Origin of the sequence: Pseudoalteromonas sp. 5Ae-yellow (assembly GCF_014077565.1) — a bacterium.
Lineage (GTDB): Bacteria > Pseudomonadota > Gammaproteobacteria > Enterobacterales > Alteromonadaceae > Pseudoalteromonas.
This window is the reverse complement of the sequence record NZ_JACGWD010000020.1, coordinates 1-55,821: the sequence shown is the minus strand read 5'-3', so window position 1 is coordinate 55,821 and position 55,821 is coordinate 1. Positions and strand designations below refer to the sequence as shown.

Annotated in this window: 52 protein-coding genes; 23 read left to right on the top strand and 29 right to left on the bottom strand. The window is 39.8% G+C overall.

From position 1 onward, the window contains the following. Positions 1 to 561 precede the first annotated feature (561 nt). Both H4J63_RS07770 and H4J63_RS07765 read right to left on the bottom strand, forming a co-directional pair. On the bottom strand, positions 562 to 2,355 hold the full coding sequence (locus tag H4J63_RS07770) for a choice-of-anchor I family protein (protein ID WP_182195814.1): 1,794 nt from the start codon (positions 2,353 to 2,355) through the stop codon (positions 562 to 564). A gap of 83 nt (positions 2,356 to 2,438) precedes the next feature. After that, positions 2,439 to 3,668, bottom strand: a complete 1,230-nt coding sequence (locus tag H4J63_RS07765; RefSeq protein WP_182195811.1) for an acyltransferase family protein — start codon at positions 3,666 to 3,668, stop codon at positions 2,439 to 2,441. A 144-nt stretch (positions 3,669 to 3,812) separates the two neighbouring features. On the opposite strand from H4J63_RS07765, the gene H4J63_RS07760 reads away from it, so the two are divergent. After that, positions 3,813 to 4,655, top strand: coding sequence for a LytTR family DNA-binding domain-containing protein (locus H4J63_RS07760; protein WP_182195808.1), 843 nt, complete (start codon positions 3,813 to 3,815; stop codon positions 4,653 to 4,655). Between the two features lie 26 nt (positions 4,656 to 4,681). Here H4J63_RS07760 and glmU read toward each other — a convergent pair whose 3' ends face one another. The 20 genes from glmU to rpmH all read right to left on the bottom strand — a co-directional run bounded on the left by glmU (position 4,682) and on the right by rpmH (position 23,765). Then, positions 4,682 to 6,040, bottom strand: coding sequence for a bifunctional UDP-N-acetylglucosamine diphosphorylase/glucosamine-1-phosphate N-acetyltransferase GlmU (gene glmU / locus H4J63_RS07755; RefSeq protein ID WP_024604757.1), 1,359 nt, complete (start codon positions 6,038 to 6,040; stop codon positions 4,682 to 4,684). A 304-nt stretch (positions 6,041 to 6,344) separates the two neighbouring features. Then, a complete protein-coding gene (locus tag H4J63_RS07750; RefSeq protein WP_007377666.1) occupies positions 6,345 to 6,767 on the bottom strand; it encodes a F0F1 ATP synthase subunit epsilon in 423 nt (140 codons plus the stop codon). A 13-nt stretch (positions 6,768 to 6,780) separates the two neighbouring features. Beyond that, positions 6,781 to 8,166 carry a F0F1 ATP synthase subunit beta gene (atpD, locus tag H4J63_RS07745; protein ID WP_024599969.1) on the bottom strand — a complete coding sequence of 462 codons (1,386 nt, stop codon included), beginning with the start codon at positions 8,164 to 8,166 and terminating at the stop codon, positions 6,781 to 6,783. A 33-nt stretch (positions 8,167 to 8,199) separates the two neighbouring features. Continuing rightward, entirely contained in the window at positions 8,200 to 9,060 is an 861-nt protein-coding gene (gene atpG / locus H4J63_RS07740; RefSeq protein ID WP_182195806.1) for a F0F1 ATP synthase subunit gamma, read from the bottom strand. Positions 9,061 to 9,120: 60 nt separating this feature from the next. Beyond that, positions 9,121 to 10,662: a F0F1 ATP synthase subunit alpha gene (gene atpA / locus H4J63_RS07735; RefSeq protein WP_182195803.1), complete on the bottom strand. Its 1,542-nt coding sequence runs from the start codon at positions 10,660 to 10,662 to the stop codon at positions 9,121 to 9,123. Positions 10,663 to 10,676: 14 nt separating this feature from the next. After that, the gene (gene atpH, locus H4J63_RS07730) at positions 10,677 to 11,210 is read right to left on the bottom strand and encodes a F0F1 ATP synthase subunit delta (protein ID WP_007585978.1); all 534 of its coding nucleotides are present in this window, start codon (positions 11,208 to 11,210) and stop codon (positions 10,677 to 10,679) included. A gap of 16 nt (positions 11,211 to 11,226) precedes the next feature. After that, positions 11,227 to 11,697 carry a F0F1 ATP synthase subunit B gene (atpF, locus tag H4J63_RS07725; RefSeq protein ID WP_004335264.1) on the bottom strand — a complete coding sequence of 157 codons (471 nt, stop codon included), beginning with the start codon at positions 11,695 to 11,697 and terminating at the stop codon, positions 11,227 to 11,229. A 41-nt stretch (positions 11,698 to 11,738) separates the two neighbouring features. Beyond that, positions 11,739 to 11,981, bottom strand: a complete 243-nt coding sequence (gene atpE / locus H4J63_RS07720; protein ID WP_007585980.1) for a F0F1 ATP synthase subunit C — start codon at positions 11,979 to 11,981, stop codon at positions 11,739 to 11,741. A gap of 61 nt (positions 11,982 to 12,042) precedes the next feature. Then, complete coding sequence (atpB, locus tag H4J63_RS07715) at positions 12,043 to 12,900, bottom strand: F0F1 ATP synthase subunit A (protein ID WP_004335244.1); 858 nt, start codon at positions 12,898 to 12,900, stop codon at positions 12,043 to 12,045. Positions 12,901 to 12,915: 15 nt separating this feature from the next. Beyond that, positions 12,916 to 13,296 carry an ATP synthase subunit I gene (locus H4J63_RS07710; RefSeq protein ID WP_007585983.1) on the bottom strand — a complete coding sequence of 127 codons (381 nt, stop codon included), beginning with the start codon at positions 13,294 to 13,296 and terminating at the stop codon, positions 12,916 to 12,918. Positions 13,297 to 13,438: 142 nt separating this feature from the next. After that, positions 13,439 to 14,365, bottom strand: a complete 927-nt coding sequence (locus H4J63_RS07705; RefSeq protein ID WP_182195800.1) for a ParB/RepB/Spo0J family partition protein — start codon at positions 14,363 to 14,365, stop codon at positions 13,439 to 13,441. Between the two features lie 20 nt (positions 14,366 to 14,385). Next, positions 14,386 to 15,171 carry a ParA family protein gene (locus tag H4J63_RS07700; protein WP_004335235.1) on the bottom strand — a complete coding sequence of 262 codons (786 nt, stop codon included), beginning with the start codon at positions 15,169 to 15,171 and terminating at the stop codon, positions 14,386 to 14,388. Between the two features lie 14 nt (positions 15,172 to 15,185). Further along, entirely contained in the window at positions 15,186 to 15,806 is a 621-nt protein-coding gene (gene rsmG, locus H4J63_RS07695) for a 16S rRNA (guanine(527)-N(7))-methyltransferase RsmG (protein WP_182195798.1), read from the bottom strand. A gap of 15 nt (positions 15,807 to 15,821) precedes the next feature. Next, a complete protein-coding gene (gene mnmG, locus H4J63_RS07690) occupies positions 15,822 to 17,711 on the bottom strand; it encodes a tRNA uridine-5-carboxymethylaminomethyl(34) synthesis enzyme MnmG (RefSeq protein WP_004335230.1) in 1,890 nt (629 codons plus the stop codon). A 428-nt stretch (positions 17,712 to 18,139) separates the two neighbouring features. Continuing rightward, positions 18,140 to 18,589 carry an FMN-binding protein MioC gene (gene mioC / locus H4J63_RS07685; protein ID WP_170072867.1) on the bottom strand — a complete coding sequence of 150 codons (450 nt, stop codon included), beginning with the start codon at positions 18,587 to 18,589 and terminating at the stop codon, positions 18,140 to 18,142. Between the two features lie 1,061 nt (positions 18,590 to 19,650). Continuing rightward, positions 19,651 to 21,015: a tRNA uridine-5-carboxymethylaminomethyl(34) synthesis GTPase MnmE gene (mnmE, locus tag H4J63_RS07680; protein WP_182195795.1), complete on the bottom strand. Its 1,365-nt coding sequence runs from the start codon at positions 21,013 to 21,015 to the stop codon at positions 19,651 to 19,653. 134 nt (positions 21,016 to 21,149) lie between these two features. Further along, positions 21,150 to 22,787 carry a membrane protein insertase YidC gene (gene yidC / locus H4J63_RS07675; RefSeq protein WP_182195792.1) on the bottom strand — a complete coding sequence of 546 codons (1,638 nt, stop codon included), beginning with the start codon at positions 22,785 to 22,787 and terminating at the stop codon, positions 21,150 to 21,152. An 8-nt stretch (positions 22,788 to 22,795) separates the two neighbouring features. Further along, positions 22,796 to 23,071, bottom strand: a complete 276-nt coding sequence (gene yidD, locus H4J63_RS07670) for a membrane protein insertion efficiency factor YidD (RefSeq protein ID WP_004335219.1) — start codon at positions 23,069 to 23,071, stop codon at positions 22,796 to 22,798. Positions 23,072 to 23,200: 129 nt separating this feature from the next. Further along, the gene (gene rnpA, locus H4J63_RS07665) at positions 23,201 to 23,623 is read right to left on the bottom strand and encodes a ribonuclease P protein component (RefSeq protein ID WP_004335217.1); all 423 of its coding nucleotides are present in this window, start codon (positions 23,621 to 23,623) and stop codon (positions 23,201 to 23,203) included. 7 nt (positions 23,624 to 23,630) lie between these two features. Continuing rightward, positions 23,631 to 23,765 carry a 50S ribosomal protein L34 gene (rpmH, locus tag H4J63_RS07660; RefSeq protein WP_004335215.1) on the bottom strand — a complete coding sequence of 45 codons (135 nt, stop codon included), beginning with the start codon at positions 23,763 to 23,765 and terminating at the stop codon, positions 23,631 to 23,633. 517 nt (positions 23,766 to 24,282) lie between these two features. Between rpmH and dnaA the strand changes: the two genes are divergently transcribed. The 7 genes from dnaA (at position 24,283) to H4J63_RS07625 (ending at position 33,969) form a co-directional block, all read left to right on the top strand. Further along, positions 24,283 to 25,665, top strand: a complete 1,383-nt coding sequence (gene dnaA / locus H4J63_RS07655) for a chromosomal replication initiator protein DnaA (RefSeq protein WP_182195789.1) — start codon at positions 24,283 to 24,285, stop codon at positions 25,663 to 25,665. A 13-nt stretch (positions 25,666 to 25,678) separates the two neighbouring features. Beyond that, positions 25,679 to 26,782 carry a DNA polymerase III subunit beta gene (dnaN, locus tag H4J63_RS07650; RefSeq protein ID WP_004335206.1) on the top strand — a complete coding sequence of 368 codons (1,104 nt, stop codon included), beginning with the start codon at positions 25,679 to 25,681 and terminating at the stop codon, positions 26,780 to 26,782. A gap of 15 nt (positions 26,783 to 26,797) precedes the next feature. Next, positions 26,798 to 27,892, top strand: coding sequence for a DNA replication/repair protein RecF (recF, locus tag H4J63_RS07645; protein ID WP_182195786.1), 1,095 nt, complete (start codon positions 26,798 to 26,800; stop codon positions 27,890 to 27,892). A gap of 12 nt (positions 27,893 to 27,904) precedes the next feature. Then, positions 27,905 to 30,331 (top strand): DNA topoisomerase (ATP-hydrolyzing) subunit B, encoded by a 2,427-nt coding sequence (gene gyrB / locus H4J63_RS07640; protein WP_024597183.1) that lies wholly within the window; start codon positions 27,905 to 27,907, stop codon positions 30,329 to 30,331. Between the two features lie 140 nt (positions 30,332 to 30,471). Next, positions 30,472 to 31,374, top strand: coding sequence for a glycine--tRNA ligase subunit alpha (gene glyQ, locus H4J63_RS07635; RefSeq protein WP_004335201.1), 903 nt, complete (start codon positions 30,472 to 30,474; stop codon positions 31,372 to 31,374). A gap of 1 nt (position 31,375) precedes the next feature. Next, positions 31,376 to 33,445: a glycine--tRNA ligase subunit beta gene (gene glyS / locus H4J63_RS07630; protein ID WP_024597184.1), complete on the top strand. Its 2,070-nt coding sequence runs from the start codon at positions 31,376 to 31,378 to the stop codon at positions 33,443 to 33,445. A gap of 74 nt (positions 33,446 to 33,519) precedes the next feature. Further along, a complete protein-coding gene (locus H4J63_RS07625; protein ID WP_004335197.1) occupies positions 33,520 to 33,969 on the top strand; it encodes a hypothetical protein in 450 nt (149 codons plus the stop codon). 197 nt (positions 33,970 to 34,166) lie between these two features. On the opposite strand, the gene tusA is transcribed toward H4J63_RS07625, so the two are convergent. The 3 genes from tusA to fadB form a co-directional block, all read right to left on the bottom strand. Beyond that, on the bottom strand, positions 34,167 to 34,406 hold the full coding sequence (tusA, locus tag H4J63_RS07620) for a sulfurtransferase TusA (RefSeq protein ID WP_182195784.1): 240 nt from the start codon (positions 34,404 to 34,406) through the stop codon (positions 34,167 to 34,169). A 292-nt stretch (positions 34,407 to 34,698) separates the two neighbouring features. Beyond that, entirely contained in the window at positions 34,699 to 35,868 is a 1,170-nt protein-coding gene (gene fadA, locus H4J63_RS07615) for an acetyl-CoA C-acyltransferase FadA (protein ID WP_004335189.1), read from the bottom strand. Between the two features lie 4 nt (positions 35,869 to 35,872). After that, positions 35,873 to 38,032, bottom strand: coding sequence for a fatty acid oxidation complex subunit alpha FadB (fadB, locus tag H4J63_RS07610; RefSeq protein ID WP_182195781.1), 2,160 nt, complete (start codon positions 38,030 to 38,032; stop codon positions 35,873 to 35,875). A gap of 192 nt (positions 38,033 to 38,224) precedes the next feature. Here fadB and H4J63_RS07605 point away from each other — a divergent pair, with 192 nt between their 5' ends. The 9 genes from H4J63_RS07605 to H4J63_RS07565 all read left to right on the top strand — a co-directional run bounded on the left by H4J63_RS07605 (position 38,225) and on the right by H4J63_RS07565 (position 46,286). After that, positions 38,225 to 40,111, top strand: coding sequence for a transglycosylase SLT domain-containing protein (locus H4J63_RS07605; protein ID WP_182195779.1), 1,887 nt, complete (start codon positions 38,225 to 38,227; stop codon positions 40,109 to 40,111). 310 nt (positions 40,112 to 40,421) lie between these two features. Then, positions 40,422 to 41,744 carry a Xaa-Pro dipeptidase gene (gene pepQ / locus H4J63_RS07600; protein ID WP_182195776.1) on the top strand — a complete coding sequence of 441 codons (1,323 nt, stop codon included), beginning with the start codon at positions 40,422 to 40,424 and terminating at the stop codon, positions 41,742 to 41,744. A gap of 88 nt (positions 41,745 to 41,832) precedes the next feature. Beyond that, a complete protein-coding gene (locus tag H4J63_RS07595; protein ID WP_101216558.1) occupies positions 41,833 to 42,447 on the top strand; it encodes a YigZ family protein in 615 nt (204 codons plus the stop codon). Between the two features lie 96 nt (positions 42,448 to 42,543). After that, on the top strand, positions 42,544 to 43,995 hold the full coding sequence (locus H4J63_RS07590; protein WP_004335179.1) for a TrkH family potassium uptake protein: 1,452 nt from the start codon (positions 42,544 to 42,546) through the stop codon (positions 43,993 to 43,995). A 44-nt stretch (positions 43,996 to 44,039) separates the two neighbouring features. After that, on the top strand, positions 44,040 to 44,702 hold the full coding sequence (locus H4J63_RS07585; protein WP_024604774.1) for a flagellar brake protein: 663 nt from the start codon (positions 44,040 to 44,042) through the stop codon (positions 44,700 to 44,702). A gap of 450 nt (positions 44,703 to 45,152) precedes the next feature. Then, positions 45,153 to 45,365 (top strand): EF-hand domain-containing protein, encoded by a 213-nt coding sequence (locus H4J63_RS07580; protein ID WP_182195774.1) that lies wholly within the window; start codon positions 45,153 to 45,155, stop codon positions 45,363 to 45,365. A 63-nt stretch (positions 45,366 to 45,428) separates the two neighbouring features. Next, positions 45,429 to 45,641 (top strand): EF-hand domain-containing protein, encoded by a 213-nt coding sequence (locus H4J63_RS07575; RefSeq protein WP_024604776.1) that lies wholly within the window; start codon positions 45,429 to 45,431, stop codon positions 45,639 to 45,641. Positions 45,642 to 45,780: 139 nt separating this feature from the next. Continuing rightward, positions 45,781 to 45,993, top strand: coding sequence for a calmodulin (locus tag H4J63_RS07570; protein ID WP_024604777.1), 213 nt, complete (start codon positions 45,781 to 45,783; stop codon positions 45,991 to 45,993). Positions 45,994 to 46,070: 77 nt separating this feature from the next. Next, a complete protein-coding gene (locus H4J63_RS07565; RefSeq protein WP_024597191.1) occupies positions 46,071 to 46,286 on the top strand; it encodes an EF-hand domain-containing protein in 216 nt (71 codons plus the stop codon). 81 nt (positions 46,287 to 46,367) lie between these two features. Here H4J63_RS07565 and trkA read toward each other — a convergent pair whose 3' ends face one another. From trkA to def, 4 genes are all read right to left on the bottom strand, one after another. After that, positions 46,368 to 47,744 carry a Trk system potassium transporter TrkA gene (gene trkA / locus H4J63_RS07560; protein ID WP_154904167.1) on the bottom strand — a complete coding sequence of 459 codons (1,377 nt, stop codon included), beginning with the start codon at positions 47,742 to 47,744 and terminating at the stop codon, positions 46,368 to 46,370. An 86-nt stretch (positions 47,745 to 47,830) separates the two neighbouring features. After that, complete coding sequence (rsmB, locus tag H4J63_RS07555; protein WP_004335167.1) at positions 47,831 to 49,126, bottom strand: 16S rRNA (cytosine(967)-C(5))-methyltransferase RsmB; 1,296 nt, start codon at positions 49,124 to 49,126, stop codon at positions 47,831 to 47,833. Then, positions 49,119 to 50,072 (bottom strand): methionyl-tRNA formyltransferase, encoded by a 954-nt coding sequence (gene fmt / locus H4J63_RS07550; RefSeq protein ID WP_182195771.1) that lies wholly within the window; start codon positions 50,070 to 50,072, stop codon positions 49,119 to 49,121. The genes rsmB and fmt overlap by 8 nt, the downstream gene beginning before the upstream one ends. A gap of 21 nt (positions 50,073 to 50,093) precedes the next feature. Next, positions 50,094 to 50,600, bottom strand: coding sequence for a peptide deformylase (gene def, locus H4J63_RS07545; protein WP_004335162.1), 507 nt, complete (start codon positions 50,598 to 50,600; stop codon positions 50,094 to 50,096). A 118-nt stretch (positions 50,601 to 50,718) separates the two neighbouring features. Here def and H4J63_RS07540 point away from each other — a divergent pair, with 118 nt between their 5' ends. From H4J63_RS07540 to hemF, 6 genes are all read left to right on the top strand, one after another. Beyond that, positions 50,719 to 51,837: a LysM peptidoglycan-binding domain-containing protein gene (locus H4J63_RS07540; protein WP_138489867.1), complete on the top strand. Its 1,119-nt coding sequence runs from the start codon at positions 50,719 to 50,721 to the stop codon at positions 51,835 to 51,837. A 31-nt stretch (positions 51,838 to 51,868) separates the two neighbouring features. After that, a complete protein-coding gene (gene dprA / locus H4J63_RS07535) occupies positions 51,869 to 52,960 on the top strand; it encodes a DNA-processing protein DprA (protein ID WP_182195768.1) in 1,092 nt (363 codons plus the stop codon). Between the two features lies 1 nt (position 52,961). Next, the gene (locus H4J63_RS07530; RefSeq protein ID WP_039486485.1) at positions 52,962 to 53,435 is read left to right on the top strand and encodes a DUF494 family protein; all 474 of its coding nucleotides are present in this window, start codon (positions 52,962 to 52,964) and stop codon (positions 53,433 to 53,435) included. 114 nt (positions 53,436 to 53,549) lie between these two features. Further along, positions 53,550 to 54,125 carry a type I DNA topoisomerase gene (locus H4J63_RS07525; protein WP_004335155.1) on the top strand — a complete coding sequence of 192 codons (576 nt, stop codon included), beginning with the start codon at positions 53,550 to 53,552 and terminating at the stop codon, positions 54,123 to 54,125. A 25-nt stretch (positions 54,126 to 54,150) separates the two neighbouring features. Next, positions 54,151 to 54,714 (top strand): L-threonylcarbamoyladenylate synthase, encoded by a 564-nt coding sequence (locus tag H4J63_RS07520; protein ID WP_004335153.1) that lies wholly within the window; start codon positions 54,151 to 54,153, stop codon positions 54,712 to 54,714. Between the two features lies 1 nt (position 54,715). Continuing rightward, entirely contained in the window at positions 54,716 to 55,666 is a 951-nt protein-coding gene (gene hemF, locus H4J63_RS07515) for an oxygen-dependent coproporphyrinogen oxidase (protein ID WP_182195766.1), read from the top strand. The last annotated feature ends 155 nt before the right edge of the window (positions 55,667 to 55,821 follow it).

The following is a 55,821-nucleotide window of genomic DNA, read 5'->3' as shown; positions in this document are numbered from 1 at the left end:
CTTTCGATATTGAATTGACTGTGCCGAATAATTACCGAAATAACTATTCTGTTGGTCACTCAGTTTTCAATTGAGACTCTAATTTGTTTGCCTCGCTACCTAAGTAGGTTGGCTGTTAGAACTCAATTTGTACGAGTGCCCACACAGATGATTGCTTTATATTGTTAAAGAACGTTGCGATTAAAGTTAAACTTTATCTCGCTAGGGCTGCGCATATTACGCTTTCCTATTTTTTTGTCAACACTTAAATTTAAACTTTCTAAAAAGATTCAATCTAAGTTTTACTTAACACACTGAGTAGTTCGTGCCTCGCTATGCGTTGGCGTTTCCCGTCTCAGTGGGGTCGCATTATAGGGAGATTCGAGCGGGGGTCAATGTTTTATTTCAGCTTTTTGACAATTAAATGCATTTAGTATGAAAGCTATACAAATAAAGGGCTGCAGGATACTTTTAGTTTAAAAAACATCCACAACTTATGTATCAATTGATGATGTATTAGTAAGGTTTAAACTAAGCTGTATGTTAAACAAACAACACACAGCTTTATTTAAAATTAAAGATTTATTTAGATGCTATTTCCCATACGGCAATAGAGCCTGATATTTCATTTCCAACGATTAAGAGTGGGTTTCCAGTGGCACTTTGCTCTGCTGAAACGAATACCATTCCTTCAGGTGCTAAATCGCCTGTAATATTCGCTCCTTTAATTAAGCCTCTATTATAGAAGTAGTCTTCAAATTGCACATTGTATGGATTAGTAATGTCGTAAGCCATAATACCGCCCATACGTTCTAAACCAATAAAAGCAAATGTACGATCGTCAATTTTACCAATAGCCAGCGCTTCAGGCTCTGCGCCTTTATCATCTGAACGTGAGTCTCCATTGTTTTCATCTTCATTATTGTTAAATGATTCACCATGCACAGATGCTGTTATACGTGCTATATCGTCACCTGAATCAAAAACCACCAGCCCATTGCTATCCCAAATAGTAAAAGAACGTGCGCCATAGCCGTAAAGCGATTCGTATTGTCCGTCGTTATTGGTATCGCCTTTTATTGTTGTTACTTTTAAGCGACCAATATCATCATCGTCGTTATTTAAGTAATCAAAATTAGCAGCAAGAGTTAAGTCTTCAACGCGGCTTTCATCTATATAAGCTAAGCAGCCATCGTCTTCATCGTAATCAAGTCCGCCCTTTGCTATACAGTCTGCTTCATCCGTTGTATCAAAAAAGTATTCTCTTGCGTCACCTTCGTTGGCAGTGACTATAAAGTTAGCGCCTTTCCAACTAAAGCTTGAGATAGTATCGGGCTGGTACATACCATAGAGCCCTGGGTATGATTTAAAATTAACGCCGCCATCTTTATCTGAGGCATCAAGTTGTAAGCTTGACCACTCTTTAAAGCCTAAGCCCTTTAGCTCAAGACTGTTGTCTTGTAGGTTAACTATTGCAAGTGCATTGTTTTCTTGAATAGATACATAAGCATATTTGTTATCTTTAGAAATGCTAACGTACTCGGGCTCTAAATCCATAGCTACTGTGGTATTTATTAGATTACCGTTAATAGTACGACCATTTGGATTTGCAAAAACTACCCCTTGCGCTTCTAGTTCGGTTTGTTTGTTGTTATAGGCTTTAAAATCAATATTTATTGCTGTATCAGCTATTACATTATTTGTTATATCGATAATACTAATAGAACCTTCAGGATCTACGCTGTAGTCGCCACTTGGTTCACCTTCGTTAGCAACCACTGCCTTTGCGCCATCGTGGGTGAACGTCACCATGTCTGGTAAAAATCCGACTGTAACATTTTTAATAAAGACAGGTGATTCGCCGCTTATATCGTAAAAAGCAATTTGACCTTCATCACCCGTGCTTTCAGCAGCCATTGCAACCGCTAGTAAATTATTGTTTTCATCAATAGCAATGCTGTTTGCATCGCCTTGGGTGTGCTCGTTTAAAGGTAGCGTAATGACCGAGGTTAAGTTAGTGGCGCTTATAACCCCTTCGTTATCTTTAACAAGTGCGGCAGTATCAAAGGTGTCGGCGGGTAAAATATTAACAATAGCATCATCACCTGAACTGTTAATAGCGTAAATCCATTTTTTAGATGCTTGATATGCAACTATTTCAGCTGCACCTTCTGGGCTTTGTGCATTTAATACACCTCTACCCACAAGGTTAATATTTAATGCTGAATTGGCATTTATACCATTTAACCCATTAGTTCCACCTGCGCCTTGTTCTCCCTGTAATCCTTGAGAACCGTTTTGACCATCGTCACCATCAAGTGAGCAACCAGTAAGAACAGATATAAGTGACAGCGCGATAATTGATTTTTTAAACATGTGATTTTCCTTAGTATTGTATTTGCTAAATATCAACACACAGGCATGACAAGATTATGGCAATTTTAATACAGCCTCTTACTCTAAGTAATTAGCTTATACGCTAGCGGAGTAATTAAAATTAAAGCGGCCGTATAGCCAATCGTTTTTACAGTCGAGGAATACTCTCGTTTAATTGCAACCCCTAGCAAAAGTCTAAGTACATCAATACGTGTAATACTCCATGTTATGACACCGCAGAGAGACCAAGTTCCTGTAATAATGATAAATAGCTCAACAACAGCCCCTAAACTTAAAGGTTGCAGTAAAAAACACAAAATAATCAAAATGCTTTGATGCAATAAATAAAAGGGAAACACCCATGCATTGAGTTGCTTTAAATAGTAGGTATTAAAATTTAAAAATCGGTGAGCGAGCGCTAGTACAAAAAACACACCTACTATACGTTGAATATTGTAGCTACCGCTTAAAATAAAATGAGGGAGAGTAAACGCCTTTTGATAGCTTAATATTATAAGTACTAACAAAACCGAAAAACTCAAAGCCAGTAATACCAAATTTTTATTCAAGCAGTTCCAAAAATAAGTGTTTTTAGCAAGTATGTATCCGGCGAGTAGTAGCATAAAGCCATTAGTTTCTCTGATTGAATCGCCAGTTAAGTAATGGCTTGTAAATAGTATGGTAATAGTGAGCAAGATAATTAAAAGCCCAAATGACCCCCCCCCTTTAACAAATGTTTTTAAAGGCGTAATAAAAGGCAAGCGTGCAAAAAGAGTTAAAACAATAATGATCAACATAAACTGCCACAACGAGCGCAAATACCATAAGTGATTTACATCCACATTCGGCCATACTCCAGGCTGATAATTACTAAACAGCGTATTGTTAGTCTCTATAAAAGCTAAATAAAATTGCCAATAGCTAATATCAATAACACCTTGCTGTGACATTTCTGCAAACAGCTGTAAAGGCACTATTAGCCATAATCCCACCAGCAAGGGTAAGAGTAAAAAAACAGAGCGGTATAAGGTGAAATGTAACCAAGACTTAAAGCTGCGTACTTTATCAATCATAAAACGCAGTGCTACGCCCGATATAAACCAAATGAGCAACATGCGCCAAGGTGAAAACACCAACATTAAATATTCAACATACTGTGATGTATAATTACTTTTAAAATGAAATCCCCAGTTTTCGCTATACAACATGCCAATGTGATAAAAAATTAGCGACGCAAATGCGATTACCCTAAGCCAGTCAAGAGAATATTTACGCGAATTAATTAATGAAGGTTGTTGTACTTGAGTGCTCATGCTTTTACTACTTTATGTATGTTATGCGTTATTCATACCTAAAGCTCTCGCTAAAACTACCTATAAGTGCTTATATTACAAGCAATAGTGATAAAAGGTGGTATACAGGGATAAGCGTGCCACATCAGCAATAAGCATACATTTATGAACCTACAGCACTTTCAACGTTTTCAAAGCATTTACGCATCAGTATTACTGTGTGCTTACGTATTAATTAATAATACAGTAAATGCTACAACCCAAATAATGGAAGCCCAAAGAGAAGGTGCTTTAACTTTTTTAGTGTGGGAGCCATTTGTTTGGGAGTATTCAAGTGCCTTGAGTACTTTGCTTATATTCCCTATTTTAATTGGGTTTTTAAGATACTTACCTTTTAATTGGCAAAACATTACGGCCTCTTTAGGTATGTACTTTGGTGCCTCCATTATATTTAGCGTGTTACACGTTGGTATTATGGTAGGGGTTCGTAAATTCATATATTTGTTAAATGATATGTCTTACAACTTTGGAATTAGTTGGTTTGAGCTTATTTATGAATACCAGAAAGACGCTATAAGCTTTGTGTTTTTTATCGTACTTATCAAAGTATATCAATATGTGGTGCAGCAACTACTAGGTGAAGCCTCTTCAATTGAAGAAAGTGAGCTGCAAACAACATCGACCATAAATCGCTTATTAGTTAAAAAACTCGGAAAGGAATTCATTATAAAAATAGAGGATGTTGATTGGCTTGAATCGTCTGGTAATTATGTAAACCTACATATAGGCTCACGCATATATCCGTTAAGGGCAACGCTTACAGCATTGAGCAAACAACTTGAAGTACAGGGGTTTTGTAGAATTCACCGCAGCCATGGCGTAAAACTCGATAAAGTGGAGTCCATTACACCACTCCCCAGTGGCGACAGTGAAATAAAACTAACAACAGGTAAAGTACTTAATCTATCTAGACGCTATAAAGAGCAATTTAAACTGCAACTAAAATAAAAAGGCTACCTAAGTAGCCTCTATTGTTATTTTTTAACTGGGCGTTTCCAACCCGTTAAATTACGCTGTTTAGAGCGTGCTATTGCTAGTTGATCATCTTCAACAGTACTGGTGATCACTGAACCTGCACCAATTGTTGCAGTTGCGCCTATATTTACTGGGGCAACGAGTGATGAATTAGAACCAATAAAGGCATTATCGCCAATAATAGTTTTTGCTTTATTAACACCATCGTAGTTACAGGTAATAGTACCAGCGCCAATATTCACTTTTTCGCCAATTTCAGCATCACCTAAGTAACTTAAATGGTTAGCTTTAGAGCCTTTGCCTAAACGGGTTTTTTTCATCTCTACAAAGTTACCAATGTGCGAGTCTTCTTCCATTACAGCACCAGGGCGAAGGCGAGCATAAGGACCCAGCGTACATTTATCTGCAACTGTGGCATCTTCAATTAGGGTATTAGCTTTTATTACAACGTTATCGCCTATAGTACAGTTTTTAAGTACACAGTTAGGGCCAATTTGTACATTGTTACCAAGAGTGACTGTGCCTTCAAAAATAACGTTTACGTCGATAAGTACATCTTCACCGGCGGTAACTGTTCCACGCACATCAATACGCGCAGGGTCAGCAAGTGTTGCGCCATTTAACATTAGCTCTTCTGCTTGCCATGCTTGATAAGCGCGCTCTAAGCCTGCAAGTTGTACGCGGTTGTTTGCGCCTTCAACTTCCATTGCATGATCTGGCTGCGCTGAAGTAATCTCTACACCTTCACTGTGAGCCATAGCAACAATATCTGTAAGGTAGTATTCGCCTTGTGCATTGTTGTTAGATAGATTGCCTAACCATGTTTTTAAAAGCTTACCGTTAACCGCCATAATGCCGGTGTTTACTTCGCTAATAAGTAACTGCTCTGCACTTGCATCTTTTTGCTCAACAATACCAACAAGCTTGCCATTTTCACGCAGCATACGTCCGTAACCATTTGGGTTAACCAAATTAACTGTTAATACCGCTAAACCATTTTTAGGTGTTGCAGCTAATAAGCGCTCAAGCGTTGATTGCTTTGTAAGTGGTACATCGCCGTATAAAACAAGTACGGAGTCGTCGTCATTAATGTGTGGGTTAGCTTGAGCTACTGCGTGGCCAGTACCAAGTTGCTCTGCTTGGAGCACCCAATTTACATCGTTATCAGCAAGTTGTTTTTGTAATAGTTCGCCGCCGTGTCCGTAAACTAAGTTTGTGGTTGTTGCACCTAATGCCATCGCATTATCAATAACATGCTGCACCATTGGTTTACCTGCAACGTTGTGCAGAACTTTAGGTAGAGCAGAGCGCATACGAGTACCTTTACCCGCAGCAAGAATAACTGTTGTTAGAGCCATTAAAACAATTTCCTTTTTTCGTTGTTTTAGCTAAATAAGTTTTATGTTTGATCAGAAGATTACGTAAATCACTTCTTGTGCAAATACTCAGTAGGTTAGTTTATTAGTACTGAATCTTGACTGAAAAACACACTTAATTGAATGGCGTTATTGTAGCGAGGATTGGTTAAGGATATAAGTGTAAATGTGTAGATAACAATCTGATAAACCCATTATTTAGCATTTATAAAAAACGGCTATTAAATATCTAAATTATAGACACAAAAAAGCCCACTCAAAGTGGGCTTTTAAAAACCGGATAGGCTTACTTGTGACGTAATTGCTGAATTACGCGTAACTGAGCAACTGCTTCTGCCAGTCGCGTAGCCGCTTGCTGATAATCAAACTCAACAGCTGACGAATTCGCCATATGTTCTTCAGCTTCACGTTTAGCTTTTTGTACAGAATCTTCATCTAAATCTTCACCACGAACCGCAGTATCTGCAAGAATCGTGATGTGATTTGGTTGAACTTCTAATGTACCGCCAGCAACATATATCACATCTTCGTGACCAAATTGCTTAACTAAACGTACCATACCAGGTTTAAGGGCAGTTAGTAGTGGAGCATGGCCTAGGTTTACACCCAGCTCGCCTTCACTACCAGATACTTGAATCGATTCAACAAGACCAGAGAACAAACTCTGCTCAGCGCTTACTACGTCAAGATGTACAGTCATAGCTGTCATACTACCCTCCTAGTTACATGCCTTTGGCTTTTTCTTGAGCTTCTTCGATAGAGCCAACCATGTAGAACGCTTGCTCTGGAAGGTCATCAAACTCGCCGTTTAAAATGCCTTTAAAGCCAGCAATTGTATCTTTTAGTGATACGTATTTACCAGACGCGCCTGTAAACACCTCTGCCACGAAGAATGGCTGAGATAGAAAACGTTGGATTTTACGTGCACGAGATACAAGTTGCTTATCTTCGTCAGAAAGCTCGTCCATACCTAGGATTGCAATGATGTCTTTAAGTTCTTTATAACGCTGAAGAACTGTTTGAACGCCACGTGCAATACCATAGTGCTCTTCACCAATTACTTGTGGATCAAGCTGACGTGAAGATGAATCAAGTGGGTCTACCGCTGGGTAGATACCAAGCGATGCGATATCACGTGAAAGTACTACTGTTGCGTCTAAGTGAGCAAAGGTAGTTGCTGGAGATGGATCTGTTAAATCATCCGCAGGTACGTATACCGCTTGGATTGAAGTAATTGAACCCGTCTTAGTAGAAGCGATACGCTCTTGAAGCACACCCATTTCTTCAGCAAGTGTAGGCTGGTAACCTACCGCTGATGGCATACGACCAAGTAGTGCAGATACTTCTGTACCAGCAAGTGTATAACGGTAGATGTTATCTACGAAGAAAAGTACATCGCGACCTTCGTCACGGAACTTTTCAGCCATAGTAAGACCAGTTAACGCTACGCGTAAACGGTTACCTGGAGGCTCGTTCATCTGACCGTATACAAGCGATACTTTATCAAGTACGTTTGAATCGTTCATCTCATGGTAGAAATCGTTACCCTCACGTGTACGCTCACCAACACCTGCGAATACTGAGTAGCCGCTGTGCTCGATTGCGATGTTACGGATAAGTTCCATCATGTTTACGGTTTTACCAACACCGGCACCACCGAATAAACCAACTTTACCACCTTTAGCAAACGGACATACAAGGTCGATAACCTTGATACCTGTTTCTAAAAGTTCAACTGAACTTGATTGCTCTTCGTAAGAAGGCGCTGCACGGTGAATAGACATACGGTCTTCTTCGCCGATTGGACCCGCTTCATCGATTGGCTCACCAAGTACGTTCATGATACGACCAAGTGTTGCAGTACCAACTGGAACTTGAATCGATTCACCTGTATTCATAACTAAAGCACTACGACGTAAACCATCAGTAGTACCCATAGCGATAGTACGCACTACACCGCCACCTAGCTGCTGTTGAACTTCTAGAGTCAAACCAGCTAAATCGCCATCTGTTACTCTTAGTGCGTGGTATACCGCTGGCACGCTATCTTGTGGAAATTCAATATCCACAACGGCGCCGATAATTTGGACGACCTTACCTAAACTCATGTCTATTCCTCTCGTTAATCTTTACCCGAAGCATTAAACTGCTGCTGAGCCAGAACAAATCTCACTAATTTCTTGTGTGATTGCTGCTTGGCGAGCCTTGTTATAAACAAGCTGTAGCTCATCCATAAGGTCACCTGCGTTATCAGTTGCAGCTTTCATTGCAACCATACGAGCAGCTTGTTCAGAGGCAGCATTTTCTACTACACCTTGGTATGCTTGAGACTCAATAAAGCGTACTAACAAAGACTCTAAAATAGCCTCTGGGTTTGGCTCGTATAAGTAATCCCATGTGTGAGCAGATACTTCTTCTTCAGCTTTTGGCAAAGGGAGTAACTGATCTATAATTGGCTCTTGCTTCATGGTATTAACGAACTTGTTATATACCAAGAATAAACGGTCTATTTTGCCTTCAGAAAATGCATCAAGCATTATTTTTACAGGACCAATAACATCTTGTACTGAAGGTTTATCTCCTAGGCCCGCTTTTTTAGCGAGTAGTTGACCACCAAAACGTTGGAAGAAACCAGCTGCTTTACTACCTAAAGTAGCAAATTCAGCATCAACACCTTTTTCTTTCCACGCTTTAACATCAAGTGCAACTTGCTTAAACTCGTTTGAGTTTAGACCGCCACACAGACCACGGTCTGTAGAGATAACAATATAACCAACTCGTTTTACTTCACGATCTTTTAAGAACGGGTGAGTAAAATCAAGATTTGCTTGAGCAACACGACCAATTACTTCACGTAATTTGTCAGCGTATGGACGGCTTGAAGCAACGCGTTCTTGCGCCCTTTTCATTTTAGACGCAGCAACCATTTCCATTGCGCTAGTGATCTTTTGAGTATTTTTAATACTCCCGATCTTGCTTTTAATCTCTTTTCCGCTGGCCATGACTCTCTCTCCGAATCAAGGTGTGCTTTAGTTTCCTAAAGCGCACCATTAATAACTAAATTACCAAGTTTGCGTAGACTTGAACTTCGTTAGAAGTTCTTTAAGCTGCGCTTCGATCTCGGCATTTAAGTTACCAGTTTCATTGATTTGAGCCACAAGCTCTGCGTATGTGCTACTTGCATAAGAAAGTAAAGCAGCTTCAAAGTCACCGATTTTCGAGATTTCGATGTCTTGAAGGAAGCCTTTTTCAGCAGCAAATAGCGACAAAGACATTTCAGCAACAGACATTGGCGCGTACTGTTTCTGCTTCATTAGCTCTGTTACACGCTCACCATGCTCAAGTTGAGCACGAGTTGCATCATCAAGGTCAGACGCGAACTGCGAGAACGCAGCTAATTCACGGTACTGAGCTAGGGCTAGACGGATACCGCCACCTAGTTTCTTAACGATTTTAGTTTGTGCAGCACCACCAACACGCGATACCGAAATACCAGCATTTACTGCCGGGCGGATACCTGAGTTGAATAAGTCAGTTTCTAAGAAGATCTGACCATCGGTGATAGAGATAACGTTAGTCGGTACGAACGCAGAAACGTCGCCGCCTTGAGTTTCAATGATTGGCAATGCCGTCAATGAACCAGTTTTACCTTTCACTTCACCATTAGTGAACTTTTCAACGTAATCTGCGTTTACACGCGATGCACGCTCTAAAAGACGAGAGTGAAGGTAGAATACGTCACCTGGGTATGCTTCACGGCCTGGTGGACGCTTAAGTAGTAATGAAATTTGACGGTAAGCAACTGCTTGCTTAGACAAATCATCATATACGATTAATGCGTTTTCACCACGGTCACGGAAGTACTCACCCATAGTACAGCCCGCGAACGGTGCTAAGTACTGAAGTGCCGCAGATTCAGAAGCAGATGCAACAACTACGATAGTATTTGCTAGTGCACCATGCTCTTCTAATTTACGAACTACGTTTGCAATAGTAGATGCTTTTTGACCAATCGCAACGTACACACACTTAACGCCTGTGTCTTTTTGATTGATGATTGCATCGATTGCTAGTGCAGTTTTACCTGTTTGGCGGTCACCAATGATAAGCTCACGTTGACCACGACCAACTGGAATCATCGCATCAATAGATTTATAACCAGTTTGAACTGGCTCATCTACAGATTTACGCTCGATTACACCTGGTGCGATTTTTTCTACAGGTTCAAACCCGTCGTTATCTAGAGCGCCTTTACCATCGATTGGAGCACCTAGTGTGTTTACAACACGACCAAGTAGACCAGGACCAACAGGAACTTCTAAAATACGACCAGTAGTATATACTTTTACGCCTTCAGTAAGGTCAGCGTACGGACCCATTACTACTGCACCAATTGAGTCGCGCTCAAGGTTTAGTGCGATAGCATAACGGCTGCCAGGAAGCTCAATCATTTCACCTTGCATACAGTCAGCAAGACCGTGGATGCGGATGATACCGTCAGTAACAGATACGATAGTACCTTCGTTACGAGCTTCACTTACAACTTCGAACTTCTCAATACGTTGTTTGATCAGATCTGAAATTTCAGTGGAATTAAGTTGCATGCTCTTTTTCCCAATTACGATTGTAGTGTTGTAGCTAAGCGGTTTAATTTACCGCGAATAGTACCGTCGATTACAGTGTCACCAGACCTAATAATAAGTCCACCAACCACTGACGCGTCTTCACTACAATTCAGCTTAACTTTGCGTGCGAAACGTTTTTCAAGTGCCGCTACCAATGACTCTTGTTGCGCAGCAACAAGAGGAGTTGCAGAAATCACATCTACTTCGATTTCTTTATCGTATTCTGCTTTAAATTCAGCAAATAACTGTGCAACTTCAGGTAGAGCTGTCAAACGTCCATTTTCAGCCATCACCTTAACTAGGTTCTGACCTTGTTCGTTGAGCTGCTCAGCACAAAGTTGAATAAATAATTCAGCTTGTGCAGTAGCTGTAGGCATACTCGCTAAAACAGACGATGCTTGCTCATTGCTGGCTACATGGCCTGCAAAGAACAACATATCATTCCAGCTTTCTAGAGTGCCTTTCTCAACGGCAAGTTCAAAAGCCGCTTTAGCGTATGGGCGAGCGATAGTAGTCAAATTAGACATGCTCATACCCTCCTAATTACAGCTCAGCGACAAGTTTTTCAACGATGTCACTATGTGCGGCTTGATTAATTTCACGCTCTAAAATACGTTCTGCGCCAATCACTGCCAGAGTTGCTACTTGCTTACGTAGTTCTTCTGTTATGCGATTACGTTCAGACTCAACTTCAGAGTGCCCTTGAGCAATGATACTTTCACGCTCTTGTTGACCACGAAGTGTTTCTTCGTCAACAATTAGCACTGCACGCTTTTTAGCTTGATCAATGATATCAGCCGCTTGAGCTTTTGCATCTTTAAGCTGTTCAGCAGCTTTCTTTTGCGCAAGTTCTAAGTCTTTTTCGGCTCTATCAGAGGCAGCTAAACCATCTTCGATTTTTTTCTGGCGAGCTTCAATTGCACCGTTTAGTGGTGGCCATACGTATTTCATACAAAATAATACGAACACCGTAAACGCAATCAATTCACCGATAAGAGTGGCGTTTAAATTCACAACCGCTCCTCCTTAAATAGTAAGCTGTTCAAAGAATAAAATTAAAGTACGAACAACAATACCATAGCGATACCAACACCAATCATTGCTACAGCATCGATTAGACCAGCAAGGATAAACATTTTAACTTGTAGCGAAGGTGCAAGCTCAGGTTGACGCGCACATGCTTCAAGGAATTTACCGCCCATGTTACCAAAACCGATTGCTGTGCCGATTGCACCAAAACCGATTAGTAAAGCTACTGCGATGTATTTTAAGCCTGTTAATAATTCTAAAGCTTCCATTTATTTCTCCAAAGTTTCAATTGTAAAGTTAAAAGTAAAAGTAAAATTGTAAATCTAAAAATTAGTGATTATCTGAACTTGCCATGCTTAGGTATACAATCGTAAGCATCATGAATAAGAATGCTTGTAATGTAATAACTAAGATATGGAATACTGCCCATACAAAGTGCAGTGGTAACTGCATAAAACCAATCGCGCCAATCAAGATGAAAATCAACTCACCAGCATATAAGTTACCAAACAAACGTAGTGCTAATGAAAACGGTTTAGAAACGAGTGCAATCAGTTCAAGTAATAAGTTAAATGGTATCAAAATAATTTGAACAAACATGTTATTTGAGCTGAACGGATGAAGCGTTAACTCTTTAATAAACCCGCCAATACCTTTTATTTTGATTGAAAAGCCAACCATTAGTATAAATACACCCAGCGCTAACGCTGAAGTCATATTAATGTCAGTCGTTGGTACAATTTTCATGTACACATCGTGTGAATCCATACCAAATGCAGTCTCACCAACGAAACCTGCAAATGCTGGAAGGAAATCAACTGGTATTAAATCCATTAAGTTCATTAAGAACACCCAAACGAAAATCGTTAAGGCTAATGGTGCAATAAGCTTGCTTTTACCATGGAAAGTATCACGTACGTTGTCACCAACAAATTCTACGATTATTTCAATAAAACACTGAAATTTTCCAGGTACACCTAGTGTTGATTTTTTAGCGGCACTACGAAAGATCCATAAAAATATAAGACCTAAACCGATAGACCATGCAAGGGTATCTATATGCCATGTCCAGAATCCACTGTCCGTACATGCTTTATTGAAGGCGAGACCTGTATCGGTCGAACACATCTTAGCATTGGTCAAATGGTGCTGGATATGGCCAGATAGAGTAACTTCTTCTGCTGCCATGTTATATCCCAAAAGTTAATGTTTAAAAAAAACGGGTGCGAACAATCCAGTAAAGAGCGCCAGTATATAAGTACTAAAAAAGGGTAATAAAATTACCGGAAAATGCTTCAGTACTAGCGCAAACAATACAATTGTTAGCATAAACTTTAATCCGTTGCCGCGTTTCAACGAGGCATACGCTTGATTTGCTCGACTTGCACCCATATATCTGAATGCATAAAGTGCAAATACAAAGTGCGGAAGTACTGCTACAGCTCCACCAGCGAGTGATGAAAGCGAGGCATTGACTCCCGAACTAAAAAAAATAATTACAGCAGCAACTAATGCTACAACACCCTGAAGGCAAATTAACTTTAATACGGCAAGTCGATATGGACTCGCTAACTTATCAGTCACGTTTAGTTAACCTTTATTGCGTTCTAATTGTTAGGGTGTGAAAACTGGCGAAATTATACTTAATCCTGCCAGTTTTGCAACTTGAGTAGACGCTTTGTAACACGAAATAGCTACAAATGTCCCTTTTTAGACATGTCGAAAACTAATGGTGGGTATTGTCTTGATTAATGCGATTTAAAATGCCGTCAAGTTCGTCCAAATTAGTATAAGAAATAACAAGCTTACCTTTGCCTTTTTTGTTGTAATTTATTTCTACTTTGGCACCTAGGTTTTCAGCGAGTTGTTGCTCTAACTGTTTAACATCTGGATCTTTTTCAGCTATTTCTTTAGCTGGCACGGGTTCTAAAATTGAACGAACTAACTTCTCGGTTTCACGAACGGTTAGTGCTTTAGCAACAGCTAAACGAGCAGCATCTGATTGTGCTTCTCCCTCAAGGGCTAATAAACAACGAGCGTGCCCCATTTCAATATCGCCATGTTCTAACAGAATTTTTACATCACTGTTTAAATTATTTAAACGAAGTAAGTTAGTTACTGTAGTGCGTGATTTACCCACCGCATCTGCTACTTGTTGATGTGTTAGTTCAAATTCACTAAGTAAGCGATTTAACGCAACCGCTTCTTCCATGGCATTTAAGTCTTCACGTTGAATATTTTCTATTAGCGCAATAGCAACTGCAGCTTCATCTGGTACGTCTTTAATAATACAAGGTACTGTTTCAAGCTTAGCTATTTGCGCTGCACGCCAACGACGCTCACCGGCGATAATTTCAAAACTATTTTGTGCAATAGGGCGCACGACTATAGGTTGAATAATACCTTGTGAGCGAATAGAACTAGCAAGCTCTTCTAGTGCCTCTTCGGACATGTCTTTACGAGGTTGATATTTACCAGAGTGTAAAAACTCGATTGGGAGTTTTTGTAATTCACTGTTATTTGGCCCAGCCGCATTTTTTACAGCTTCAGTCACGTTTGATGTGTCTTGTTCCTTGCTTGCGCTCGGTGTAGGCTTTGACGAACTTAAAAGTGCATCGAGTCCTCGGCCTAAACCTCGTTTTTTAGCAGACATGTTATTTTTTTACCTCAAAGTTAGGCGACAACGGACGCTGTTTTTTCTTTTCTACGTAACATTTCACCAGCGAGTGCTAAATATGCTTTAGCGCCACTTGATGCCCGGTCATAATACATAGCAGGTGTACCAAAACTAGGTGCCTCTGCTAAACGAACATTACGCGGGATCACCGTACGGTATACTTTGTCGCCAAAATGTTGTTTTAATTGTTCTGATACGTCATTCGCTAAACGGTTACGCGGATCGTACATAGTACGAAGTATGCCTTCAATTTGTAAGCTAGGGTTTACTAACTTAGCAAGCTGCGTAATCGTATCCATTAATGCGGTTAACCCTTCAAGTGCATAATACTCACACTGCATTGGCACTAAAATAGAATCAGCTGCGGCCATTGCGTTAACAGTTAACATATTTAAAGAGGGTGGACAGTCGATAAAAATAAATTCGTACTGATCCTGAATTTTTTCAAGTGCGTTACGTAAGCGCACTTCACGGGCAAATAATTCCATAAGTTTAACTTCTGCAGCGGTTACATCACCATTTGCAGCAATCATATGGTATTCGCCAGACGTTTCTTTGATAATAACGTCTTCTATAGGTTTATCTTCAATGAGTAAGTCGTAAATAGTTGGTACGTCGCCGTACTTATCTACGCCACTTCCCATAGTCGCATTGCCTTGCGGATCGAGATCAATTAACAGCACTTTACGTTTCGTTGCAGCCATAGACGCAGCGAGGTTTACAGCGGTTGTAGTTTTACCCACTCCACCTTTTTGATTTGCTAATGCGATGACTTTTGCCACAGTGTCTCTGATCCCTAGTCTTTAGAAAGAATAATTAAATGTCGTTGTGCATCTAACTTAGGTACTTCTAATGCAATTTTTTGCTCAAACTTAACGCCAGTAGGTAATGACTCTAGCTCTTCACTAGGGAACACACCTTTAAGCGCTATAAATTTACCCGAATGACCAATTAAGTGCGAACACCAGTCAACCATATCTTGTAATGAAGCAAATGCACGACTGAGTACGCCATCTAATTTAACACTTGGCTGATATTCTTCAACTCTTGACTGAACAGGTGTTACGTTATCAAGGCCAAGCTCATGTTTAACATGCATTAAAAAGCGAACGCGTTTACCTAGACTATCTAGTAACACAAATTGTGTGTTAGGTAATGCAATCGCTAATACAATGCCCGGAAGGCCAGGCCCTGTGCCAACATCAATATAATGATGACCGGGTAAGTGAGGTGCAACAACTAAACTATCCATAATATGCTTAATCATCATTTCTTCAGGTAAGCGTACCGAAGTTAAATTATAAGCTTTATTCCACTTATCTAATAACTCGACGTAACGAACTAGCTGTTGCTGTTGTTTTTCCGTTAGCGCAATATCAGTTTGCGCTAACAATGTAGTTAATTGTTGCTGTAACACTATGTACCCTTATCGTTACGCAGATTTGCGTAATAAGCCTTGCTTCTTCAGATACACTAATAATAGCGAAATCGCCGCTGGGGTGATACCAGAAATACGCGATGCTTGGCCAATAGTGTCTGGACGTGACTCAATAAGCTTAGCAACAACCTCATTTGATAAACCTGATACAGTTTTGTAATCAAACTCTTTTGGTAAAATTGTTTGCTCATGACGAAGCTGCTTATTGATCTCATCTTGTTGACGCGCAATATAGCCTGCGTACTTAGTATGGATCTCAACTTGTTCAAGTGCTGCTACGTTTGTAAATTCAGATCCTAAACCGTCAATAGCCATAAGATCGTTATAACGAATCTCTGGACGACGAAGTAATTCTTCTAAACTTGCTTCACGAGTTAATGGTGTTTTTAGTAATGCATTTACTTGATCAACAACGACGTGATCTTTATGAATCCACGTATCTTTAATGCGTTGTTTTTCTTTCTCAATTACTTCCATTTTTTCGTTAAATGCCTGCCAACGTTCGTCATTAACTAAACCTAGCTCACGGCCTTTTTCAGTTAAGCGAATATCTGCATTATCTTCACGAAGTAGTAAACGGTATTCGGCACGGCTAGTAAACATGCGGTACGGTTCTTTCGTACCCAGTGTTGCTAAGTCGTCGATTAATACACCCACGTAAGCTTCATCGCGACGTGGCGTCCAAGAATCTTTACCTTGCACTTTTAACGCAGCATTCATACCTGCAATTAAGCCTTGTGCACCCGCTTCTTCATAACCGGTAGTGCCGTTAATTTGACCCGCGAAAAATAAGCCTTCGATAAATTTTGTTTCTAAAGACTGTTTTAAATCACGTGGATCAAAGTAGTCATATTCTATTGCATAGCCTGGTCGACAAATATGTGCATTTTCAAAACCAGAAATAGATTGCACAATCTCAAGTTGTACATCAAACGGTAAACTAGTAGAAATACCATTTGGATATAATTCGTATGATGTTAAGCCTTCAGGTTCAACAAATATTTGGTGCTTATCTTTATCCGCAAAACGTACAATTTTATCTTCAATTGATGGGCAGTAGCGTGGACCAATACCTTCAATAACACCTGAGTACATAGGTGAGCGATGTAGGTTTTTACGAATAACATCATGTGTTTTTTCGTTGGTGTAAGTGATGTAACACGGTATTTGTTGTGGGTGATCTGATTGTTTACCCATAAATGAAAATACAGGTGTTGGCATATCACCAGGCTGTGCTTCCATTTTTGTAAAATCAACAGTACGTGCATCAATACGTGGCGGAGTACCTGTTTTTAAGCGATCCACTCTAAAAGGGTGTTCGCGTAAACGTTCAGCCAATGCAATTGATGGTGGATCACCAGCACGACCGCCTTTGTAATTTTCTAAACCAATGTGTATTTGGCCACCTAAAAAAGTACCCACGGTTAAAACAACACTTGGAGCACTAAAACGTAAACCCATTTGAGTTACTACGCCAGTAACACGATCGTTTTCAACAATAAGATCATCACATGATTGTTGAAAAATCTTAAGGTTATCTTGATTTTGTAATGTTGTTTGAATAGCTGCTTTGTACAAAGCGCGATCTGCTTGTGCTCGAGTTGCACGAACAGCAGGTCCTTTTGAAGAGTTTAGTGTGCGAAATTGGATCCCGCCTTTGTCAATGGCCTGTGCCATTGCACCGCCAAGCGCGTCGATCTCTTTTACCAAATGACCTTTGCCAATGCCACCAATTGCTGGGTTGCAAGACATTTGACCAAGGGTATCCATATTGTGAGTCAGTAGCAGGGTATTCATCCCCATGCGGGCAGCTGCTAATGCGGCTTCAGTGCCAGCATGTCCACCACCTACTACGATAACGTCAAAATTTTCGTGAAAAATCATTAATGGGATCCTACTTAAATCAAACCGGTAAACTTCAAAAGGGAGCGTATTCTACCTAGAAATTGGCAGAAGATAAATGATTAAACAAAGGGCAAGATCTAAGTATGTGATCTCTAATAATATAAAGGATCTTTTAAAGAGATCTTTTATTACTATTACTACTACTGATCGACTTTTCTGTTGATAAGGTTTAGATCTTCATTTAAAACATGAAATTAGATCAGATCTAAAGGTGTTAATATGATCGGATCATCCAGCAAATAAGCTCTGATCAAAAAGGCACTTTATGCACAGGGTTGAATCAGTTGGATCTTATCCAATGGATAAGCATGCTTTAAAACGCAGTTTATTCAATCTTTATCCACAAAACCTATTAAATTATTAGTAAATTGTGGGTAACTTTATATATAACTTTTTACTTGATCTATCTATTTTATGCCTGTTTGAGTTATCCAAGAGTCTAACCATGTTAATGCAGTGTCTTCTGGTAGTGCTTCATCGAGAATATTAAGCTCTAAACGTTCAGCTACTTTTATAGCGCCTTTTTGAGTTAATAAGGCATCTATATTGCGTCCTGCTAGGTTATAAGTATCATAACTAGTGTCGCCTAAAGCGATTACAGAATATTTTAATTCAGATAAATCATCTGCTTGAGCTACATCTTCAACAAAACTAATAAGATTTTCAGGGTAATCACCTGCACCATAAGTTGATGTGCAGATTAACCAAATGGTATTTTGCTGATCAATATCGCTAAATTCAGGTTGATCATGTAGTTGCGTAGTAATACCAAGGTTATTAAGCGCGTCGCTTAATTGCTCTGCAACATACTCGGCCGATCCCATTTGGCTGCCGACAATAAGATTTACTGAACTCATGAATATTAGTGATCACATTGGTTTTAATTACCGCCTATGATAACTGAGTGAGGATAACAGTAAAGTTAAGAGTGCTTTTTTGTATAACTATTTTTGCGGTAATTTTACACTCAATCAAAATTGTGTCTTTAAGTTATTGATAATATAGTATTTAACAAATTATCTTTAAATGTAATCTTCTGATCAAGTTGTTGATAACAGTGGGGAAAGCTCTGCTTAAAGTGTTTTTTTAGGTTGTTTTATATTCGCTAAGTTATTGATATTACTTGTCAGTAAAAAATTAAATTGTAAATATCCCAATTAAAAATACTTGTTGATCATAATGTGGATATAAAGCCTGTTGATAACCTTAAATTTAGATCGAAAATAATTTTTAAAAATGATCTAATTGAGCTGATCTAACGAAATTAATTAAAAATAAGCTTATAAACAGATAATTTTTAATAGATCATTAGGTTTTTCTCTGCGAGGTGGCTCAATTTACTATTTATTTGAGCTAAAAATTAGGATTTGTGGATAAGTGATCTCAATATATTTAATTTAATGCGTATTTATAGCTGCTTTTTTATGTATTTTGCTGGTGGATTAGTAGATCAAAAGTTTGATGCACTCAAATCTCGAGTCATTTTTATTAAAAAGCCGCAGTGATCGTCTGTCCATATGTTGTATAAAGTTGATTATTTAGAGTGTTTATTGTCACGTTTTAGCTCTTAAATTGAGCAAATAACATTAGTTTTTATGAGCTAGGTAATTATAAAAAAGCTATTTATAACTAACTTTTGTGTGGAGGATAACGATTTTAAAACGTATTTTTGTTTGAAATATGTATCGGTTTTGACCTTAAAATGGGTGTTACTTGCGCTATTAATCCCTTACTTAAAGGCTCTTTCTACAATCTAATCTACATAATCTAGCTGGTAATAATTATCGCTTTGGGTATGATTTTATTGGCAGAACTGGCTGGGATTGACGGTATAAATACATATTTTATAGTGAATATTTTACATAAAAAAAGAGCACCTAAGTGCTCTTATAATAAACATATATCTGTAATAAGGTGCTTATTTACCAATACAAAATGAGCTAAATATCTTGCCAAGTAAGTCGTCTGAGGTAAATTCACCGGTTATTTCGTTTAAATACTGCTGTGTTAAACGCAGTTCTTCAGCCAATATTTCACCAGCAATGTGCATTTCTAATTGTGTTTTACCTGTTTCTAAATGATACGCAGCACTCTCTAGCGCATCCAAATGACGACGGCGCGCCATAAAGCCACCCTCTGTTGCGCCTTGAAAGCCTATACAGGCTTTTAAATGCTCGCGAACAAGTTCAATACCGTCAGCATTTTTAGCACTTAAGCTGATGACCGGGTATTGTTGCTCTTGCTCCATTCCGACTATATCACCCGATAAATCAGCTTTATTTCTGATGACCGTAACCCCCATACCTTCTGGTAATTTGGCCATAAATTCAGGCCAAATTTTATGCGGGTCAGTATCTATAGTGTCAGTGCCATCAAGCATAAATAAAACGCGATCGGCTTGGTTTATTTCATCCCACGCCCGTTCAATACCTATTTGTTCTACTCTATCTGGGCTCTCTCGTAGGCCTGCGGTATCTATAATATGCAATGGCATACCATCTATATGTATATGCTCTCGTAGTACGTCGCGAGTGGTACCGGCTATTTCTGTTACGATTGCAGCTTCACGACCGGCTAGGGCGTTTAGTAGGCTTGATTTACCGGCATTTGGGCGACCAGCAATAACAACACGCATACCTTCGCGCATGATGCTACCTTGTTTTGCTTGGTTGGTTACGGTATTAAGTTGGGAAATAATGGCGTCTAAGTCGCCTGATACCTTACCGTCTGATAAAAAATCAATTTCTTCATCTGGAAAATCTATTGCCGCTTCTACATACATACGTAAGTGAATTACTTTTTCTACAAGCGTTTCTATGTGTTTAGAAAATTCACCTTGGAGAGACTGTAGGGCGCTTTTGGCAGCTTGTTCGCTCGTAGCATTAATTAAGTCGGCGATGGCCTCTGCTTGTGTTAAATCAAGCTTGTCATTCATAAATGCGCGCTCAGAAAACTCACCAGGCTTTGCTAAACGAACGCCCTCTATTTTACTAATTTCTTTAAGTAGCATATCAAGTACTACAGGACCGCCGTGGCCTTGTAATTCAAGTACGTCTTCACCAGTAAATGAGTTAGGACCTGCAAAGTAAATGGCAATACCTTGGTCAAGTTGCTCGCCAGCTAGGCTTTTAAATGGCACGTAATCGGCGTAGCGAACTTTAGGAATTTTACCTACTACTTTTTCGGCGACACTTTTAGCAAGGCTGCCTGAAACGCGAATAATACCAACACCACCACGTCCGGGGGCAGTTGCTTGTGCTGCAATTGTATCTTGATTGATCATGCTATTAATTTGCCAACGATGAGTAACTTTATGGCGGTATTGTAACCTATGAAATAAACACTCGCGAATACTCTGGTGAAAAACAGGCAATAAAAAAGGCGACCGAAGTCGCCTTTATATAAGTAGGAGCTTAGTTAGCCTCTTACTTTAATTCCTTTCTTTTCCATGCCACGGTAGATGATTAACATCTGGACAATAGAAATAAGGTTAGACACTAACCAGTAAAGAACTAAACCCGATGGGAACCATAAGAAGAATACAGAGAAGATAACCGGCATAAAGGTCATCATTTTTTGCTGCATTGGATCAGTTACCGTCATAGGCTGTAGTTTTTGCGTCACAAACATACTCGCACCAAATAAGATTGGTAATACGTAGTACGGGTCTTGTGCAGAAAGGTCAGTTAACCAAAAAATAAATTCAGCATGGCGAAGTTCAGTAGATTCTAAGAATACGTAGAACAAGGCTAAGAAAATCGGCATTTGAAGTAAAATAGGGAAACAGCCACCCATTGGGTTAACTTTTTCTTTTTTGTACATTTCCATAGTTGCTTGGCCGAACTTTTGACGGTCGTCACCAAACTTTTCTTTAAGAGCTGCCATTTTAGGCTGTAGCGCACGCATTTTTGCCATTGAAGTGTATTGCGCTTTAGTAAGTGGGTACATTAACGATTTAACGATAATAGTGATGGCAATAATTGCTACACCCCAGTTACCTAAAATGCTATGTAGCCATTTTAGCAATACAAATAAAGGTTGCGAAATAAACCATAACCAACCGTAATCTACAGTTAAGTCTAAGTCTGGGTGAATCGCTTCAAGAATATCTGACTCTTTCGGACCCATATAATAAGTAGCAGTTAGTGTTTGCTCACTACCAGCTTGAATATTTACAGCGGGATCTTTAGCACCAATAATAGCGGCATTACTTTTTGTAATTAAGCTATAAATTGTATTTGTTTGATCCTGCATTGGAACCCAAGCACTTACAAAGTAATGTTGTATAAATGCAACATAACCACCTTGCGTGTTTTTGTTTAGGTTTTTATCAGCCATATCTGAAAAACTATACTTTTCATATGGTTCTTCGTCAGTACCGTATGCAGCACCTAAATAGTTTTGATCAACCATGCTACCTTTTTCTTGTACGGTACGCTTAATTTGCGTGTATAGCTGTACTTGAAGAGGTACGCTGGTAGTGTTGTTGATTTTGTATTCTAAGCCTACGTCATACTGACCTTTTTTGAATACATACGTTTTAGTAAAACTAACACCATTACTATCAGTGAACTGAAGTGGAACGCGAAGCTCATCACCCGTTAAGGTATATGATTTTTGTTCGGTACTATAAGTAGGGCGACCGTTAGCTGATGCGTCAGGGCCATTTAAGCCAATTAAGCCACTTTGTGAAAAGTATTGTTTGCCACTATCAAGCTGACCAAGAAGCATATAAGGTGTTTCACTTCCTTTAGTTTCTTCGTATTGAAGAAGGTCTGTTTCAACAATGTCACCGCCTTTGGTGTCAATTTTAACTTTAAAAACGTCAGTTGTGATTTCAATAACTGAACGTTTAGCTAAAGTTGCTGAAGCGGGTAAACCTGAATCTGACGATGAAGGAATATAATCATCCGACTCTGGTGAATTTGCTTGTAGTGTTTGTGTTGTGGCACTTGGATCGGCTTTAGGCTTGTTGTAATCATTATCCCATTCTTGGAACAATAAAAACGACACTAGCATTAGGCCAATTAATAAAAACGTGCGTTGCGATTCCATAACAGCTCTTATTTCTCGTGTTGGTGGTTAATATGGGTTAATTTTTCAGGTACGGGGTCGTCTCCACCTGAATGTAAAGGATGGCATTTTAATATGCGTTTTAAAGCTAACCAACTACCTTTTATAAATCCATGCAAATTAATTGCTTGAATTGCATAATGTGAGCAGCTTGGATTAAAACGACAATGCGGACCTAACAGCGGGCTAATCCACTTTTGATAACCGCGGATAAATAACACTAAACAAATCTTAGGAAAAGCAACAAGTGGTTTAATTAACCTCATGATGTTTATGCCCCTACTTAAGTTTAGTGAGATAGATATCATGTATTTAAAGACTCAATTAGAAATTTTAAATGCATGATTAAAAGGTGAGCTAAAGATACATTAATTAACCCTGCAATTCTATTGCAATTAGGTTTGTTTATTAGATTTAGCTGATTTGTTTGGGCGTTTCTTAAAAGGTGGCGGTTTAGGTGCACCTGGTTTACAGCGTTCGTTAATTTTTCGCCATAATTTAGTAAGTTGTTTGGTTAATTCTTCATTAGACTGTTCATCAATACCACTTTTCACCATAAGCACAATATCAATATTATCGATGCTGTGTTGATTTAAACGAAAACTTTCGCGAGCGAGACGTTTAATACGGTTTCGTTGGCATGCCTTTTTTACGCGTTTTTTAGCAACAGTAAGACCTAACCGAGGTTTTTCTTGGTCATTTGGTTTAGCTAATAGAGTAAAGAAAGGAGTTGCAGCCCGAGCGGGTTCATTAAATATGCGAGAGTAATGCGAGGGAGTTAACAGACGTAACTCCCTGCCAAAGCTAAAGTCTTCCACTTATAAATTAAGCAGAAAGAACTTTGCGGCCTTTAGCGCGGCGACGTGCTAATACTTTACGGCCATTTACAGTTGCCATGCGAGCACGGAAGCCGTGTGCACGTTTGCGTTTTAAAACGCTAGGTTGAAAAGTTCTTTTCATAACAATCTCATCCGATCGGTTAAAGTTAAAACATCCTATACAGGTCGCGATCCTGGCATAGGTGCCATTGCGAGCGCGAGATATTATAGAGTAAGTAACGTAAAGTCAATCATAATTACGTTCGCAGTGTATAGCCTACTTATGACTCATAAAGAGATCATGTAGAGCGATCTGATAGGATCATCATAAATAAGAAGTTTTCCACAGCCCCTGTATAAAAAGTGAATAAAAGCGGGGAAAAGAAAATTGGATCGTAAATTTGGTTCGCGATCTTGGTGTTATTTTGTTATGATCTCCTCTTCGGATCTAAAATAAAAACTGTTTTAAATCAGGTTGTTAATGATTTTATACATCGATATCAACAATTTTATAAAAATCAATCTTTTACTTGTGGATAAAGTGCCTTCATAATACGCGGTCTTGGGTCGCTTATTGGACCATTTGAACGCAATAAATGTATGATTTATAATCATTAATGATGTGCGGGAATAAAAATTATATCTCTGGGAGTTTAACTGTGTATCTGTCGGTTTGGCAAAGTTGTTTATATGTATTGCAAGATGAGCTGCCTTCGCAGCAATTCAGTATGTGGGTAAGACCACTACAAGCAGAAAGTACCGAAGATACCTTGACGATTTATGCACCTAATCGCTTTGTGCTTGATTGGGTAAGAGAAAAGTACCTAAATAGAATTAACGAATTATTAGTAGAAATTTGTGGTGTTGAAGCACCAAAGCTACGTTTTGATGTAGGTAGTAAGCCTTTATTAAATGCACAAGCTGCACCGGTTATAGAAACAAAATCAGCACCACAAGCTTCTACAAAACAACAGCCTCGTGAGCAAAAGCCTGTTGTTGAACCTGCACCTAAGTCAGGTTACAAATCTAACATTAAAGAAAACTATACCTTTGACAGCTTTGTTGAGGGTAAGTCAAACCAATTAGCAAAAGCAGCGGCCACTCAAGTTGCCGATAATCCTGGCTCTGCTTTTAACCCTGTATTTATTTACGGTGGTACTGGTTTAGGTAAAACTCACTTATTACATGCAGTAGGTAACGGCATTATGGCAAACAAGCCAGATGCTAAAATTGTTTACATGCATTCAGAACGCTTTGTTCAAGATATGGTAAAGGCACTGCAAAATAATGCGATAGAAGAATTTAAGCGCTATTACCGCAGTGTTGACGCATTAATGATTGATGATATTCAATTTTTTGCTAATAAAGAGCGCTCCCAAGAAGAGTTTTTTCATACCTTTAATGCATTACTTGAAGGCAACCAACAAATTATTTTAACCTCTGACCGTTATCCAAAAGAGATTGAAGGGGTCGAAGACCGTCTTAAATCACGTTTTGGTTGGGGATTAACAATCGCGATTGAGCCACCAGAGCTTGAAACTCGCGTTGCTATTTTGATGAAAAAAGCACAGCAAAGTAAGATTAACTTACCACATGAAGTTGCCTTTTTTATCGCCAAAAAATTACGTTCAAATGTACGTGAACTAGAAGGCGCACTTAACCGTGTAATTGCTAATGCTAATTTTACAGGTCGTCCAATTTCAATTGATTTTGTAAAAGAAGCACTACGCGATTTACTTGCCTTGCAAGATAAGCTGGTTACGATAGATAATATTCAGCGCACCGTTGCTGAGTACTACCGAATTCGAGTGTCAGATCTATTGTCTAAGCGCCGCAGCCGCTCTATAGCAAGGCCACGCCAAGTTGCCATGGCATTATCTAAAGAATTAACTAATCACAGCTTACCTGAGATTGGTGACGCATTTGGTGGACGCGATCATACGACCGTATTACACGCATGTCGTAAGATAAAATCACTACGTGACGAAAGCCACGAAATTAAAGAAGATTACCAAAACTTAATAAGAACATTGTCATCTTAGGGCTGACTTTATTATGCAAATAACAATATCAAGACAACAATTTTTAAAGCCATTGGTGCAAGTGTCGGGTGCAATAGAGCGCAAACACACGCTACCAATCTTATCTAACGTTTTGTTAGTGGTAGAAAACGGACAACTTTCAATGACGGGTACTGACCTTGAAATTGAATTAGTTTCTGGCGTATTTGTAGGTGATGATATTGCCGATACAAAACTAACGTTACCCGCTAAAAAGTTACTCGATATTTGTAAAAGTCTACCTGATGGTTCAGACATTACTTTAAGCTTGCAAGAGCACCAATTACTTTTAACCAGTGGTAAAAGCCGTTTTTCATTAACGACTTTATCAGCTGATGATTTTCCTAATTTAGAGCAGTGGGATGGTGAGGTTGAATTTCAACTAACTCGTTTAGAGCTTCGTAAGCTACTTGAAAGCACGCATTTTTCGATGGCGAATCAAGACGTACGTTATTACTTAAATGGTATGTCGTTTGAAGTAGATAATACAGACATAAAAACAGTAGCAACTGATGGTCACCGTTTAGCTATTGCACAAAAGCAATTAACGCAATCGCTTAACACTCAACGTCAATTAATTATACCTCGCAAAGGTGTGCAAGAAATTATGCGCCTTATGGTAGCTGACGACGAATTGGTTACAATTCAGTTTGGTGCTAACCATATTCGTATCATTGATATTGAGTTTACATTTACAAGTAAGCTAGTTGATGGACGCTTTCCTGATTACCGTCGTGTATTACCACGTGGAGGTGACAAAGTAATTACAGCTAACCGAGAATGGTTACGAAATGCGTTTCAACGAGTGTCTATTTTATCGAATGAAAAATTTCGTGGTGTACGCTTAAACCTATCAAACGGTTTATTAAAAATTACTGCCAATAACCCAGAGCAAGAACAAGCTGAAGAAGTTGTTGAAGTAAGTTACGAAGGCGCGGACCTAGAAATAGGATTCAACGTGTCTTACGTGTTAGATGTACTAAACACATTAAAAACAGAAGACGTACTATTTACATTAGCCGACTCAAACAGCAGTGCATTAATTGAAGGTGCAGGCGATGAAGAAGCAATGTACGTTGTTATGCCTATGCGTTTATAAGACTATAAATACATAATGAGCTTAAGTCATTTGAGCCTCAAATATTTTCGTAATATTGAGGCGCTGACGCTAGAACCAGTCAACGGCGTTAATATAATTTATGGTGAAAATGGCAGCGGAAAAACCAGCCTTTTAGAGGCTATATATTACCTTTCTCATGGCAAATCTTTTCGTACTCCAAAACACAAAAGTATTATTGCGCACCAGCAAGAGCAATTTGTAATTCACGGGCGTAAAACAATACACGATTTATCAATTCCAATTGGTATTAGTAAAACGCAAACGGGTGAGACCAATTTAAAAATTCAAGGTAAGGCGAGCCGTAAGATATCAGAACTAGCTCAACTTATGCCTGTACAAATTATTACACCAGAGAGTTATTCTTTGTTTTTTGGTGGACCTAAAGAGCGCAGAAAGTTTTTAGATTTAGGTTTGTTCCACGTGGAACATGAGTTCTTTTTTTTGTGGCAATCATTTAATAAAGTACTTAAACAACGTAATGCATTATTAAAAACTAAGCCCAAGAATTATTTTGACCAAATTAAGTTTTGGGACAAAGAATTTGTTAGACTGGCTGAAGAAATAAATAAATTAAGATTGGCGTATATAAGTAGGTTTAAGCAGCAATTTTTTGATAAAATGTGTGCAGAATTGACGCTTGTACGTGATTTAGAAATGACCTTTAGCGCAGGCTGGAAAGAGACTGAATCTCTTGCAGATGCGTTAGAGCAAAACTTTGAGCGAGATGCTCGCCAAGGGTTTACAAGTAAAGGCCCTCATAAGGCCGATTTTAGTTTTAGTGTCGTTGGCAACAGTGTGGAGAATACATTCTCACGCGGTCAATTGAAGCTATTATTGTATGCGTTGAAAGTTACGCAAAATAGCTTAATTGAGTCAGAGACAGATAAGCAATCTATATTGCTAATAGATGATCTACCTTCAGAATTAGGCGAAGATACAAAAGAGAAAGTGGGACAATTACTTGCTCACTGCAGTTCTCAAATTTTTATCTCTTCAATTTTATCTGAAAGTATTTCTGCTGTGGTGGAACCCATGCAACGAGAACTACAAATGTTCCACGTGAAACATGGCAACCTAATAACAAGATAAGTGGGATTAACCATGTCTGAGAATTATGACTCGTCGAGTATTAAAGTACTTAAAGGATTAGACGCAGTAAGAAAGCGTCCTGGAATGTATATTGGGGACACCGATGATGGCACAGGCTTACACCACATGGTGTTTGAGGTCGTTGATAACTCGATCGATGAAGCCTTAGCAGGTCATTGTGATGATATTTATGTAACGATTCACTTAGACGGTTCTGTCTCAGTTCGAGATAACGGTCGTGGTATCCCAACTTCTATCCATGAAGAAGAAGGCGTATCTGCAGCCGAAGTTATTATGACGGTACTTCATGCCGGTGGTAAGTTTGATGATAACTCTTATAAAGTATCGGGTGGCTTACATGGTGTTGGTGTTTCTGTTGTAAATGCACTTTCAGAAAAACTAAAACTGACTGTTCGTCGTGAAGGTAAGCTTCATGAGCAGTTTTATACTATGGGTGTTCCAGATGCACCTTTAGCTGTAATTGGTGACTCAGAAACAACTGGTACAGAATTACGTTTTTGGCCAAGCGCTGAAACATTCACAAATTTAGATTTTCATTACGACATTTTAGCTAAGCGTTTACGCGAGCTTTCATTCCTAAACTCAGGTGTGAGCATCATCTTAAATGATGAGCGTGAAGAAAATAAATCTGACCACTTTAAATATGAAGGCGGTATTCAAGCTTTCGTAGAATACTTAAACCGTAATAAAACACCTATACATAAAGGTGTGTTCCATTTTACTCACGAACGTGAAGAAGATGGTATTAGTGTTGAAGTATCAATGCAGTGGAATGATGCATACCAAGAAAACATTTACTGTTTCACAAATAATATTCCACAACGTGATGGTGGTACTCACTTAGCCGGTTTTAGATCAGCGCTAACACGTACACTTAATAACTACATGGAAAAAGAAGGCTTTAACAAGAAAGCTAAAACAACCAGCAATGCTACCGGTGATGATGCCCGTGAAGGCTTAACGGCTGTTGTTAGTGTTAAAGTTCCTGATCCTAAGTTCTCATCGCAAACTAAAGACAAGCTAGTATCAAGTGAAGTTAAATCTGCTGTTGAACAAGCAATGGCTGAAAAATTCACTGAGTTTTTACTAGAAAACCCAACTGATGCCAAAATTGTTGTAGGTAAGATTATTGATGCCTCACGTGCTCGTGAAGCTGCGCGTAAAGCCCGTGAAATGACACGACGTAAAGGTGCGATGGACTTAGCAGGCTTACCAGGTAAGCTAGCTGATTGCCAAGAAAAAGACCCAGCCCAATCTGAACTATATATTGTGGAAGGGGACTCTGCTGGCGGATCAGCCAAGCAGGGACGTAACCGTAAAAACCAAGCTATTCTTCCGCTTAAAGGTAAAATATTAAACGTAGAAAAAGCACGTTTTGATAAAATGTTATCTTCGCAAGAAGTAGCAACACTAATTACTGCATTAGGGTGTGGTATTGGTCGTGACGAATATAACCCTGAGAAATTACGTTATCACCGTATCATCATCATGACCGATGCGGACGTGGATGGTTCTCACATTCGTACGTTACTACTAACATTCTTCTATCGTCAAATGCCTGAAATTGTAGAACGCGGTTATATTTATATTGCTCAACCACCACTTTATAAAGTGAAAAAAGGTAAGCAAGAGCGTTATATTAAAGATGATCCTGCATTAGTAGAATACTTAACGTCGCTTGCACTTAATAATGCGGCTTTATATCCAAGTGCAGATGCTTCTGCGCTAGAAGGTGAAGCGCTTGAGAAAGTCGTTCACGATTACCAAAATACAGTTAAAGTTATTGAGCGTTTAAAGCGTAAATATCCTAACACGGTAATGGAACGCTTAATCTACCAAACAGAGTTGAAAACTGATGACCTTTCTGACGAAGCTAAAGTAATTGCTTGGACAAAAGAGTTAGTTGATGACCTGATTGCACGTGATGAAGATGCAACTATTTTCCATGCGGGTACAGAGTTTGACGCTGAGCGTAATATGTATTACCCGGTTGTGAATATTCGTCAGCACGGTGTTGATAAAGCACATGTACTTCATTATGACTTTATTGCATCACGTGACTACCAACGCATTGCTGTGACTGGTACTAACATTGCAAACATCCTAAAAGAAGGTGCTTATATTCAACGTGGTGAGAAAACAAAACCTGTTGATAACTTTGTGGATGCTTTGGAATGGTTGATCACAGAATCTAAGCGCGGGATCTACATTCAACGCTATAAAGGACTGGGTGAAATGAACCCAAGCCAGCTTTGGGAAACAACAATGGATCCTAGTGCTCGTCGTATGTTACAAGTAACGATTGAAGATGCTGTTGGCGCGGATCAATTATTTGCCACCTTAATGGGTGATCAAGTAGAGCCTCGTAGAGAGTTTATCGAAACTAACGCTCTACGCGTAGTTAATCTAGACGTGTAAAAATATTACTTACACCGAAAAAGGAGCCTAATGGCTCCTTTTTTATTTTTTCAATTACACAAACTGCTTAAAACCTGAGTGTACACACGGTATACTAAGGGTAATTTTCACGCTACTTCTTAGATAGTAAAAAGCCAAATATGCAAAAATATGACGTAAAAACCTTTCAAGGTTTGATCCTGGCTTTACAGGATTATTGGGCGCAGCAAGGCTGTGTCATTATTCAACCACTTGATATGGAAGTGGGAGCCGGGACATTTCACCCGCAAACATTTTTAAAGTCTATTGGTCCAGAGCCAATGTCGAGCGCGTACGTTCAGCCGTGTCGTCGTCCTACGGATGGCCGCTATGGTGAAAACCCAAATCGCCTACAACATTACTACCAATTCCAAGTAGTTTTAAAGCCATCGCCAGATAACATCCAAGAGCTTTACTTAGGCTCATTAGCGGCAATGGGTATTGATACCCTTACTCACGAAGTTCGCTTTGTAGAAGATAACTGGGAATCACCTACGCTAGGCGCATGGGGCTTGGGATGGGAAATTTGGTTAAACGGCATGGAAGTAACGCAGTTTACCTACTTTCAACAAGTGGGTGGCTTAGAGTGCTCACCAGTAACAGGCGAAATTACTTATGGCCTAGAGCGTTTAGCAATGTACATTCAAGGCGTAGATAGCATTTACGACCTAGTATGGGCAGACGGTCCACTAGGGCGCGTAACATACGGCGACGTGTTCCATCAAAATGAAGTAGAGCAATCTACTTATAATTTTGAACATGCAAACGTAGAAGACTTATTTGCACAGTTTGATAAGTGTGAAGCAGAAAGCCAAAAGTTAATTGAAGCTAACTTACCACTACCTGCATACGAGCAAGTAATGAAAGCATCGCACGCATTTAACTTACTAGACGCACGCCACGCAATTTCGGTAACCGAACGTCAGCGTTATATTTTACGCGTTCGTGCGTTATCAAAAGCGTGTGCACAAAGTTACTATGACAAACGTGAAGCGCTTGGTTTCCCGCTGTGTAAGGATAAGTAAAATGTCAGCACAAAATTTATTAGTAGAAATTGGCACTGAAGAGTTACCACCAAAAGCATTGCGTAAATTAGCAGAAGCCTTTGCTGCAAACTTAACTCAAGAGCTAGAAACATTAGAATTAGCACACCAAGGCGTAAGCTGGTATGCATCGCCTCGTCGTTTGGGTTTACAAGTAAAAGCGCTTGAAGCTAAGCAACAAGACAAAGAAGTTGAAAAGCGTGGCCCAGCAACAAAGGCAGCGTTTGACAGCGAAGGTAACCCAACAAAAGCAGCAATGGGTTGGGCACGTGGTTGTGGTATTGAAGTAAAAGACGCACAAACACTTGAAACTGATAAAGGCGCTTGGTTATTGCACATTGCTAAAGTAGCAGGGCAAGAAACTAAAACGCTAATGACAGATGCTATCACTAAAGCGTTAAGTAAATTACCAATCCCTAAACCAATGCGTTGGGGCGCGAATAAAACACAATTTATTCGTCCTGTGCATACAGTCACTATTTTATTTGGTGATGAGCTACTTGAAGGCGAAATTCTTGGTAAGCAAATAACTAACCAGCTTCAGGGTCATCGTTTTCATCACCCAGAAAAAATTAGCATTAACCATGCAGATGACGTTTTTGACGTACTTAAATCTGCTTACGTTATTGCTGATTACGAGCAACGTAAAGCGCAAATTCGTGCACAAATAGAAGAGGCTGCAAGCGCAGTTAACGCTGTTGTTGCAATGGATGAAGATTTACTAGAAGAAGTAACATCACTTGTAGAGTGGCCAGTTACTTTAACGGCAACATTTGAAGAAGCATTTTTAGATGTACCAGCCGAAGCGTTAATTTACACCATGAAAGACGATCAAAAATACTTCCCGTTATTAGATCAAAACGGCAAACTTTTAAATAAGTTTTTGTTTGTATCTAACATCGAAAGTAAAGATCCAAGTGTGGTTATTTCTGGTAACGAAAAAGTAGTGCGCCCGCGTTTAGCCGATGCACAGTTCTTCTTTGAAACAGATAAAAAGAAAACCCTAGAAAGCCGATTAGAGTCGCTTGATAGCGTATTGTTCCAAAAGCAACTTGGTACGCTTAAAGATAAGTCTGAGCGCATTAGTGAGCTTGCAGGTTATATTGCTGAGCAATTAGGTGCTGATAAAGACCTAGCACAGCGTGCAGGCTTATTAAGTAAAACTGACCTAATGACTGAAATGGTTATGGAATTTACCGACGTGCAAGGTGTAATGGGAATGCATTACGCTCGCCACGATGGTGAAGCCGAAGATGTAGCCGTAGCGCAAAACGAGCAGTACATGCCACGCTTTGCAGGGGATAACTTACCAACAAACTTAATTAGCTGCGCAGTAGCGATTGCTGATAAGTTTGACACGCTGGTGGGTATTTTTGGTATAGGCCAAGCACCTAAAGGTGACAAAGACCCATTTGCTCTTCGTCGTGCTGCTATTGGTGCACTGCGCATCATGGTAGAAAAAGAACTACCACTTGATATTTTAGACCTAGTAGCTAAATCGCAAACATTGTTTGGCGACAAGTTAACTAACTTAAATGTATCAACTGACGTATTTGAATTTATGCTAGGGCGCTTCCGTGCTTGGTATCAAGACGAAGGTATTGAAGTAGACGTAATTCAAGCAGTGCTTGCACGTCGTCCGACTAAACCTGTTGATTTTGACCGCCGTGTTAAAGCCGTAAGCCACTTCCGTACATTAGACGCAGCAGAAGCGCTTGCAGCAGCTAATAAGCGTGTAGGTAACATTCTGGCTAAAAACGATATTACCAGCCAAGGTAGTGTTGATGAGAGCTTATTAAGCGACGACGCCGAAAAAGTATTGGCATCACAAGTAGCAAAATTTGCCACTGACCTTGCGCCACTTTACGCAGATGGAAACTACCAAGAAGCATTAAGCCAATTGGCGGGTATTCGTGAAAGTGTTGATAACTTTTTTGACAACGTAATGGTTATGGCCGACGATGAAGCTGTTAAGCAAAATCGTCTTGCGCTATTAAGCCAGTTAAGCGGATTGTTTTTAGGTATTGCAGATATTTCTGTTTTACAAAAATAACACCGATTAGCAATTTTAAAAGCCAGCGTTTTGCTGGCTTTTTAGTTTTCACTGTATGCAAAGGATACCCATTGATGATTTCTATGAAACGAATTTTAACCTTAGCAATTGCTGGTTTACTTACTGCCTGTACAAGCCAAATTTCGATTAACGATGTTTTACCACAGCAAGAGCTTGACCGCACAATTTACTTACGTGGCGACTTTACACTGTGGGATGCAGAACCCCAGTATCAGTTTGCGCCAGTTGGCCCTGCGCTTTATCAAGCGCAAGTTAAATTTTCGACCCCAGGTAAAGTGTACGAATTTAAAATAGCCGATGCCGATTTTAGTGAAGGTTACAACTGTGGTTACAGCGATGCACAACCAGCAGGGCAAAAACTAACACTCGGTCAGCCAGCTATCGCAGACTGTAATACTATTTATAACTACTTTAGTTTCACACCAGCAATAAAAGGCACGTACATAGTAAGTATTGATTACAGTGACTACGATAAGCCACAAGTGACGATAACGAAGAAGTGATTTTTAGCTATTTAATAGCCCTAGTGGGTTGATGGACTTGTGACAAGGACGTTGTAGGATTTATTCAGCATTAACACCAAGGGGGTTTCGTAGTTTGGGTAGAGTGAAGCGAAACCCAACATGTGTGGCGAACAAAACGATTTTGGTGGTTATTAAATACGTTGGGTTTCGTAAAACTCAACCCAACCTACGTGAGTTTAAAGCCCTTTCTTCACCACATATCTATACGGCGCTGCTTCTGTATCTTTAGCCACCAGCGTGTGATCCATAAACGTACAAAAGCTCGGAATGTCGCGAGTGGTTGATGGGTCATCAGCAGTTATTAATAACGTTTCACCATCGTTCATTTTACGAATAGCAGCACGTACCATCATTACTGGCTCTGGGCAGCGAAGGCCTATGGCATCTAATTGGTGATCGGGATTATCAAAGCTCATAATAAATTGGCCTGTTTAATTAAAGTGTTTGCTGTGTACGCGAGTGCTTAGGTATAGCAATTAATAAGTTTGGCAGTTTAACGCAATTTTATGTGTAATTTAACTATTTTACTTAATGCTTTTAGCAGTTTCAAAATGCTTTATTTAATAATACGCCCGATCACATAATTACGCTGTTACATACTTGTTTGATAAAGGGACGTTTTTATAAATGAAGCTAATAAAAAAGGCGAACTGAATAAAATCAGTTCGCCTTTTTAATCACCAAGATGGTTTTACATGTTTAAACTAATTAGTCTTGAACACGTTCAAATACAGTTGCAATGCCTTGGCCTAAACCAATACACATAGTTGCTAAACCGTATCGTACATTTTTGTCTTCCATTAAGTGAATAAGCGATGTGCTAATACGCGAACCCGAACAACCCAGTGGGTGACCAAGTGCGATTGCGCCGCCATTTAAATTCACTTTTTCGTCAACTACATCCATTAACCCTAAATCTTTCATTACAGGTAATGATTGAGCTGCAAAGGCTTCGTTAAGTTCTACTACACCTAAGTCATCAATTGTAATACCGGCTTGTGCAAGTGCTTTTTTACTTGCTGGTACTGGGCCGTAACCCATAATTGATGGATCGCAACCAGCGACTGCCATTGCTTTAATACGTGCACGAATTGGTAAACCAAGTTCTTTTGCTTTTTCTTCGCTCATTACTAACATTGCAGATGCGCCGTCAGAAAGTGCAGAAGAAGTACCGGCTGTTACCGTACCCGATGCAGGATTAAATACAGGGCGAAGCTTTGATAGGCCTTCTACAGTTGTTTCTGGGCGAATTACTTCGTCGTCTTCAACTAAGATAAGCGAACCATCTGCTGCGTGACCTTCCATTGCTAAAATTTCGCGACGGAAACGGCCTTCAACAGTTGCAGCTTGTGCTCGTTGATGTGAACGGTAAGCAAATTCATCTTGTTGCTCACGGCTAATGCCATGAAGCGTAGCAAGGTATTCTGCTGTTAAGCCCATAGAGCCAGACGCTTGTGCAATTGATGTTGCTAAGCCTGGGTGAAAGTCGTTGCCGTGAGTCATAGGTACGTGACCCATGTGCTCAACACCACCAATTAGGTAAGTGTCGCCAGCGCCTGTCATTATTGCGCGTGCTGCGTCATGCAATGCTTGCATAGAAGAGCCACATAAACGGTTAACCGTAACAGCAGGAACGCTGTGCGGAATACCGGCAAGCAATGATGCGTTACGCGCTACGTTAAAGCCTTGCTCTAATGTTTGCTGTACACAACCCCAATAAATATCGTCAATTGATGCTGGATCAACTGCTGGGTTGCGATCTAGTAAGCCTTTCATTAAATGTGCGCTTAAGTCTTCTGCACGTTTATGTTTGAATACACCACTTTTAGAGCGACCCATTGGTGTGCGGATACAATCTACAATTACTGGATTATTCATGATATTAACCTTCCACCTTATAGAAAACACGACCTTCTTCGGCCCACTTGCGAGTTTGTTCAGATACTTGGTAAATCGCACCTAGGTGAGCGTATTTGTCTGCTGCTGCAACAAAGTTAGCTAAACCAGTTTGATCTAAGTAACGGAACGCGCCGCCTCTAAATGGAGGGAAACCAACACCGTAAACTAATGCCATATCTGCTTCTTGCGGCGAGGCAACAATGCCTTCTTGCAAGCACAGTAGCACTTCGTTGATCATTGGAATCATACAACGGTCGATGATTTCTTGTTTATCAAATTCTTTTGGTGCGTCTGTAATTGGGCTTAGTAGCTCAATTGCTGTCTCGTCATGAGACTTTTTAAGACGACCGCGACGATCTGTTTCGTATTTGTAAAAACCGGCTTTGTTCTTTTGACCAAAACGTTTTTCGTTGGCAAAAATAGTCACAGGGTCTTTATCAGCACGCGCCATACGCTCAGGGAAACCGTCAGCCATTACGCCAGTACAATGGAACGCTGTATCAATACCTACAACATCAAGTAGGTAAGCCGGACCCATAGGCCAGCCAAATACGTTTTCCATTACTTTATCTACTTTTGCAAAGTTAGCGCCTTCAACCACTAATTTGCTAAAACCTGCAAAGTAAGGGAATAAAACACGGTTTACAAAAAAGCCTGGGCAATCGTTAACAACAATTGGCGATTTACCTAATTTAAGCGCGTAATCAACTACTGCATTAATTGTTTTATCTGAGGTTTTTGCACCACGGATAATTTCTACTAATGGCATTTTTGGCACTGGATTGAAAAAGTGCATACCACAGAAGTTTTCTGGCTTATCTAGCGCTTGTGCTAGTAAATCAATACAAATAGTCGATGTATTTGAAGTAAGTACAGTGCCTTCTGGCATGTTCTTTTCAAGATCAGCGAGTACTGCTTGCTTAACTTTAGGGTTTTCTACAACGGCTTCAACAATGATGTTGGCACTTTGTAGGTCTGACTCGTTAAGTGTTGGCTTAATTTTGCTAAGTGTTGCCAACATTTTTTCCATTGGCATGTGACCACGCTTAACTTTTGCACCTAACAATTTAGATGCTTCACCCATACCTAAATCAAGCGCATCTTGTTGGATGTCTTTCATTATAATAGGTGTGCCTTTATAAGCAGACTGGTATGCAATACCGCCACCCATAATACCAGCACCTAATACTGCGGCTTGTTTGATTTCTACATCGCTGTGCTTAGCAAATTTACGTGCTTTACCTTTAATGTATTGGTCAGCTAGGAATATACCAGTTTGTGCTGCTGCTTCTGGTGTACGTGCTAATTTAGCAAAGTTAGCGTTTTCGATTGCCATTGCTTCATCGCGAGTACAGTTTGCCGCTGCTTTAATAGTACGTACAGCCATAACCGGTGCAGGATAGTGGCCTTTGGTTTTACCCATTACCATACCTTCTGCCATAGCAAAGCTCATGCCTTGCTCAACACGGTTTAATTTAAGTGGCTGTAGTTTTACGTTACGTTTTGCTTGCCAATCTAGCTTACCAGCAATCGCCAGTTCGAGTGTTGATACACTTGACTCTAGAAGTTTGTCAGCACTAACTACCGCGTCAAACGCACCTACTTTAAGGGCATCTGCTGCGCGGTTTTCTGCGCCTGAGGTAATCCACATCATCGCGTTATCGGCGCCAATGATACGTGGTAAGCGCACTGTGCCACCAAACCCTGGCATTATGCCAAGTTTAACTTCTGGTAGGCCCATTTTAGCTGTTTCGCTTGCCACACGATAATCGGTAGCAAGTGCCCACTCACAACCACCGCCAAGTGCTATACCGTTTATAGCGCTTAGAGTTGGGAATGGTAAATCTTCAATTGCATCAAAAACGTCTGTTGCGTTTTTGATCCACACTACTAATTCTTCTTCAGGTTTAGTAAATGTAGGTAAAAATTCGAAGATATCGGCACCAATAATAAAGTGGTCTTTATCACTGGTAAAAATCATGCCTTTGATATCAGTATTGGCGGCTAATTCTTTTAATGCTGCTGCGCAATCTGAAAGAGTTTTTTGAGATAGTGTGTTTACAGAACCTGCAACACAAAACTTAAACTCGGCGATGTTTTCCTTCAGGAAGCTAACTTCAAAGGAATCGCTTTTATATAACATTATTATTCTCCCTAGTTGACGAACTAAGACTGGTACGATGAGTTTGCATTTCAATCAGTGTGCTTGCTTTAAATTAAAAATGCAACGAAAAATTTAACTCGGTTACAATCGACTGGTTAAAATATAGCTGGTTTGGTGCTAAGGTGGTTGAAAAGTTTTTATTCACTACTTTAATTTTTATTAAAGGACATTATGAAAAAATATTTACTAAGTGTTGCGGCAGCTGCATTCATTTTCCCTCTTCACTCTGCCGAGGCAAGTATAGATAACGATGCCTTTTTAGATGCCGAAAAAAAAGTAAGGTACGGCAGTTACCAAGACTTTAAACAAGCGGTTAGTAACCTAAATCATCCGTTAAAACCGTATGTTGAAAAAACATATTGGCAACGTCACCCGAGTATTAAGCATCAGGCAGAGATAGAAGACTATTTAAATATATACCAGCATACGCCGCTTGAGTGGCCGGTCCGTAAAGCGTGGTTAGAGTATTTAAAAGATAACAACGAAAAGGCGGCGTATATCCGCAACTATCGTGAAACGTCTAATACGGAGCTTACTTGTACTTATTTAGATTTTCAGCTTGATTTAGGTGCTCCCGAAAAGGCAATTCTAAATCAGGTGACCGACTTATGGGCTGTAGGTAAATCGCAACCTAATGGTTGTGATAGTTTATTTTCTACGTGGCGTAAAAAAGGCTACATGAAAGAAGAAACGGTTTGGAAGCGTGTAACACTTGCTGCACAAGGCGGAACGCAAAGCTTATTACCTTATTTAAAAACTTTATTACCAAGTAAGGAGCGTTACTTAGCTGACTTATATTTAAAAGTGCGAAAAGATCCAAGCGCAGCCGCTGGATTATATAGATATAAAAACAAGTCGGCTAAAGAAGGGCAAATAGCTATTTATGGTGTTAAGCGTTTGGTTTGGCGCGATAAAGAGCTAGCTTTAAAAGCATGGGAAAAGCTAGAAAAAATATTTAAGTACAGCGATGAAGAAAAAGCGGATGTGTATTACACCTTTGCATTGTCACTTGCCTCTAGCGGGCATAAACAAGCGAGCTTTTGGCTAAATAAAGTGCCAAAAGAGCGACTAGACAGCAAGCTTATTCAATGGCAACTGGGCAATATGCTCAAAACCCAAGATTGGGAAGGGATTGCTGCATTTTTTACAGGTAAAGAAAATTTAAGTCTTGGTCAGCAATATTGGTTAGCTTATAGCTATGCACAACGTGGCGAGCAACAAAAAGCAGACGACATCTGGAAAAAAGTAGCGGCTAATCGTGATTATTACGGCTTTTTAGCCGCAGCACGTTTGGGGTTGCCCGTTGATTTAAATAATCAGCCTTTAGCAGTCGATAAGGTACTTGTAGATAAAGTGAGTAATGCACCAGGCTTTAAGCGTGCAAAAGCACTTTATGATATTGAGCGCTTTACGTCGGCGCGCCGTGAATGGAATTACTTAACGGATACCTCCAGCGATGAAGAAAAGCTGGCAGCATCACAGTTATCTACCGATTTAGGTTGGTACGACAGTACTATTTTTACTTTAGCAAAAATTAAAGCATGGGATAATGTAGAGCAACGTTTTCCGTTTGCGTTTCAAGATGTTTTTGAGCGCTACAGTAAACGTAGCAAGATAGATGTTGCTTGGAGTATTGCTATTGCAAGGCGCGAAAGCTCTTTTGCGCCAGATGCACGCTCGCATGCTAATGCGCGTGGTTTAATGCAGTTATTACCTAGTACTGCTGAGTATGTAAATAAAGGCAGTGTGACAAGTAGTCGTTTATATCAACCTAAAACAAATATTAGGTTGGGTACGAGTTACTTACAATACTTAAAAAAGAAAAACCATGGCAATGAAGTGCTGGCTACGGCTTCTTATAATGCGGGTTATCACCGTATAAAGCGTTGGTTACCTGATGACGCTATTCCGGCTGAGTTATGGGTAGAGCTTATTCCGTATCGCGAAACCCGCAATTACGTAAAAAATGTATTTGCGTACAGGCAGGTTTACCATACAAGAATGGGCCGAGAAGGTAATGTATTAGCGCCGCTACTCGAAATGAAAATGGGCGGTTGAATATATGATACCAATCGACCAATAACTTAACACGATAGGTATAGGTATTAATAAGGGGGATGTTTACATGTTAAATATCCCCCTTTTTTGAGCGCTTAGGGTAATACCAATTTTATTAAAAACATGATCATTCTAGCGTATTAAATAACTCAATAACTGCGTTAAAAATTATTTATATAGAACAACTATGTATCATAATTTTAGCCTTGTTATTAAGCTATTCTCTTATCGCTATAATAGATCATTAATTTAATGCAATTGGTATAAGTGATAGACTCATAGCAAGTTAAATTTAACAGATGGATTAACAATGGATAAATTAGCCGTTTTATACGCCGAACATATTGCAACACTGCAACAGCGTACTCGTACAATTTGTAATAGCGAAGGGTTAGAAGGATTAGTAATTCATTCAGGCCAAGCTAAGCGCCAGTTTTTAGATGATATGTATTATCCATTTAAAGTTAATCCACAGTTTAAAGCGTGGTTACCGGTTATTGACAATCCTCATTGCTGGATTGTGGTAAATGGTAACGACAAGCCAAAACTCATATTTTATCGCCCAGTAGATTTTTGGCATAAAGTGCCAGACGAGCCTCGTGATTTTTGGGCCGAGTACTTTGATATAGAGCTACTACTTCAGCCTGATCAAGTAGAAAAGCTATTACCATACGACAAAGCTAAATACGCTTACATGGGTGAATACATTGAAGTAGCGCAAGCTCTTGGTTTTAGTATTATGAACCCTGAGCCTGTACTTAACTATTTTCATTACCACCGCGCTTATAAAACGCAGTACGAACTTGAATGTTTACGCAACGCTAACCGCATTGCAGTAGATGGGCATAAAGCTGCACGCGATACATTCTTTAATGGTGGTAGCGAGTTTGATATTCAGCAAGCGTACTTAATGGCGACACGTCAAAGCGAAAATGAAATGCCGTACGGCAACATTGTTGCGCTTAACGAAAACTGCGCTATTTTGCACTACACGCACTTTGATCCAAAAGTGCCACACACCCACAACTCATTTTTAATTGATGCCGGTGCAAACTTTAATGGTTACGCTGCTGATATTACTCGTACGTATGATTTTAAAAAGCAGGGTGAGTTTGCTGAGCTTGTACAAGCGATGACAGTTCAACAAATCGAGTTAGGTAAAGGTTTAAAGCCGGGTATGCTTTATGGTGATTTACACGTTGAATGCCATAACCGTATCGCACAAATACTCAGTGACTTTAAAGTTGTTAACCTACCCGCGGAGGAAATTGTTGAGCGTAAAATTACATCTACTTTCTTCCCGCATGGACTAGGACATCACCTAGGTTTACAAGTGCATGATATGGGCGGTTTTATGAGTGACGAAAAGGGCACACATCAACCATCGCCTGAAGGGCATCCGTTCTTGCGTTGTACTCGCCTGATCGAAAAAAACCAAGTGTTTACTATTGAGCCTGGTTTATACTTTATTGATTCACTGCTTGGTGATTTAGCGCAAACCGATAATAAGCAATTTATTAATTGGGAAAAGGTTGAGTCATTTAAACCATTTGGCGGTATTCGTATTGAAGATAACATTATTGTTCACGAAGATAGCTTAGAGAATATGACACGAGATTTAGCGCTCGATTAATTCTAGTTAACACTAATTAGTTTATACACGTTAAAATACGTACATTATTTAAAGGGGCCTTTTGGCCCCCTTTTTACAAGTTTAAAATATGCCTGAATATAAATATCCCGCTGCTGACGTTTTTCATCAAGAAGAAATTAAAAAAAGTACGTTTATAGTTCACATTGCACATACCCCCGATTTAAATTCAGCTAAAGCATTTATTAAAAGCATTGAAGAAAAGTATAGCGATGCGCGTCATAACTGCTGGGCACATGTGGCAGGCAACCCCGGTGGCAGCCATGTTTATGGTTTTTCGGACGATGGTGAACCAAATGGCACTGCAGGAAAGCCTATGTTAAATGTGCTGGTGGGTTCAGGCCTTGGCGAAATCACAGCTGTTGTTACACGTTACTTTGGCGGAATAAAATTAGGCACGGGCGGATTAGTACGTGCTTATGGTGGCTCATTAAATAATGCATTAGTAAAATTGCAAACGGTACTTAAAGTTCCCAGTGTTGAAATTACTGGGAGTAGTGAGTACAGCATGCAAGGCGCGATTGAGCAGTTATTAAAAACAAAGTATCAAGTGCTTAATATTGATAAGCAATTTACTGCTAATATTGAATGGGTGATTACAATAGATAGCCGCGAAGCTCAGCAAGCAATCAAAGATATTTTTGATTTAAGTCACGGCGCAGTTGAGTTAACTATTAAAGAGTAATAACCTACACAAATTGCATGTAATGCATACTGACCCGATTTAATTTGGTTGATACTACTCAGCCTGAATTTACTAATAATAAAAGCGACAAGCTAAATGCAATTTCGTACCATCATAAAAATTCTTGGCCAACTTGTTGCGCTGTTTAGTATTACCATGGTGCCTCCGGCACTGGTGTCTTTAATATACAAAGACGGTGGTGGTGTTCCCTTTGTTTTAGCATTTATTTTTAGTGTTGTTATTGGCATGATGGCTTATTACCCAAACCGCCATGAAAACGGTGATTTAAAAGCACGTGAAGGCTTTTTAATTGTTGTTTTGTTTTGGCTGGTACTTGGGGCGTTTGCGTCCTTGCCGCTTATCTTTTTACAAGAACCTAATTTATCGCTCGCCGATGCGGTATTTGAAGCATTTTCTGGCTTAACAACCACCGGCGCTACAGTACTTACCGGTATTGAGTATTTACCCAAGTCGGTATTGTTTTATCGCCAGCAACTCCAGTGGTTTGGCGGTATGGGTATAATCGTACTCGCTGTTGCTATACTCCCAATGCTAGGTGTTGGTGGTATGCAGTTGTACCGCGCTGAAATACCTGGGCCTGTAAAAGATTCTAAAATGACCCCGCGAATTGCCGATACTGCAAAGCACCTTTGGTATATTTATGTGTCGTTGACTATTACTTGTATGCTGGCTTATTGGGCTGCAGGGATGGAGTGGTTTGATGCGATATGTCATGCATTCTCAACGGTGGCGATAGGTGGTTTTTCTACTTACGACGCCTCCATGGGTCACTTTGACAGCCCTGTAATTAACTTTATTTGTGTGTTCTTTTTAATTATTGCCGCTGTTAACTTCTCCCTGCATTACGCCGCAGTGGCCAGTCGTAATATACAAGTTTATATCAGAGACCCAGAGTTTAAGGTGTTTTTGTGTATTCAATTAGCCCTGGTGGTTATTTGTTTTACTGTACTTTCCTCTAACGAAATATTTGCTAATGGCGATGAAACCCTCGATCAGGCGTTATTTCAAGCTGTTTCAATGAGTACAACAGCAGGCTTTGCTACGGATAACTTTTCAACATGGCCATTGTTTTTACCTATTTTACTTATATTTTCGAGCTTTATTGGTGGCTGTGCAGGCTCTACCGGTGGTGGCATGAAAGTAGTGCGCGTGTTCTTACTTTATTTACAGGGTGTGCGTGAGCTCAATCGTTTAGTGCATCCTCGTGCTATATATTCAATCAAGCTGGGTCGTAAGGCGTTGCCAGATAAAGTAGTAGAAGCTGTGTGGGGTTTTTTCTCTGCTTATGCGCTGGTATTTATTATTATTATGTTAGCGCTTATGGGCACGGGTATGGATAACATAACTGCGTTCTCAGCCACTGCTGCTTGTTTAAATAACTTAGGCCCAGGTTTAGGAGATGTAGCATCGCATTATGGTGCTATAACCGATGGGGCTAAATGGTTACTGACCATTGCAATGGTGTTTGGTCGCCTAGAAATATTTACCTTATTAGTGCTATTTACGCCTACATTTTGGCGTGGTTAAACGAGTCGTTTAAATTTTAATATACAAGTTAGTGGGAAAGGGATATGCCAACTTCAAATCTAGACAAATTACATCAACTAACTACAAGTGGTTTGGTCGATTTAGAAATATTAACCCCAACCGACAGTAAACGTGTAAAAACCGAGTTTGTTGGTTTGCTTGAAAATAAATTTATTATTTTAAATTACCCAAACTCTAGACGTTTACCTGCTAGTAGTGACTATTTACGTGATGGTGTAATGGTTGTTGTTAGAGCATTAATTGAAGGTAGTGGTGGGCAAGTTATAGCGTTTCGCCAACAAATAATGTCGGTTGCGTCTCACCCTGCTAAGCTTATATTTATTAACTATCCTAAGCAGGTGCAGTTATTTGCACTGCGCTCGCAAACGCGTATACCTACCTTATTACCTGCAAAGCTAAAGCTAAGTGACGACAGAATACTTGAAGGCCTCATTAAAGACATTTCGCTAACAGGAGTAATGTTTGATATTAGAGGTGATCAGCAAGATGAAAATATTAAAGATATGCAATGCACAGTAATACTCAATAGCAGCGATAAAAGTTTTGAAGGCGAAATTTGCAGTGCTAAGGAACATGTCGCAGGCGTGCGTTGTGGAATTAAGCTACTAGCAAGCGAGGATGAAATGAAAACCTTTATGAAAGAGCATTTTATAGACCCATCTGCGCTTGAGCCCACCGTTGAATAAATCGTTTTTCGCTTATTTGCAACAAAATGGCGTTTTACGTGAGTATTTATAAAGTATTTTTTGTTTTTATATAATTAAATATATTATTTAAATAAAACAGTGCATTACGTATTATTTTTTGTGTTATTAAATCTACCTCGTTAAAATTTATCTGAATTATTCTATAAATCCCCTTCTTTAATTTCCATACATTTAAAAATGTATCTTTTTATCTAAACATAACTATATGTTTTTAATAGTTTTAATGTATCCACTCTGAAGTGCGTTGCTAAAAGGCAACAGTAATTACTTTAAAAATCCCTTCTTTTTATGAGTTTTACATTTAACTATCTGAAATTTAATAGCTTTTAAATGTTGGCATCTAATTTGTTATACCCTAGGTGTACTGAACGAAATCGTGATTCAAAGTGAAATACTTAATCGCACACATAAATTTGAAGGATACATATTATGAAAAGCATTAATAAAACTTTAGCACTTATCGCTATTGCATCTTCTTCAGCCGCTTTTGCTGCAACAGACTTTGACACACTTGATGTGGATGGCAGTGGCACAATTAGCCAAGCAGAAGCATCAGTAGACTCAAAATTAATGAGCATGTTCTCTGAACTTGATACAGACCAAGACGGCGAACTATCTAAAGAAGAGTTTTCACAAGTATAAGCTTAAAACTCTGGGGCGCTACTAAGAGCCCCACATTACTCAAAAAATTGAAGGATACACGTTATGAAAACATTAAATAAAGCATTAGCACTTGTGGCACTAGCATCTTCTTCAGCCGCGTTTGCAGCAACAGATTTCGATACATTAGATGTGGATGGCAGTGGCACAATTAGCCAAGCAGAAGCATCAGTAGATGCAAAGCTAATGAGTATGTTCTCAGAACTTGATACTGACCAAAATGGTGAGTTATCAAAAGAAGAATTTTCAGAAGCTTAATTTAAAGTATTTATCCTGAGTTGCCAAAGACAACCTAAGTAGGCAAGGGAGCTTACGAAAGAGGATAACAAGGAAGTGAAAAATTACGTTTTAAGTTAAACGAAGCAATTTTTTTGATAGAACATTGAAGGATTAAGTTATGAAAAATTTAAATAAAGCATTAGCACTTATAGCACTAGCGTCTTCTTCTGCTGCATTTGCAGCATCAGGTTTTGACAGCCTTGATATTGATGGTAGCGGCACAATTAGCCCAAGTGAAGCGGCAGTTGATACAGATTTAATGGCCGAGTTTATTGAGCTAGATACCGACGGTAGCGGCGAGCTTTCTAAAGAAGAGTTTGCTAATTACTAATTAACCTATTTAGGTTAAACATTTTTCACAGTCAGGGATCTTTGAAAAGGACTTCCCATATTACTAGGAATATTATTATGAAAACATTCAATACAACACTTGCAGTTATCGTTTTAGCATCTTCATCAGCAGCATATGCAGCAGTGGACTTTGCCTCTTTTGATGCAGATGGCGACGGTGCGATTACAATGGAAGAAGCAAAGGTTAACCCTCAGCTTGTAAAGATTTTTGATGATTTAGATACTGATGGAAATGGTGAAATCTCTAAAGAAGAATTTTCAAAGGTACAGTAATCAATATTCGAAGATACTCCACTAAAGCCGCCTTAGTCAGCGGCTTTTTTGTATTTTAAATTAACTAGTTAGCGTAACTAGTTAAAGGAATATAGCACTTACTTGGAATAGCTTTTCTACAACGGTAATGTGTTTCTTGTCGATTAGAAACATAATGACATGATCGCCCGACATAATAATTGTATCATCGTGGGCTATCAGTACATCGTCGTTACGTACTATTGCGCCAATAGTAGTACCAGCAGGGAGTTTAATGTCGGCAATAGCACGACCAACAACTTTAGATGTGCTTTCATCACCATGAGCAACCGCTTCAATTGCTTCTGCTGCACCTTTGCGTAATGAGTACACATTAACAATATCACCACGGCGTACATGAGTAAGCAATGCCGATATAGTGGCTTGCTGCGGCGATATGGCAATATCTATTTCGCCGCCTTGTACCAAATCAACGTAAGCACCACGCTGGATAAGCACCATGGTTTTTTGTGCGCCCATACGTTTTGCAAGCATGGCTGACATAATGTTTGCTTCATCGTCGTTGGTTACGGCAATAAACACATCTACTTGTTCAATATGCTCTTCTGAGAGCAGTTCTTGATCAGATGCGTCACCACAAAAAACGACCGTGTTATCGAGCATTTCTGAGAGTTGCTCAGCACGTTCTTTACTGCGTTCAATTAGTTTAACGGTGTGGTTTTTTTCAAGTGAGCGGGCAAGGCCTGCCCCAATGTTACCGCCACCAGCTATCATAATTTTTTTGTACGAACGCTCAAGTTTTTGTAGCTCGTTCATTACTGCGCGTATATGTTTTGTAGCGGCAATAAAGAATACTTCGTCATCGGCTTCAATAACGGTGGTACCCAATGGTTTTATTGCTTTACCTTGACGATAAATAGCGGCAACACGGGTTTCTACATTAGGAATATGTTCTTTAAGTGCAGATAACGCATAACCTACAAGTAAACCGCCATAGTAAGCTTTTACGGCTACTAACGAGAGCATGCCATCAGCAAACTGCAATACTTGCAGAGCACCAGGGTAGTCAATTAAACGGCGAATATACTTAGTGACCAGTGCTTCGGGAGCAATGTAATGATCGATTGGTAAATCATCGTTTTGAAAAAGTTTTTCGCGGTATTTTAAGTATTGCTCTGAGCGAATACGAGCAATTTTAGTAGGCGTTTTAAAAATACTGTATGCCACTTGGCATGCAACCATGTTCACTTCATCTGAACTGGTTACCGCTATAATCATATCGGCATCTTCAGCACCTGCGCGGCGTAATACATCAGGATGCGCGCTGTGGCCCATAACCCCTTGTAAGTCGTACTTATCTTGAAGTTCACGTAATCGGTTACCGTCTATATCAACAACGGTAATTTCGTTTTGTTCGCCAACTAAGTTTTCAGCAAGCGTAGCACCAACTTGCCCGGCACCGAGTATAATTATTTTCATTATTTACCCGTGGTATTGATCATAATTTAATTAAAAAAATAGCCATTTAATGTTTCATAAATGGCTAACTATTTAGTGTACGGCTATTAGGCTTTTTTAACTAGCTTAGCGTAATAAAATCCATCACTTTCACCGGGCAGTAACTGCAAACCTGGCGTTGTTACGGTATCGTTTTCGTGTAGAGGTATATGTTCTACATCATCGTTATTAGCTAAAAACTTAGCAACTTGCTGTTGGTTTTCTTGTGGAAGAACCGAACACGTAGCATATACCAATGTGCCACCTGGTTTTAACAGTGGCCAAATGCTATCAAGAATATCGCTTTGTAACTTGGCTAAGTCTTCGATATCTGATGCGCGACGTAACCATTTTATGTCAGGGTGACGGCGAATTACGCCAGTGGCCGAACAAGGCACATCAAGTAAAATACGATCAAATAATTTTTCATCCCACCAGGTATGTGGTTGCGATGCATCGCCACATTGTAGGTCTGCACCTAAGCCAATACGAGTTAAGTTTTGCTTAACACGTTCAAGGCGAGTTGAGTCGCTATCTAGTGCAAGTACATCAGCATCAGCAAGCTCTAAAATATGACATGTTTTACCGCCAGGGGCTGCGCAGGCATCCAAAATATAGTCGTCTGCTTTAGGTTCTAAAAAGCGAGCTGCAAGTTGTGCGGCAGCATCTTGTACTGAACATGCACCTGTATCAAACTCAGGTAACGAAAATACATCACGTGGTTTGGCAAGCTTAATCCCATCAATAAAATCAGGGTTTAAGGTGTGTTCAATATCGTTAGCGCTAAGCATGTCGCTGTATTCTTGCGTGCTAAATTGGGCTTGATTGACACGAAGCCACATTGGCGCTTGTTGCTGGTTTTCTTCAAGTAGTGCTTCCCAGCTATCTGGGTAGGCTGTTTGCACCTGTTTAATAAACCAATTTGGATGGTTGTATAAACATACCGGAATAAGCTTCGCTTTTTCTTCAAGCTCAGCTTGTTGACGCTGAAAGCTACGTAAAATGGCGTTTATCAGCCCTTTTAATCCTAAAGCGCGTAGTTGAGCCAGTGCGTTAACCGTTTCTGAAATGGCAGCATGAGGTGGTACGCGCATATGCTGCAGTTGATAAATACCTACGTATAATAAAAACTGAAATATTCTACGTTTACCTTTTAATGGCTGCTCTACTAAGTGTTGGCAGTAATTTTCAAGGCTCGGTAAGTAGCGTAAAACGCCATAACAAATTTGCTGTAGCAACGCTTTATCTTTAGGCGGCAAGCCTTGGCTTGCAAATGGAAGTTCTTGATTAAGCGATGCGCCTTTATCAACTACGTTATATAAAGTTTCAGCGGCAAGCGCTCGTACGTTTGGAACATTACTCATTGTTTTCGCCTAATATTGTGCCAGGAGTAACCCAGTCACTACGACCATTTAAAAAGTCGTTAATTGCCATTGGTTTTTTACCTTGCGGCTGTAATTGCGTAATACATAAAGCGTGTTCGCCACACGCCACTACTACGCCATTTTTGTCGCTTGATAAAATTTGCCCAGGATCACCTGATTGCAGCACAACCTGCGCTTGATGAATCTTTACTGTTTGCCCACCCATTTGGGTAAAGCACATTGGCCACGGGTTAAAAGAGCGAATGTTTCGCTCGATTTGAAGCGCACTCATGGACCAGTCGATATCAGCTTCTTCTTTAGAAAGCTTTTTAGCGTAGTTAGCAAGTTCATCGTTTTGAGGTTCAGGGGTGATCTCACCATTAGCTAATTTATTAATGGTTTCAATTAACGCATCTGGACCTAGCTCAGCAAGCTTTGTATATAAGCTTGCGCTAGTTTCTGTTGTGCTAATAGGGCAGCGGCTTATATGTAGCATATCGCCGGTATCTAGCCCTTCATCCATTTGCATTATTGTTACGCCGGTTTGTTCATCACCTGCCCAAATTGCGCGTTGAATAGGTGCAGCACCGCGCCAGCGCGGTAATATAGAGCCATGCACATTTAAACAACCTAAACGTGGCGCTTCTAAAATAGCTTTAGGTAAAATTAAGCCATATGCTACAACAATCATAATGTCGGCATTTAAGCTTGTTAGCTCAGCTAGTGCTTCATCATTTTTTAATGACTGTGGCTGAAAAACCGGTAAGTTGTGCTCAAGCGCTAGCTCTTTCACTTCACTGGCTTTTAATTTTTTACCACGACCTGCAGGGCGATCTGGCTGGCTATATACACCCACTATTTTGTGTTCGCTTTGTATCAGCGCTTGTAAATGACGTGCGGCAAAGTCTGGCGTACCGGCAAATATAATGCGTAATGGTTGAGTCACTGAGTTTTCCTAAGGTGCTTATTACTGTTCTGCAAACTTGGCTTCTTTTTCAAGCTTTTTACGAATACGTTGGCGCTTTAATGGAGATAAGTAATCAATGAATAGCTTACCTTGAAGGTGATCTAGTTCATGTTGAATACAAATAGCCAATAATTCATCTGCATCTAGTACAAATTCTTCACCGTTTTCGTTAAGTGCTGCGACTGTTACTGTTTCTGCGCGATCTACTTTTGCATACGAGTTAGGTACTGATAAACAGCCTTCTTCGCTAACGGTAGAGCCGTCTTTTTTAATGATTTGTGGATTAATTAATACCAGTGGCTCATTGCGCTCTTCTGATACATCAATAACAACGATTCGTTGATGAATATCTACTTGCGTGGCCGCAAGACCAATGCCATTTTCATCGTACATTGTCTCTAGCATGTCTTTTACAATTTGGCGTACTGTGTCGTCAACTTGTACAACATCTTTTGCTACAGTACGTAAACGTTCATCTGGAAATCTTAAAACTTCTAACCTAGCCATAGTTACCTTTTTCACTTGTGCTTAATTTAGGGTATTGTATGCTCTTATTTTAGCCATTCGCGTTCACCTTTAACAGGTTTTGGGCAATAATAATGAAAAAACAATACAAGGAAGCTCGATGAAATCTCCACTACTTGCAATCATGCTTACGTTAAGCGCTGCGTTTCCCGCAGTTGCTGATGTACTTAAAATAAAAAAAGACGCACCAAAACAGTATGTTGTAAAAAAAGGCGATACACTTTGGGATATTTCTGGCATCTATTTAGATGAGCCTTGGCTATGGCCTGAACTTTGGCAAATGAATCCACAAATTGACAACCCACACCTAATTTACCCCGGTGATGCATTAGCGTTGATATACGATGCAGATGGAAACCCACGTTTAGTGATAAATAAAGGATATAGAAAGCTATCTCCTCAGGGTCGTATTACGCCAAAAGGGCGTGATGCTATTACTACTTTGCCGCTTGAAATGATCAAACCTTATATCAGTTACGAGCAAGCAATGAACAGTGACGATATTAAAGGCAAACCTTATATTTTAGGTGCAAACGAAAATACTAAAACACAAACGCTAGGCCATATTTTATATGTTAAAGGCGACTTACAAGTACATAAAGCATATGCTATTTACCATAAAGGTGACCCCTACACTGATTTAACCGGTGAAGTGTTAGCAACGCGTGCATCTTACGTGGGTATAGCACGTGCTTTTAGGGCGGGCGATGAGAAAAATGGCGTGCCTTCGTCATTACGCGTTGAGTCTGTTAAACGAGAAATTCAGCAAGGTGATTTTTTAATGCCGGCAATGGAAGGCCAAATGCTTCCTGCGTACTTTGATATACACCGTCCTTTAGAACCTGTAACAGGTAATATTATTGCTTCACCACGCGAAGTTAGAGAATTCAGCACAATGGATGTTGTGGTGCTAAACTTAGGAAGTGAACAAAATATAGAAGCGGGTCATGTATTAGATCTAGAGCGTCAATCACCAACGGTTATTGATGGTCCTCGTGGCCCTCGTTATCCAGAAGATTCTAGTAAATATGAGAAGCTTTTATCTGATGTGAGCCAATTATTTGGTGATGAGTCTGACGAACAAAACACAACGTGGACCATGCCTAAAGAAAAAGTTGGTGAGCTAATTGTCTTTAAAGTGTATGACAAAGTAAGTTATGCATTAATAACTAAAAACCAGCACCCAATTCGCATTGGAGATATTGCAGTTATTCATTAAGAAGTAGCGAGTCGGTGCTCTAGGAGAGAGCATGGATCAGTCATCTGGCAAGCTAGCCCACTGGCTTGCCTTTTATATGTGTAAAGGGTTGGGTATAAAAACCCTTTTAGCACTATCTACAAACTATTCCCTTGGGTCGTTATTCGACTTATCCCATGACAAGCTTTTACAGCTTGGGTTAACCGCTAATCAAGCGAGTAATTTACTCAACACTAATTGGCAACAAGTCAGTCATTATGAGCAATTAATAGCGCTGAACAACATTACTGTTGTCTGTATTTTTGATGCGCTTTACCCAGAAGATCTCCGGCAGATTGCCAGTGCGCCTTTATTACTCTTTTGCAGGGGAGATGTCTCGTTATTATCAACTCCACAGATTGCAATTGTTGGCAGCCGTAATGCTACACCTACCGGGCTTGAAATAGCCTCAGAATTTGCATACGAGTTAACTTTGGCGGGTATTACAGTTACTTCAGGCATGGCGCGGGGAATAGATGGTGCAGCACACAAAGGTTCTCTTGCTGGTACAGGTAAAACCATAGCTGTGCTTGGTACTGGGGTTGATATTTACTACCCCAAACGCCATAAACTATTAACAGACCAAGTTTTAGAAAACGGCCTGCTGGTGAGTGAGTTTTTACCAGGCACAGCTGCTCATGCGCACAACTTTCCGCGCCGTAATCGTATTATTTCTGGGTTATCGTTAGGGGTGCTTATTGTTGAGGCTGAAATTAAAAGTGGTTCGTTAATTACAGTACGCTATGCGCTTGAACAAAATAAAGAGGTATTTGCAGTACCGGGTTCTATTAAAAACCCGTTAGCGCAGGCAAGTCACTTTTTAATAAAGCAAGGTGCTAAGCTGGTAGAAAACGTGGCTGACATTCTTGATGAGGTGAGTTTTACTTACGGCAATAATGTATGTAATAAAGAGCAGCCGATTCAAGCCAATTCTCAATGTGAGGTTTTAAATAGTATTGGCTTTGAAGTAACCAGTGTAGATGACATTGTGCGTCGTGCGCAGTGGCCAATAGATAAAGTACTCAGTAGGTTGCTCGATTTAGAATTAGACGATCAGATTGAGCGAGTGTTAGATGGTTACATCAAGTTAAGCGCAGGAAGGTAATATGTTTGATATTCTTTTGTATCTTTTTGAAAATTACATTCATAGCGAAGCGGATATATTTGCAGAGCAAAATGAGTTAACCGATGAGCTACTGCGTGCGGGCTTTAATAAGCCTGAGATATTTAAAGCTCTTGATTGGTTAGAGCAACTAGCCGATTTACAACACAGCGATGAGTCTCCTTATCTTATTGCTAACCCTAAAGATGCTGTGCGTATATTTACCGATAGTGAATGCCAAAGGCTCAGTACTGAGTGTCGTGGTTTTTTAATGTTTATTGAGCAAATAGGCGTAATTAACAATGTAACTCGTGAGATGGTAATGGACTGTTTAGCCTCACTAGATAAACCAACCATAAGCCTAGAAGATTTAAAATGGATTGTACTTATGATTTTGTTTAATGTTCCTGGCTCCGAAGAGGCGTATGAGCAAATGGAAGATTTGATTTTTGATGAACCCAGCGAACTTCTTCATTAGAGATAATTATCTTAATTGTACTCAAATTACTTAAACGGATAAGCACGGCATTGCTTGTATCTTTAAGTGGTTTGGGTATATTAGGCGAAAATTCACCAACCTATTAGGATCACCATGAGTAAAATCGACCATTCGCTTTTCTCGGCGAACAAGCACGCCCTCGAAAAAGAATACGAGATATGCCCACAGTGTGGTTCAGAGTTAGTGATCCGCAATAGTAAATCAGGCCCTTTTTTAGGATGCGCAAGTTATCCTAAATGCGACTTTATTAGGCCGTTGGCACATCACGATAGTAACGAAATAAAAATATTAGAAGATTCAGCATGCCCTGAGTGTAGCAAACCGCTGGTGGTTAAAAATGGCCGCTATGGTATGTTTATTGGGTGTACGGGTTATCCAGAGTGTCATTACATTGCTAACGAAAATGAAGAAAAGCAAAGCGAAGATACTTTGCCTAGTTGCCCTAAATGCAAAAAAGGTCATTTAGTCGCGCGCAGTAATAAGTTTGGTAAAGTATTTTATTCTTGTGATTGTTATCCAAGCTGTAAATACACGCTTAATAATAAACCGGTTGAACATCCGTGTCCTGAATGTGACTGGCCTATCGTCATAGAAAGAAATATGGCAAACGGCATATTATTGCAATGCCCACAAAAAAGCTGCATGCATAAGCTCACCCCAACTGAATAACGTTTAATTATATCTGGAGACTACTTTGTCAGACCTTTCAAATACGCCCACTGCAATAACATGCTTAACGCAAGGCGAAGTTATTTTATACCCAACAGAAGCTGTATATGGTTTAGGTTGTGATCCAGATAATCAACAAGCCGTTGAAGCACTATTAGCTATTAAGCAGCGCCCGGTTGAAAAAGGGCTTATTTTAATCGCTGATAACTACGGACAATTATTAAAATACGTAGATGATGCAAAAATACCAATGGATAAACGCGCTGATATTTTTTCGAGTTGGCCTGCTGCAATTACATGGGTGATGCCTGCATCTAAAAATACGCCTAAATGGCTCACAGGGCAGTTTGATACCATTGCAGTAAGAGTAACAAACCATCCAACAGTAAAGCGTTTATGCCAAGAGTTTGGTAAGCCATTAGTATCAACCAGTGCAAACTTAACCGGCCAAGAAACGGTAATTAGTATTGAGCAAGCCAAAGCGCAATTTGCAGAACAAGTTGGCTTTTACGTTGACGAGCCGTTAGGTGGTAATACTCAACCAAGCACAATAAAAGACGCCATGACTGGCAAAATATTTAGAGGTTAATATGCAAAGCGAATTATTAGATCAAGTAAAAGCCTACTTTATGGCTTTGCAAGACACTATTTGCCAAGGTTTGGAGGCTGCAGATGGCAGTGCTAAATTTATAGAAGATAACTGGCAGCGAGCAGAAGGTGGTGGTGGTCGTACACGTGTAACCACAAATGGCACTGTAATAGAGCAAGGCGGAGTTAATTACTCACACGTATTTGGCGCTTCAATGCCAGGCTCTGCAACAGCACATAGACCAGAGCTTGCAGGACGCAGCTTTCATGCATGTGGTGTGTCGTTAGTTATTCATCCAAAAAACCCTCATGTACCAACAAGTCATGCCAATGTGCGCTTTTTTATTGCTGAAAAAGAGGGCGAAGAGCCAATATGGTGGTTTGGTGGCGGGTTTGACTTAACTCCTTTTTATCCAGTATTAGAAGACGTACAGCATTGGCATCAAGTTGCCCATGATATTTGTGCACCATTTGGTAGTGAAGTTTATCCAAAATACAAAACATGGTGCGACGAGTATTTTTATTTAAAGCACAGAGACGAGACGCGCGGAGTCGGCGGTTTATTTTTTGACGACTTAAACGAACTTGGTTTTGAAAAGAGCTTTGCGTTTATGCAATCGGTTGGTAATGGCTTTTTAGATGCCTATTTACCTATTATTGAACGCCGTAAAAATGATGAATACACAGAGCAACAACGTGATTTTCAGCTTTATCGTCGCGGACGCTACGTTGAGTTTAATCTAGTGTGGGATAGAGGTACGTTGTTTGGGCTACAAAGTGGCGGGCGCACTGAGTCTATATTAATGTCTATGCCACCACTTGCACGCTGGGAATATAATTATAAACCAGAACCAAGTAGCCCAGAAGCTAACCTATATCAGTATTACTTACGCCCGCAAGAGTGGTTAACGAATCAAGCAAGTGAGTTGATAGCCAGAGAATGGCAATTATAACAATTGCACAGTAATCAAAAAGGCGCTAATCAGCTGTCTCTTGATCACAAGTCTGACTCAAGAGATTTTGCTAAATCGTAGCCTTCCAGGATGGCTTGTAACTTAAGCCATCCTTGCCATAACACTTTCACAGATGCACGCCCTGTGCGCTTGGT

Bases quoted from the DNA above. Each gene is read 5' to 3' on its own strand.
- H4J63_RS07770 (WP_182195814.1), bottom strand. From the start codon at position 2,355: ATGTTTAAAAAATCAATTATCGCGCTGTCACTTATATCTGTTCTTACT.
- H4J63_RS07765 (WP_182195811.1), bottom strand. From the start codon at position 3,668: ATGAGCACTCAAGTACAACAACCTTCATTAATTAATTCGCGTAAATAT.
- H4J63_RS07760 (WP_182195808.1), top strand. From the start codon at position 3,813: ATGAACCTACAGCACTTTCAACGTTTTCAAAGCATTTACGCATCAGTA.
- glmU (WP_024604757.1), bottom strand. From the start codon at position 6,040: ATGGCTCTAACAACAGTTATTCTTGCTGCGGGTAAAGGTACTCGTATG.
- H4J63_RS07750 (WP_007377666.1), bottom strand. From the start codon at position 6,767: ATGACAGCTATGACTGTACATCTTGACGTAGTAAGCGCTGAGCAGAGT.
- atpD (WP_024599969.1), bottom strand. From the start codon at position 8,166: ATGAGTTTAGGTAAGGTCGTCCAAATTATCGGCGCCGTTGTGGATATT.
- atpG (WP_182195806.1), bottom strand. From the start codon at position 9,060: ATGGCCAGCGGAAAAGAGATTAAAAGCAAGATCGGGAGTATTAAAAAT.
- atpA (WP_182195803.1), bottom strand. From the start codon at position 10,662: ATGCAACTTAATTCCACTGAAATTTCAGATCTGATCAAACAACGTATT.
- atpH (WP_007585978.1), bottom strand. From the start codon at position 11,210: ATGTCTAATTTGACTACTATCGCTCGCCCATACGCTAAAGCGGCTTTT.
- atpE (WP_007585980.1), bottom strand. From the start codon at position 11,981: ATGGAAGCTTTAGAATTATTAACAGGCTTAAAATACATCGCAGTAGCT.
- atpB (WP_004335244.1), bottom strand. From the start codon at position 12,900: ATGGCAGCAGAAGAAGTTACTCTATCTGGCCATATCCAGCACCATTTG.
- H4J63_RS07705 (WP_182195800.1), bottom strand. From the start codon at position 14,365: ATGTCTGCTAAAAAACGAGGTTTAGGCCGAGGACTCGATGCACTTTTA.
- mnmG (WP_004335230.1), bottom strand. From the start codon at position 17,711: ATGATTTTTCACGAAAATTTTGACGTTATCGTAGTAGGTGGTGGACAT.
- mioC (WP_170072867.1), bottom strand. From the start codon at position 18,589: ATGAGTTCAGTAAATCTTATTGTCGGCAGCCAAATGGGATCGGCCGAG.
- mnmE (WP_182195795.1), bottom strand. From the start codon at position 21,015: ATGATCAATCAAGATACAATTGCAGCACAAGCAACTGCCCCCGGACGT.
- yidC (WP_182195792.1), bottom strand. From the start codon at position 22,787: ATGGAATCGCAACGCACGTTTTTATTAATTGGCCTAATGCTAGTGTCG.
- yidD (WP_004335219.1), bottom strand. From the start codon at position 23,071: ATGAGGTTAATTAAACCACTTGTTGCTTTTCCTAAGATTTGTTTAGTG.
- rpmH (WP_004335215.1), bottom strand. From the start codon at position 23,765: ATGAAAAGAACTTTTCAACCTAGCGTTTTAAAACGCAAACGTGCACAC.
- dnaN (WP_004335206.1), top strand. From the start codon at position 25,679: ATGCAAATAACAATATCAAGACAACAATTTTTAAAGCCATTGGTGCAA.
- recF (WP_182195786.1), top strand. From the start codon at position 26,798: ATGAGCTTAAGTCATTTGAGCCTCAAATATTTTCGTAATATTGAGGCG.
- gyrB (WP_024597183.1), top strand. From the start codon at position 27,905: ATGTCTGAGAATTATGACTCGTCGAGTATTAAAGTACTTAAAGGATTA.
- glyQ (WP_004335201.1), top strand. From the start codon at position 30,472: ATGCAAAAATATGACGTAAAAACCTTTCAAGGTTTGATCCTGGCTTTA.
- glyS (WP_024597184.1), top strand. From the start codon at position 31,376: ATGTCAGCACAAAATTTATTAGTAGAAATTGGCACTGAAGAGTTACCA.
- H4J63_RS07625 (WP_004335197.1), top strand. From the start codon at position 33,520: ATGATTTCTATGAAACGAATTTTAACCTTAGCAATTGCTGGTTTACTT.
- tusA (WP_182195784.1), bottom strand. From the start codon at position 34,406: ATGAGCTTTGATAATCCCGATCACCAATTAGATGCCATAGGCCTTCGC.
- fadA (WP_004335189.1), bottom strand. From the start codon at position 35,868: ATGAATAATCCAGTAATTGTAGATTGTATCCGCACACCAATGGGTCGC.
- fadB (WP_182195781.1), bottom strand. From the start codon at position 38,032: ATGTTATATAAAAGCGATTCCTTTGAAGTTAGCTTCCTGAAGGAAAAC.
- H4J63_RS07605 (WP_182195779.1), top strand. From the start codon at position 38,225: ATGAAAAAATATTTACTAAGTGTTGCGGCAGCTGCATTCATTTTCCCT.
- pepQ (WP_182195776.1), top strand. From the start codon at position 40,422: ATGGATAAATTAGCCGTTTTATACGCCGAACATATTGCAACACTGCAA.
- H4J63_RS07595 (WP_101216558.1), top strand. From the start codon at position 41,833: ATGCCTGAATATAAATATCCCGCTGCTGACGTTTTTCATCAAGAAGAA.
- H4J63_RS07590 (WP_004335179.1), top strand. From the start codon at position 42,544: ATGCAATTTCGTACCATCATAAAAATTCTTGGCCAACTTGTTGCGCTG.
- H4J63_RS07585 (WP_024604774.1), top strand. From the start codon at position 44,040: ATGCCAACTTCAAATCTAGACAAATTACATCAACTAACTACAAGTGGT.
- H4J63_RS07580 (WP_182195774.1), top strand. From the start codon at position 45,153: ATGAAAAGCATTAATAAAACTTTAGCACTTATCGCTATTGCATCTTCT.
- H4J63_RS07575 (WP_024604776.1), top strand. From the start codon at position 45,429: ATGAAAACATTAAATAAAGCATTAGCACTTGTGGCACTAGCATCTTCT.
- H4J63_RS07570 (WP_024604777.1), top strand. From the start codon at position 45,781: ATGAAAAATTTAAATAAAGCATTAGCACTTATAGCACTAGCGTCTTCT.
- H4J63_RS07565 (WP_024597191.1), top strand. From the start codon at position 46,071: ATGAAAACATTCAATACAACACTTGCAGTTATCGTTTTAGCATCTTCA.
- trkA (WP_154904167.1), bottom strand. From the start codon at position 47,744: ATGAAAATAATTATACTCGGTGCCGGGCAAGTTGGTGCTACGCTTGCT.
- rsmB (WP_004335167.1), bottom strand. From the start codon at position 49,126: ATGAGTAATGTTCCAAACGTACGAGCGCTTGCCGCTGAAACTTTATAT.
- def (WP_004335162.1), bottom strand. From the start codon at position 50,600: ATGGCTAGGTTAGAAGTTTTAAGATTTCCAGATGAACGTTTACGTACT.
- H4J63_RS07540 (WP_138489867.1), top strand. From the start codon at position 50,719: ATGAAATCTCCACTACTTGCAATCATGCTTACGTTAAGCGCTGCGTTT.
- dprA (WP_182195768.1), top strand. From the start codon at position 51,869: ATGGATCAGTCATCTGGCAAGCTAGCCCACTGGCTTGCCTTTTATATG.
- H4J63_RS07530 (WP_039486485.1), top strand. From the start codon at position 52,962: ATGTTTGATATTCTTTTGTATCTTTTTGAAAATTACATTCATAGCGAA.
- H4J63_RS07525 (WP_004335155.1), top strand. From the start codon at position 53,550: ATGAGTAAAATCGACCATTCGCTTTTCTCGGCGAACAAGCACGCCCTC.
- hemF (WP_182195766.1), top strand. From the start codon at position 54,716: ATGCAAAGCGAATTATTAGATCAAGTAAAAGCCTACTTTATGGCTTTG.